Origin of the sequence: Promicromonospora sp. NPDC057138, assembly GCF_042670845.1 — a bacterium.
GTDB lineage: Bacteria > Actinomycetota > Actinomycetes > Actinomycetales > Cellulomonadaceae > Promicromonospora.
Genome location: NZ_JBHUUX010000003.1, coordinates 56,561 through 113,338, shown reverse-complemented (window position 1 = coordinate 113,338; position 56,778 = coordinate 56,561). Strand labels below are relative to the sequence as shown.

General features: G+C 72.0%; 46 protein-coding genes and 1 tRNA gene (1 of these 47 running past the window's edge). 23 read left to right on the top strand and 24 right to left on the bottom strand.

The window, feature by feature from the left end; all coding sequences use genetic code 11:
- The first annotated feature begins 240 nt into the window (after positions 1 to 240).
- Both ACFT2C_RS03520 and ACFT2C_RS03515 read left to right on the top strand, forming a co-directional pair.
- Entirely contained in the window at positions 241 to 897 is a 657-nt protein-coding gene (locus tag ACFT2C_RS03520; RefSeq protein ID WP_377205626.1) for a helix-turn-helix domain-containing protein, read from the top strand.
- On the top strand, positions 894 to 2,222 hold the full coding sequence (locus ACFT2C_RS03515) for an MFS transporter (protein ID WP_377205625.1): 1,329 nt from the start codon (positions 894 to 896) through the stop codon (positions 2,220 to 2,222). The genes ACFT2C_RS03520 and ACFT2C_RS03515 overlap by 4 nt, the downstream gene beginning before the upstream one ends.
- On the opposite strand, the gene ACFT2C_RS03510 is transcribed toward ACFT2C_RS03515, so the two are convergent.
- From ACFT2C_RS03510 to ACFT2C_RS03465, 10 genes are all read right to left on the bottom strand, one after another.
- Positions 2,219 to 3,115, bottom strand: coding sequence for an FHA domain-containing protein (locus ACFT2C_RS03510; protein ID WP_377205624.1), 897 nt, complete (start codon positions 3,113 to 3,115; stop codon positions 2,219 to 2,221). The two genes, ACFT2C_RS03515 and ACFT2C_RS03510, sit on opposite strands and share 4 nt — an antisense overlap.
- A complete protein-coding gene (locus ACFT2C_RS03505; protein WP_377205623.1) occupies positions 3,112 to 4,410 on the bottom strand; it encodes a VWA domain-containing protein in 1,299 nt (432 codons plus the stop codon). Before ACFT2C_RS03505 ends, ACFT2C_RS03510 begins: the two co-directional genes overlap by 4 nt.
- 25 nt (positions 4,411 to 4,435) lie before the next feature.
- Positions 4,436 to 5,545, bottom strand: coding sequence for a PP2C family serine/threonine-protein phosphatase (locus ACFT2C_RS03500; protein WP_377205622.1), 1,110 nt, complete (start codon positions 5,543 to 5,545; stop codon positions 4,436 to 4,438).
- A 119-nt stretch (positions 5,546 to 5,664) separates the two neighbouring features.
- Positions 5,665 to 7,947: a tetratricopeptide repeat protein gene (locus ACFT2C_RS03495; protein ID WP_377205621.1), complete on the bottom strand. Its 2,283-nt coding sequence runs from the start codon at positions 7,945 to 7,947 to the stop codon at positions 5,665 to 5,667.
- Positions 7,944 to 9,047 carry a hypothetical protein gene (locus ACFT2C_RS03490; RefSeq protein ID WP_377205620.1) on the bottom strand — a complete coding sequence of 368 codons (1,104 nt, stop codon included), beginning with the start codon at positions 9,045 to 9,047 and terminating at the stop codon, positions 7,944 to 7,946. Before ACFT2C_RS03490 ends, ACFT2C_RS03495 begins: the two co-directional genes overlap by 4 nt.
- Entirely contained in the window at positions 9,044 to 10,069 is a 1,026-nt protein-coding gene (locus ACFT2C_RS03485; protein ID WP_377205619.1) for a glutamate ABC transporter substrate-binding protein, read from the bottom strand. The genes ACFT2C_RS03490 and ACFT2C_RS03485 overlap by 4 nt, the downstream gene beginning before the upstream one ends.
- Positions 10,066 to 11,400 carry a hypothetical protein gene (locus ACFT2C_RS03480; RefSeq protein ID WP_377205618.1) on the bottom strand — a complete coding sequence of 445 codons (1,335 nt, stop codon included), beginning with the start codon at positions 11,398 to 11,400 and terminating at the stop codon, positions 10,066 to 10,068. Before ACFT2C_RS03480 ends, ACFT2C_RS03485 begins: the two co-directional genes overlap by 4 nt.
- Entirely contained in the window at positions 11,397 to 12,878 is a 1,482-nt protein-coding gene (locus tag ACFT2C_RS03475) for an AAA family ATPase (protein WP_377205617.1), read from the bottom strand. The genes ACFT2C_RS03480 and ACFT2C_RS03475 overlap by 4 nt, the downstream gene beginning before the upstream one ends.
- Positions 12,875 to 13,453, bottom strand: coding sequence for a hypothetical protein (locus ACFT2C_RS03470; protein ID WP_377205616.1), 579 nt, complete (start codon positions 13,451 to 13,453; stop codon positions 12,875 to 12,877). The genes ACFT2C_RS03475 and ACFT2C_RS03470 overlap by 4 nt, the downstream gene beginning before the upstream one ends.
- A gap of 20 nt (positions 13,454 to 13,473) precedes the next feature.
- Positions 13,474 to 14,691 carry a toxic anion resistance protein gene (locus ACFT2C_RS03465; protein ID WP_377205615.1) on the bottom strand — a complete coding sequence of 406 codons (1,218 nt, stop codon included), beginning with the start codon at positions 14,689 to 14,691 and terminating at the stop codon, positions 13,474 to 13,476.
- Between the two features lie 274 nt (positions 14,692 to 14,965).
- Between ACFT2C_RS03465 and ACFT2C_RS03460 the strand changes: the two genes are divergently transcribed.
- From ACFT2C_RS03460 to ACFT2C_RS03445, 4 genes are read left to right on the top strand one after another with little or no spacing between them, the layout of a single operon-like run.
- Positions 14,966 to 16,621, top strand: coding sequence for an ABC transporter substrate-binding protein (locus tag ACFT2C_RS03460; protein ID WP_377205614.1), 1,656 nt, complete (start codon positions 14,966 to 14,968; stop codon positions 16,619 to 16,621).
- Positions 16,618 to 17,601, top strand: a complete 984-nt coding sequence (locus ACFT2C_RS03455) for an ABC transporter permease (protein ID WP_377205613.1) — start codon at positions 16,618 to 16,620, stop codon at positions 17,599 to 17,601. The genes ACFT2C_RS03460 and ACFT2C_RS03455 overlap by 4 nt, the downstream gene beginning before the upstream one ends.
- Positions 17,598 to 18,440: an ABC transporter permease gene (locus ACFT2C_RS03450; RefSeq protein WP_377205612.1), complete on the top strand. Its 843-nt coding sequence runs from the start codon at positions 17,598 to 17,600 to the stop codon at positions 18,438 to 18,440. The genes ACFT2C_RS03455 and ACFT2C_RS03450 overlap by 4 nt, the downstream gene beginning before the upstream one ends.
- The gene (locus ACFT2C_RS03445; protein WP_377205611.1) at positions 18,437 to 20,104 is read left to right on the top strand and encodes a dipeptide ABC transporter ATP-binding protein; all 1,668 of its coding nucleotides are present in this window, start codon (positions 18,437 to 18,439) and stop codon (positions 20,102 to 20,104) included. Before ACFT2C_RS03450 ends, ACFT2C_RS03445 begins: the two co-directional genes overlap by 4 nt.
- Positions 20,105 to 20,114: 10 nt before the next feature.
- On the opposite strand, the gene ACFT2C_RS03440 is transcribed toward ACFT2C_RS03445, so the two are convergent.
- Positions 20,115 to 21,344, bottom strand: coding sequence for a sulfotransferase family protein (locus ACFT2C_RS03440; RefSeq protein ID WP_377205610.1), 1,230 nt, complete (start codon positions 21,342 to 21,344; stop codon positions 20,115 to 20,117).
- Between the two features lie 66 nt (positions 21,345 to 21,410).
- Positions 21,411 to 22,733 carry a hypothetical protein gene (locus ACFT2C_RS03435; RefSeq protein WP_377205609.1) on the bottom strand — a complete coding sequence of 441 codons (1,323 nt, stop codon included), beginning with the start codon at positions 22,731 to 22,733 and terminating at the stop codon, positions 21,411 to 21,413.
- A 114-nt stretch (positions 22,734 to 22,847) separates the two neighbouring features.
- On the opposite strand from ACFT2C_RS03435, the gene ACFT2C_RS03430 reads away from it, so the two are divergent.
- On the top strand, positions 22,848 to 23,234 hold the full coding sequence (locus ACFT2C_RS03430; RefSeq protein WP_377205608.1) for a hypothetical protein: 387 nt from the start codon (positions 22,848 to 22,850) through the stop codon (positions 23,232 to 23,234).
- Here ACFT2C_RS03430 and ACFT2C_RS03425 read toward each other — a convergent pair.
- Positions 23,231 to 24,844: an ATP-dependent DNA ligase gene (locus ACFT2C_RS03425; protein WP_377205607.1), complete on the bottom strand. Its 1,614-nt coding sequence runs from the start codon at positions 24,842 to 24,844 to the stop codon at positions 23,231 to 23,233. The genes ACFT2C_RS03430 and ACFT2C_RS03425 overlap by 4 nt on opposite strands.
- Before the next feature lie 105 nt (positions 24,845 to 24,949).
- Here ACFT2C_RS03425 and ACFT2C_RS03420 point away from each other — a divergent pair, with 105 nt between their 5' ends.
- The 5 genes from ACFT2C_RS03420 to ACFT2C_RS03400 are packed head-to-tail and all read left to right on the top strand — an operon-like array spanning position 24,950 to position 30,223.
- Positions 24,950 to 25,702: a TetR/AcrR family transcriptional regulator gene (locus tag ACFT2C_RS03420; protein ID WP_377205606.1), complete on the top strand. Its 753-nt coding sequence runs from the start codon at positions 24,950 to 24,952 to the stop codon at positions 25,700 to 25,702.
- Positions 25,703 to 28,399, top strand: a complete 2,697-nt coding sequence (locus ACFT2C_RS03415) for a PEP/pyruvate-binding domain-containing protein (protein ID WP_377205605.1) — start codon at positions 25,703 to 25,705, stop codon at positions 28,397 to 28,399.
- Entirely contained in the window at positions 28,396 to 29,181 is a 786-nt protein-coding gene (locus ACFT2C_RS03410; RefSeq protein WP_377205604.1) for an SDR family NAD(P)-dependent oxidoreductase, read from the top strand. The genes ACFT2C_RS03415 and ACFT2C_RS03410 overlap by 4 nt, the downstream gene beginning before the upstream one ends.
- Positions 29,178 to 29,771, top strand: coding sequence for a hypothetical protein (locus ACFT2C_RS03405; RefSeq protein ID WP_377205603.1), 594 nt, complete (start codon positions 29,178 to 29,180; stop codon positions 29,769 to 29,771). Before ACFT2C_RS03410 ends, ACFT2C_RS03405 begins: the two co-directional genes overlap by 4 nt.
- Entirely contained in the window at positions 29,768 to 30,223 is a 456-nt protein-coding gene (locus tag ACFT2C_RS03400) for a nuclear transport factor 2 family protein (RefSeq protein WP_377205602.1), read from the top strand. Before ACFT2C_RS03405 ends, ACFT2C_RS03400 begins: the two co-directional genes overlap by 4 nt.
- 19 nt (positions 30,224 to 30,242) lie before the next feature.
- On the opposite strand, the gene ACFT2C_RS03395 is transcribed toward ACFT2C_RS03400, so the two are convergent.
- The 3 genes from ACFT2C_RS03395 to ACFT2C_RS03385 are packed head-to-tail and all read right to left on the bottom strand — an operon-like array spanning position 30,243 to position 32,346.
- Complete coding sequence (locus ACFT2C_RS03395) at positions 30,243 to 30,776, bottom strand: hypothetical protein (RefSeq protein WP_377205601.1); 534 nt, start codon at positions 30,774 to 30,776, stop codon at positions 30,243 to 30,245.
- The gene (locus ACFT2C_RS03390) at positions 30,773 to 31,969 is read right to left on the bottom strand and encodes a helix-turn-helix domain-containing protein (RefSeq protein ID WP_377205600.1); all 1,197 of its coding nucleotides are present in this window, start codon (positions 31,967 to 31,969) and stop codon (positions 30,773 to 30,775) included. The genes ACFT2C_RS03395 and ACFT2C_RS03390 overlap by 4 nt, the downstream gene beginning before the upstream one ends.
- Positions 31,945 to 32,346 (bottom strand): nuclear transport factor 2 family protein, encoded by a 402-nt coding sequence (locus tag ACFT2C_RS03385; RefSeq protein WP_377205599.1) that lies wholly within the window; start codon positions 32,344 to 32,346, stop codon positions 31,945 to 31,947. The genes ACFT2C_RS03390 and ACFT2C_RS03385 overlap by 25 nt, the downstream gene beginning before the upstream one ends.
- 86 nt (positions 32,347 to 32,432) lie before the next feature.
- Here ACFT2C_RS03385 and ACFT2C_RS03380 point away from each other — a divergent pair, with 86 nt between their 5' ends.
- Entirely contained in the window at positions 32,433 to 33,197 is a 765-nt protein-coding gene (locus ACFT2C_RS03380) for a helix-turn-helix transcriptional regulator (RefSeq protein ID WP_377205598.1), read from the top strand.
- Between the two features lie 15 nt (positions 33,198 to 33,212).
- Here the strand turns inward: ACFT2C_RS03380 and ACFT2C_RS03375 are convergent, their stop codons facing one another.
- Entirely contained in the window at positions 33,213 to 34,337 is a 1,125-nt protein-coding gene (locus ACFT2C_RS03375; RefSeq protein ID WP_377205597.1) for a winged helix DNA-binding domain-containing protein, read from the bottom strand.
- Between the two features lie 120 nt (positions 34,338 to 34,457).
- On the opposite strand from ACFT2C_RS03375, the gene ACFT2C_RS03370 reads away from it, so the two are divergent.
- Together ACFT2C_RS03370 and ACFT2C_RS03365 are read left to right on the top strand one after the other, a co-directional pair.
- Complete coding sequence (locus ACFT2C_RS03370) at positions 34,458 to 36,137, top strand: FAD-dependent monooxygenase (protein WP_377205596.1); 1,680 nt, start codon at positions 34,458 to 34,460, stop codon at positions 36,135 to 36,137.
- Between the two features lie 61 nt (positions 36,138 to 36,198).
- A tRNA-Arg gene (locus tag ACFT2C_RS03365) sits at positions 36,199 to 36,275 on the top strand.
- 87 nt (positions 36,276 to 36,362) lie between these two features.
- On the opposite strand, the gene ACFT2C_RS03360 is transcribed toward ACFT2C_RS03365, so the two are convergent.
- From ACFT2C_RS03360 to ACFT2C_RS03330, 7 genes are all read right to left on the bottom strand, one after another.
- A complete protein-coding gene (locus ACFT2C_RS03360) occupies positions 36,363 to 37,802 on the bottom strand; it encodes a glycoside hydrolase family 43 protein (protein WP_377205595.1) in 1,440 nt (479 codons plus the stop codon).
- Positions 37,803 to 37,878: 76 nt separating this feature from the next.
- Entirely contained in the window at positions 37,879 to 39,255 is a 1,377-nt protein-coding gene (locus tag ACFT2C_RS03355) for a glycoside hydrolase family 43 protein (RefSeq protein ID WP_377205594.1), read from the bottom strand.
- An 88-nt stretch (positions 39,256 to 39,343) separates the two neighbouring features.
- The gene (locus tag ACFT2C_RS03350) at positions 39,344 to 40,897 is read right to left on the bottom strand and encodes an alpha-L-arabinofuranosidase B (RefSeq protein ID WP_377205593.1); all 1,554 of its coding nucleotides are present in this window, start codon (positions 40,895 to 40,897) and stop codon (positions 39,344 to 39,346) included.
- 199 nt (positions 40,898 to 41,096) lie between these two features.
- Entirely contained in the window at positions 41,097 to 42,524 is a 1,428-nt protein-coding gene (locus tag ACFT2C_RS03345; RefSeq protein ID WP_377205592.1) for a glycoside hydrolase family 43 protein, read from the bottom strand.
- 91 nt (positions 42,525 to 42,615) lie between these two features.
- Positions 42,616 to 42,726, bottom strand: coding sequence for an AbfB domain-containing protein (locus ACFT2C_RS03340; protein WP_377205591.1), 111 nt, complete (start codon positions 42,724 to 42,726; stop codon positions 42,616 to 42,618).
- Between the two features lie 100 nt (positions 42,727 to 42,826).
- On the bottom strand, positions 42,827 to 43,009 hold the full coding sequence (locus ACFT2C_RS03335; protein ID WP_377205590.1) for a hypothetical protein: 183 nt from the start codon (positions 43,007 to 43,009) through the stop codon (positions 42,827 to 42,829).
- Positions 43,010 to 43,490: 481 nt separating this feature from the next.
- Positions 43,491 to 45,914, bottom strand: a complete 2,424-nt coding sequence (locus tag ACFT2C_RS03330; protein WP_377205589.1) for a glycoside hydrolase N-terminal domain-containing protein — start codon at positions 45,912 to 45,914, stop codon at positions 43,491 to 43,493.
- A 310-nt stretch (positions 45,915 to 46,224) separates the two neighbouring features.
- On the opposite strand from ACFT2C_RS03330, the gene ACFT2C_RS03325 reads away from it, so the two are divergent.
- The 8 genes from ACFT2C_RS03325 to ACFT2C_RS03290 form a co-directional block, all read left to right on the top strand.
- Positions 46,225 to 47,904 carry a GTPase gene (locus ACFT2C_RS03325; protein ID WP_377205588.1) on the top strand — a complete coding sequence of 560 codons (1,680 nt, stop codon included), beginning with the start codon at positions 46,225 to 46,227 and terminating at the stop codon, positions 47,902 to 47,904.
- Positions 47,901 to 49,481, top strand: a complete 1,581-nt coding sequence (locus ACFT2C_RS03320) for a GTPase (RefSeq protein ID WP_377205587.1) — start codon at positions 47,901 to 47,903, stop codon at positions 49,479 to 49,481. The genes ACFT2C_RS03325 and ACFT2C_RS03320 overlap by 4 nt, the downstream gene beginning before the upstream one ends.
- Before the next feature lie 54 nt (positions 49,482 to 49,535).
- Entirely contained in the window at positions 49,536 to 50,090 is a 555-nt protein-coding gene (locus ACFT2C_RS03315) for a single-stranded DNA-binding protein (protein WP_377205586.1), read from the top strand.
- Positions 50,091 to 50,218: 128 nt separating this feature from the next.
- The gene (gene ettA / locus ACFT2C_RS03310; protein WP_377205585.1) at positions 50,219 to 51,901 is read left to right on the top strand and encodes an energy-dependent translational throttle protein EttA; all 1,683 of its coding nucleotides are present in this window, start codon (positions 50,219 to 50,221) and stop codon (positions 51,899 to 51,901) included.
- A 143-nt stretch (positions 51,902 to 52,044) separates the two neighbouring features.
- Complete coding sequence (locus tag ACFT2C_RS03305; protein WP_377205584.1) at positions 52,045 to 52,998, top strand: phosphotransferase; 954 nt, start codon at positions 52,045 to 52,047, stop codon at positions 52,996 to 52,998.
- A 151-nt stretch (positions 52,999 to 53,149) separates the two neighbouring features.
- Entirely contained in the window at positions 53,150 to 54,037 is an 888-nt protein-coding gene (locus ACFT2C_RS03300; RefSeq protein WP_377205583.1) for a hypothetical protein, read from the top strand.
- A gap of 54 nt (positions 54,038 to 54,091) precedes the next feature.
- Positions 54,092 to 56,113, top strand: a complete 2,022-nt coding sequence (locus tag ACFT2C_RS03295) for a dynamin family protein (RefSeq protein WP_377205582.1) — start codon at positions 54,092 to 54,094, stop codon at positions 56,111 to 56,113.
- Positions 56,110 to 56,778 carry the 5' portion of a GTPase gene (locus ACFT2C_RS03290; RefSeq protein ID WP_377205581.1) on the top strand. Its footprint extends 1,017 nt past the window's final position, so 669 of the gene's 1,686 nt are visible here — the first part of the coding sequence; it begins with the start codon at positions 56,110 to 56,112; its stop codon lies off the right edge, out of view. The genes ACFT2C_RS03295 and ACFT2C_RS03290 overlap by 4 nt, the downstream gene beginning before the upstream one ends.

Sequence of the window (56,778 nt, the reverse complement as noted above, 5' to 3'; positions counted from 1 at the left end):
TGGATGTGCCGGTCTCCCGACGTGGGTCTGGCCGGACCCTGTCCACCGCCCGGTATGGGACCGGACGGACGTCACCGCGGTGTGCCTTGAGCCTCCCAGGTAACCCCGCTGTTGCGCACGCCTTTATCTGCAGACATGTCAGACACCCAGATCACCCCGGTGACCTGGGCGTCTGACACGTCGACCAGGTTTGCTAAAGTTTCCTTGCGCAAGGTTCCTTTAGCGTCATACGCTCGCCGCATGCCTGAGCAGAAGCAGCCCGAGACCCCGGGATTCACGCGGCCGACGCCGCCCGACGGCGTCGTCATCTCGCAGACCGATGCGATCAAGGCCATGACCCATCCGCTGCGCCTGCGGCTGCTCGACCTGTTCCGGGCGGGCGTCGAGCTCACCGCCACGCAATGCGCCGAGCGCACCGGGGAGTCGGTCGCGAGCTGCTCGTTCCACCTGCGCCAGCTCGAGAAGTACGGCCACGTCGAGCGGGCCGAGGCACACGGCAAGGAGCGGCCCTGGCGGGCCGTCGGCCGCGGGTTCAGCGTCCGCCCCGACCTCGCCGACCCGGAGTCCTGGCCTGCCGCGACGGCGTTCGGCAGCATGTTCATCGCCGAGCAGTTCGGCCGGCTCCAGCGCTGGCTCGCGGATGCCCAAGGCGACGACCCCGACTGGGTGTACGCCACCACCCAGACCCACCAGGAGTACTGGGTCACGCGCGACGAGCTCGACGACCTCTCTCGCCGGATGGAGGAGCTGACGAAGCCGTTCCGGGGCCGCATGGAGGACCCGAGCAAGCGCCCGCCGGGTGCGCGACGGGCGCACCTCTTCGGCGCGGTCTGGTCCGAGATCCCCGACCCCGCCGATGAGTCCGAGGTCTCCGACTCTGCCGAGGAACAGGCGTGACCGCCCCCGCACGCCCCGTCTCGGGCGACGCGGCAGCGCCGGGTGACCCGACCGGCGTCGGGCAGCCCGGGCCGCTGCTGCCCGACGACCCGGCCCGGTACCTGCGGACGCCGGTCTTCCGCACGCTCGTGGTGGGCTGGACGCTCGCGAACGTGGCGGACTCGCTCCTGACGCTGCTCATGGCCGTCTGGGTGGCAGACCTGACGGGCAGCAACGCCCTGGGTGGCATGACCTTCGCGCTGCTGGGCCTGCCCGCGCTCGCCTCCCCGTTCCTGGGGCACCTCGCGGACCGGGTGTCCCGGCGGTGGATGCTGGTGATCGCGTACGTCGCGGGCGCGCTCGGGCTGGTGCCGCTGTTCTGGGTGACCCGGCCCGACCAGGTCTGGATCATCTTCGCGTCGACGCTGGTGTACTCGGCGGTCGCGTACGTGACGGGGGCCTGTCAGTCGGGCATCCTCAAGGACCTCGTGCCCGACGAGGCCCTGGGGCACGCCAACGGCCGGCTCTCGATGATCGACCAGGTGCTGCGCGTGGCCCTCCCGATGCTCGGCGCGGCGGTCTACGCGCTGGTGGGCGTGGTGCCGCTGGTCACGGTGGCGATCGCCGGGTTCGTCGGCGCGGCGGTGGTGTTCTGCCTGGTCCGGGTCCGCGAGTCACGGTTCGAGGAGGAGACGCGCGAGTCGTACCTGGCGGCGACGACTGCCGGGTTCCGGCACCTGTTCGGCACGGCGGTCCTGGGCGGCATGACGTGGAACGCGGTGATCGTGTTCGCGTCGGTGGGCCTCGTGAACGCCGTCGTGTTCGCGGTGCTCGACGGTCTGGGGCTGCCCGCGGCCTGGCTCGGGCCGCTCACGGTGCTGCAGGGGGTGGCCGGGTTCGTCGCCGGGGCGGTCACGCCTCGGCTCATGCTGCGATTCGGACGACCGCGGGTCTACGCGCTGGGCATCATCGCCGGGGGTCTTGCCCTGGTGCCGCTCATGTTCGGCTGGATGATCCCAGTGGTGGCGAGCCAGGCCCTGCTCGGGTTCGGCGTGACGGCCGCGGTCATCGCGTGGACCACCGAGCGCCAGGTGCGCACGCCGGACCGGCTCCAGGGGAGGGTCGCGGCCGCCGGCCACCTCGTCAACAACCTGCCGGGCACCATGGTGACGGCGATCGGTGCGGGACTGCTCGCGTTCGTGGACTACCGGGTGCTGGTGCTGGCCAACGCCGTCGTCGTGATCGGGGCAGGGCTGGCCGCGTTGCGCCTGCGCGACGCGACCACGTCGGACGTGTCAGACGCTGAGGTCACTCGGGTGACCTGGGCGTCTGACACGTCTGGCTAGGCCTCGCCCGGGAGGGCCTTGCGGATGACCAGGCGCGTCCAGGCGCCGATGAAGATCCGGTCGCCCTCCTCGATCTCCTTGCGCACGCCCTGCGTCAGCGGGTTGTCGGGCAGGGGCTCGCCCGCGGGCGCGACGAAGGTCCCGTTCGACGAGCCGAGGTCCTCCACCCACCAGCGCTGCCCGTCCGTGGTCAGCTGGCAGTGCCGCCGGGACACGCCCGGGTCGCTGCCGCAGTCGACGTCGGGCCGGATACCGCGGGAATGGGAAGGCCGCCCCACCAGGAGGCTGCGCTGCCGCAGCGTGACCAGGCCGGGCAGGCCCGCGGAGGGCATCGGGTCCTCGGGCCGCTCGTGCGCGTACCAGTCGGGGTCGACCCAGATCTCCGCGACCCAGGCGTCGTCGCCCGGGACGGGCGGCGCGCTGAGCCCGCCGCCCGCGGACGGCGCGGGCGCGCCGGTGGACGACGGCGCGGGCGCGCCGGTCGCCGGCGCGCCCGGCGCTGCCGTCGGTGCCGTCGGTGCCTGAGCCGACGCAGCGGGGCCCGGCGCCGGGCGGCTCGGCGGCTGCGTCGCCCCTAGGTCGCCCAGGTCCAGGCCGGACGTCGGCGGGGGCGGCGGGGCCAGCACGCCGGTGGTGAAGTCGTACCCGCAGTTCTCGCAGAACAGGGAGCCGGCGGGGGACAGGTCGCCGCAGTTCGGGCAGGTCACGGGGCCGGTCTCGGCAGGCTCGCCCCCCGGCTGACCAGTCCCGGTTCCCGGCTGACCAGGGGAGGCCGCCGACTGGCTCTGCTCCGCGCCCGGGCCCGACGCCGCGCCCGCAGGGATCGGCGTGCCGCACACGTCGCAGTAGTCCGTGGCCTGGCTGGTGTGTCCCTCCGGGCAGACGACGCTCATGCGCGCCGGACCCGGGTCGTCTTGGTGGATGCGGTGTCGAGTGCCATCTCGTCCAGCTTGGCGGTGTTCCGCTTGAGGCGCACGGTGCCCTCCTCCTCGTTCTCCACCTCCACGATCTTGCGCAGACGCGAGGTGGCCTCCTCGTTGCCGGTCTCGGCGGCGAGCTGGACGGCGCGGCCGAGCTTCACGGTCGCCGTCGCCTCGTCGCCGGCGGCCTTCGCGGCCAGGCCCTCCTGGATGGCCGAGGCGAGCTCCGCCTGGCCCGTGTAGTGCGCCACCTCGGGGCTGATCCGGGCGGTGAGCGTGGAGTCGTCCGACCACTTGGCCTTGACCAGGCCCGACGCCACCACCTCGCCGTCCACCGCGACCTGCACGCGCGCCGCGAGCTGCTCCGAGCCCACCGGCTTGGCCGGCACGCGGACCGCCACGTGATAGTCCCGGGTCTCGTCGGCCCATGCGCCCGTGGGGAACCCGCTGGTCAGGGGGTTCACCTCGGTGCGGCGCCCGGTGAGGTCGTCGACCTCGGGGGCCACCTGCTTGACGAACAGGACCTCCGACCCCTGCGGCGCCCACACCCGCAGGTCCACGGCGGCGACGCCGCGGGCCATGGACTTGCGCACCAGGGCGGAGAAGTCCTCGGCGATGTCCTCCGGCCGCGCGATCAGGTCGACGGTGCCGAGCAGCGCCGTCGAGATCTTGCGCAGCTCCTCGACGACCCAGCGGTCGCCGACGCCGCGGGCGTCGCACTGGAAGTGGCCGGTGACGTCCGCGATCATCCGGTCGAGGTGCATCGTCGGCTCGGACTCGTTCTTGCCGTCGGTCAGCAGGATCAGGTGCTTCTGCGCTGCCGGGACCGTCGCGAAGAGGTCGTCGGCGAGGCGCAGCCACGTCGAGATGGCGGTGCCGCCGCTCGCGGCCATCGTCGCGATGGCGCGCTTGGCCTCGTTGCGGGCGCCCGGCTCCATCGCCACCATCGGGACCCGCGCGTTGGGGTACGGGAAGATCCGGGTGGCCACGTGCGAGCCGCCGATGATGGCGAACAGCGTGCCGTCCGGGATCTGGTCCACGGCCACCGCGGCGGCGTGCTTCGCCGCCTCCATGTTGCGGCCCTGCATGGAGCCGGAGGTGTCGACGGCGACGATCTCGGCGACGCCGCCCCCGCTACCGGGGCTGACGCCGGCCGCGCCGCCGGTGGCGCCCGCGCCCGTGCAGGTCACGGACACGACGGCGTGCACGTCGGTGGCGCCGTCGGACAGGAACTCGTTCTGGAAGACCTCGGCGGAGAACTCGGCCACGGTGGCTCCTCTCGGTAACGGCAGGCTATCGCTGCTCGGTGACAGTGGGGGAGACGCGGGCGAGCGCGGCGGTGATGTTGTCCCGCCCGCCCTGTGCGTTGGCCCAGCGCACGAGCGCCGCAGCCGTGGTGTGCGGGTCGCCGGAGGTGGCGAACCGGCGCACGAGGTCGCTCATGTCCTGGGCGTCGGAGCAGTAGTTCCACAGCCCGTCGGAGCAGACCAGCAGCCAGCCGGGCTCGGACGGGACGGTCGCCGCGCAGCGCGCGTCGGTGTCCGGGGCGTCCGGGCCGAGCCAGCGCGTGATGGCGTGCGCCTGGGGCGACGTCTCGGCCTGGGCGCGCGGCGCGCCGGCCGCGATCATCTCCTGCGCCCACGAGTCGTCGACGCTGAGCTGTTCCGGGCGGCCGGAGTCGGGCAGCCAGTACACGCGGGAGTCGCCAAGCCAGCCGGCGACAATCAGGTCGTCGTCCACGACGGCGGCCACGAAGGTGCACGACGGCGGGTTGTCCGCCACGTCCGTCCCCTTCGTCGCAGCGAGCTGCTCCGCGGCGCCCCGTACGGCCTGGCCCGCGGCGCGCGACGCGGCGACCATGGCGTCCGTCCAGCCGGCGATGCGCCGGCTGGTCGCGCCCTCCACCGAGCTCGACCCCTGCGGCCCGTAGGCCACGAGCACGTCCCGCGCGGCGCGGCTCGCGGCGAGCGAGGCGACATCGGAGTCGGGGGCGCTGGAGACGCCGTCGCACACCACGAGCGCCGCGAACCTGCTCCCGGCCGCGAGGGCCATCGCGTCCTCGTTGCGGGCGTGGCGCACGCCGCGGTCGCAGACGCCGGCGACCCAGCCGGCCGGGCGCTCCTCGAAGTGGTCGCGCTCGGACTGGCCGGGCGTGCCGCAGTCGGCGCAGTACCCGTCCGGCGCGATAGTGCCGCCGCAGGCGGCGCAGGACCGCCGCGCGGAGGAGTCGCCCGTCGCGGGGTCGAGGTCCACCACCGTCGGGGCGGAGTCGAGGGTCACCTCGGCCGGTCCCGGATCGGTGACGTCCAGCGGCGTGCCGCAGTTCTCGCAGAACCTGGCGCGCGGGGCCGCGTTCTCCCCGCAGTTCGCGCAGCGGACGAGGGTACTGTCTTCGGCACTCATGTCTGGGTCGGTCTCCTTGCGTTCGTCAGGGCTCGCACCCCACGACTGTCTTTCAGCGGATCACCGGCAGGGGGTCACCGTCGGCGGTTCGTGTGCACCGGTTCGGTCCGGCGGACCGCTCAGCGCATCGTCCACCGCCGTACGGAGTTTGCCCGGTCGACGAGCGCCACGCGCTCCGAGCGGTCGTCGGTGAGGTGGGCGAGGGTGCGCAGGGCGAGCTCGAGCCGGTCCCGCAGGTCGGGCTCCGTGGCCTCGGCACCGGCCACCCGCACGCTCGGATCGGGCCCGCCGCGCGTGACCAGCCCGAGCGCGCCGGCGAGGGCGTCGACCGTGACCTCGGCCTTGGGCCGGTCGGGGACATGGGCGCCGTCGAGCCCGGCGACGGCGTCGGACAGGTCGACCAGGTTGCGGCGTGCCGCGACGAGCAGCCGGGCCCGCCGCAGGCGGGCGTCGGGGAAGGAACCCCGGGTGGGGCCGACAAGGTCGAGGGCGCCGAGGGCGCCGTCGAGCTCGCCGCCCGCGGACCGGACCCGGGCCAGGCCGAACGCGGCGGCGCCGGTGTAGTTGGCGTCGGCCCGCGCGATGGTGCTGTACAGCTGCTCGGCCACGCCCGGCTCGCCGGAGACCTCGCAGACCGTGGCCAGCGCGAGCTTCGGCGCCGGCTCGCCCGGCACCTGCCCGTAGACGGCGTTGAACGACGCGCGGGCGGCGGCCGCGTTGCCCGTCGCGAGATGCCCGAGGCCCTCCATCCAGGCGGCGCGCCACTCCCACGGGTCGTGCTCCAGGACCTGCGCGACGGTGGCGTGCAGCCGGCCGATGTCGCCCGCCTCGATCGCGGCCCGCGCCAGGGCGAGCCGCACCTCGACGGTGGCCTCGGCCGCGCCGCCGAGCGCGGCGATGCGGGCTTTCGCGTCGGCGATGTTCACGCCGGCCAGCCAGGACGCCATCGGGTCGCTGGAGTCCACCTTCAGGTGCGGCAGATCGTCCCAGGACAGGGGGCCGTCGGCGCCGTCGAGCGGCGGCACGCCGAACAGGAGGGACTCGGCCGACGTCGTCGCCGTGTACCCGGGGCCCTTGTCCGTGGCGACGACCTCGCGCAGCACGCCCAGGAGCTGGACGCGGGCCTCGTCCACCGTGGCGAACCGGTCGGCGGGCGCGGGGGCGCACGCCTTGGCGAGCCAGCGGTAGAACGAGTCGTACCGCTGGAAGACGGGCGTCTCGGCGACCGGCGGGAACGACGCCTGGTAGACCGTCGTGTTGCCGCGGAAGTCCAGCACGAGCGAGGCCAGGGTGCGCCCGAGCGTGAAGATGTCGGACGCCACGGACGGCCCGATCTCGGCCACCTCCGGCGCCTGGTAGCCGATGGTGCCGTAGATGGCCGACGTCATGTCGTCCGTGCGGCGCACGCCGCCCATGTCGATCAGCTTGACGCCGTCGCCCTGGGCGATGATGTTGTCCGGCTTGAAGTCGCAGTACAGCAGCTCGTGGTCGTGCAGGTAGCTGAACGCGGGCAGCACCTCGAGGATGTACGCGATCGCCTGGTCCACGGGCAGCGGCCGGGCCTGCCCGGCGCCCTGCTCGCGCCGCTCCTTGAGCACGTCCTTGAGCGACTTGCCGCCCACGAACTCCATGACGGTGTAGCCCAGGCCCTCGTGCAGCACGAAGTTGAAGATCTCGACGATCAGCGGGTGCTCCACCTCGGCGAGGAACTGGCGCTCCGCGACCGCGGCCTCGTACGCCTCCTTGTCGCCGGAGTTGAGCAGGCCCTTGAGCACCACCCAGCGGCCGCTGACGTTGCGGTCGCGCGCCAGGTAGATCCAGCCCAGCCCGCCGTGGGCGAGGCAGCCCACCACCTCGTACTGCCGGGCCACGAGGTCGCCGGCCTTGAGCGCGGGGGCGAAGTCGTACCGCGCGCCGCAGTGCCCGCAGAACCCGGCGATGCGGCCGGGCACGCCCTCGCGGGAGCGGCCCACCGGCTGGCCGCACGTGGGACAGTACCGCTTGCTCTCCGCCAGCTCGGGCGTGGCCATGACGGCCTGCAGCGGGTCCGCGATCGGGGTGTGCGGCACGGTGGTCAGGCCCGCGCCGAGGCGGTGCCCGCGCAGACGGGTGGAGCCCGTGCCGACCCGCCGGGTCTGGTAGGTGCCCGGCGCCACGCGCGCCGAACCCAGGGCCGTGGACGCGAGGCGCGACGAGCTGGTGCGCCCCGTGGCGGGCTGCGCCATCTCGGGCATCACGCCCGCCGCGCGCAGCGTCGCCGGGTCGTCGGCGCCCCAGGACGCCGCGACCGCGGCGAGCGCGCCCCCGGCGGGGTTGCCGCCGGCGGGTGCCCCGCACACGTTGCAGTAGCCGTCCTCGATGGTGCCGGTGCAGCCGGGCTCGGCGCAGGCCTGTGTCGTCATCGGTGTCCCTCCGGGAGATCGCGCACGAGCGTCTCGAGCTGCTCGGTGAAGTGCCGTGCCAGGGCCAGGTCGCAGGGGGCGGAGTCGAGCGCTTCGCGCGCCTCGTCCTCGCCCGCCTTCACGGTGGACGACGCCGCCCGCCCGTTGCCCTGGGCCTTCGTCATCAGGTTCTTGACGCGGTAGCGCAGCTCGGCGCGCTCACGCAGGGGTGCGGTGTAGGCGTCCTCGACGCGCTCCATCGCGCGCTCGACGGCGCCCAGCCGCTGGACGTACGTCGCGAGCCGGTCGCGGTCGTCCGGCACGTCGCCGAGCCGGGACACGTCGGGGATCGCGAGCCGCGGCGGGTCGGCGATCTCGCGGCGGCAGCGTTCGGCGACCCGGGCGAGCACGGGCATCCGGTCCGCCAGGGTGGTGCGCAGCGCGACGGCGCGCTCCCGGTCCTTGACGAGCGACCGGTTCCGGGCCGCCGCCACGATGAGGTCCCGCTCCGTGCGCGCGATGTCGTCCTCGAGCGCGCCGAGCGGGCCCGCGACGTCGGCGCCGCGGGCGGCGTCGGACTTGAGGCGGCCCAGCCGGTCGCGCAGGCGGGCGACGGCGTCGTCGTCCTCCGTGGCGGCGGTGGCGCGTGCCGCGTCCTCGGCCCGGACGATCCCCGCAGCGACCGCCCGGAAGCGGGCGGTGACGTCGGCGGCGTGCGGGTCGAAGGACAGCCGGGCGGCGAGCTGGTCGGCCTGGGCGTCGCACAGGCGCGCGGCGTCGACCAGGGAGAGCAGGGACGTGGCGGGGTCGCCGCCGAGGCGGCCCCAGATGAGCTGCGACATGCGCTCGCGCGCCACGGCGTCGGCCCGGCCCGAGTCCCACACCGTGACCAGCTCGTCGGCGCGCGTGCGCGCCGCCTGCCACAGGGTCAGCGCGAGCACGACGTCGGCGGTGACGCCGTCCGCGCCGGACTGGCGGGCCGCGGCGTCGAGCCGGTCCAGGTCGGCGCGGCGCACGTCGAGCCACGCCTGCAGGTCCGAGAGGTAGGCCAGGAGCGCGTCCGGCTCGGCCGCCACCCCCAGGGCACCGGGCGGCGCCGGCGCGCGGTCGGTCCTGCTCACGGCGCCCGTCCGTAGACCGGCTGCGGGGCGGTCGGCGCCGGGCCGAGCGCGTCGCCCAGCCACCGGTCGTAGGACTGCTCCCACTGCCCGCTGGCGACCATGTCCTCCAGCACGCCGTTGACGAACCGCACCATGTCCAGCTGGTCCGCCGGGATGCCGACGCCGTACGGCTCGTCGCTCACGGCGTCGCCCACGACCTTCGCGTACGGGTCCTGCGCGGCGAAGCCGGCCAGGACCGTGTCGTCGCCGGTGATGGCGTCCACCGCGCCCTGCTGGAACAGGACCAGGCACGTCGTGTGCGTGGCGGCGGGCACCGCCTCGACGCCCTCCCACTGCTCGAGCCGCTCCAGGGTGGTGGTGCCCTCGGGCGCGCAGACGCGCTGCCCGGCGAGGTCTTTGATGCCCGCGACCTTCGACGTGGCCGGCACCAGGAGCTTCTGGCCAGCGTGGTAGTACTCCGCGGAGAACGCGATGTTCGCCCAGCGGTCGCAGTTGATGGTGAAGGCGCGCGTCACGATGTCGACCTCGTGGTCCTGCAGGACGGTCTCGCGGTCGCCCGACGTGATCACGCGGTACTGGATCCTGTTCGGGTCGCCGAAGATCGCGGCCGCGACCTGGTGGGCCACGTCGATGTCGAAGCCCTCGATCGCGCCGGTGAACGGGTTGCGCGACCCCATGAGCAGCGTGTCCGCCGAGACGCCCACCCGGAGCGCGCCGCGCTCGCGGATGGCCGCCATCGTCGGGCCGGACGTCACCTGCGGGCTGCCGCCCGGGTCCACCGAGGCAACGGCGGGGAGCCCGTCGGTGCAGTCCTCGGCCGCGGCGGCGGTGCCCGACGCCGCCTTGCCGGCCTGCGCCTGGGGTGCGGCGTCCTGCGCGGACCTCTGCGCGGACGAGCTCAGGCCGGCCGTGCCGGTCAGGAGCTGGGTCGAGGACTGGGGTGCGCACGCCGCCGTCATACCGACGACGGCGAGCGCGGCGAGGGCGGTGACCAGCGATCTACGGGCTGCGCGCATGCTCATCGGTACTCCTTCAGGCGGACGTTCATCCCGGCGGTCGCGGCGACGGCCCCGGCGACGCCGAGCACGAGGGCGACCCAGGCGGCGATCTGGGCGGTGGTCGCGGCGGAGCCGAGCCGGTCGACCGCAGCGGTGCTCGTGGTCTCGACCTCGGCGTGGGCCCGGTCGGAGAACGCGGTGAACGCCGCGCCCGCCGAGTCGTCGGCCGTGGACGTCGCCGCCGCGACGGCGGCGTCCCAGTCGCCGCCGTCGTCCAGCTTGCGGATCTCGGCGTGCTTGGCGTCCCACGCCGCCAGCAGGTCCTGCGGGCTGCTGCCGCCGGTGTCGCCGTCGACGGCGTTCGCGGCCTCGTCCAGGAGGTCCTGTGCGCTCGCGAGCGACGTCTGGTAGGACTCCTCGAAGTCGGCGCCGGAGCCGCGCTTGATCAGCGTGAACGACTCCATCGACTTGGCGTCCGTGGCCAGCGACAGTGCCTGCGACGTCGCGACCGTGGCCGCGTACGGTCCGCTCGCGACGGACCGGGCCACGCCGTTCCCGCCCAGGACGGCGGCCGCCGCCACCAGCCCGCCCACCAGGAGGGCGACGCTCGCGGCGGCCAGGCCCGTGTTCAGCACGCGGTGCGTGCGCCGCGCCAGCCAGAGCTGGACGGCGCCCAGCGCCACCAGGCCGAGCAGCACGAACAGCAGCAGCACCTGGGCCAGGGAGACGGAGCCCATGTCGTTGTCGACCCGCTGGGACGTCGAGACCGCCACCTCGTCGAGGGTGGGCAGCACCTCCTCGCGCAGCGCCACCGAGGCCTGGTCCAGGTAGGCCGCGCCGACGGGGAAACCCTGCCGGTTGTTCGCCCGGGCCGACTCGACCAGGCCCGCGTACCGCTGCACCGCGTCGGAGATCGTGGCGAGGTCGGCGGCCTCGCCGGAGCCCCGCGCGGTCGCCGCCAGCGACGGGACGGCCTGCGCCGCGTCCGTCAGGTTCGCCTCGTAGCGGGCGCGCGCCTCCGTCGGCTCCAGCCCGCCCACGAGGAACGCGTTGGTCGCCGTCGCGTCGGCCGACACCAGGTCGTTGCGCAGCTCCTGCGTGCCGACGAGCTGCGCGGCGTCGCGCTGTGCGTCGTGCAGCGCCGAGGACTGGCCGCTGCCCGCCAGGAACCCGGTCACGCCCAGCAGCAGGCACGCCACGACGGCAACCGTCGTGGCCAGCGCCAGCCGGCCCGGCGTGGTCGCCAGGCCGGCCGAGAACCGGCCGGCGGCCGTGGCTGCCGGGGCGCCGTTGCCGGCCGCGGGATCGCCCACGGTGCCGGGCGCGGCCGGGCTCGTCGTCGCCGGCGCGGTCACGTGGTGGCCCCGCTGTCTGTCCCGATGTCCACGACATCCTCCAGGTCTTCCGGGACCAGCGTGCGTAGCTGGTCCAGCGTCGGTCGTTCAACGTCCCGCAGGCGCCAGGCGTGCCGGGCAATTGCGGAGTCCAGCACATTGCGTGCCCAGCGGCCGTTGCCGAAGCCCTCGCCGCGCGCCTGGTCCGCCGCAAGGCGGTCGAAACGCTCCAGCGTGGCGGGCTCCGGCACGAAGTCGGCGCCCCGGGCCATGCTCTCGAAGATCAGCCGCAGCTCGTCGGCGGAGTAGTCCTCGAACGTGATCGTCCGCGCGAACCGGCTCTCCAGGCCGGGGTTCGTGCTGACGAACCGGGCCATCGGGCCGGGATAGCCCGCGACGATCACCACGAGGTCGTCGCGGTGGTCCTCCATGTCCTTGACCAGCGTGTCGACGGCCTCGCGGCCGTACTGGTCCTCGGCCAGGGCGTACGCCTCGTCGATGAACAGGACGCCGCCAAGGGCGCGCTCCACCACCGCCGTCGTCTTCTCGGCGGTCTGGCCCAGATAGCCCGCGACGAGCTCGGAGCGGTCGACCTCCACGAGGTGGCCCTTCTCCAGGAGGCCCAGCGCGCGGTAGATCCCGGCTACGAGGCGGCCGACCGTGGTCTTGCCGGTGCCGGGGTTGCCGACGAAGACGAGGTGGCGGGTGAGTGTCGGCGCGGTCAGGCCGGCTTCGCCGCGGAGGCGTTCTATGCGGAGGAGCTCGGTCTGGCGGCGGATCTCGTCCTTGACTCGTGCTAGTCCGGTGAGTTCGTCGAGCTCCTTGAGGAGCTGCTCCAGCGTGCGTTCGGGCGCTTCGGGCGCTTCGGGCGCTTCGGCTGGGGCGGCCGCGGGGTCCGAGATACCGCGCCGGGATGCGTTCACGGGCCCCAGGGGGCCCTCCACTTCGGGAACAGATACATCCCGGCGCGGTATCTCGGACCCCGCGGCCTTTCCTGTCAGGTCGCCTTCTCCGGTGGGGGGCGTGGCCTGGTTGCTCGGGTGGGTTGGGCCGCCCGCGGCGGGTGGGGTGGTTGGCAGGGGGGCCCTGTCGCGGCCTGCTGCTGCGCTGCGGTGGACTGCCTTGGTGCCTTCCGCGGCGGCTATGGCGCTGATGCTGGGGTCGCCGAGGGTGGCCGCGGCGTCGACGACCGTTGCCAGGGCCTCCGCGTACTGGGCTGCGCTGGGGCTACCGGTGGTGATGAGCTCGGTGAGGAGGTCCGTCGGGGCGTTGCGCCAGCGGCGGGCGCTGACGGCGGCGTCGAAGAACGGCTGCAGGCTGCTGCCCGACGTCGGACGCCCCGTGGCCGCGATCCAGTCGGCCGGGGCGCCTGGGGAGGACTCGGCGACCGCTGCAGCGAGGCGTTCGCCCTCGGCGCGCGCGGCCGGGCCGCTCACGCCGACGGCGGTGGCTGTCGTGTCGAGGGCGGCGAGGGCGGCGGTGAGCGCCGTCGTGCTCACGGGGCCTCCAGCGGAGCCGGGCCCGACGTCGGCCCCGGGGTGGTCGGTCCTGCGCCCGGCGCGCTGCCCGGCGTGGCGCCGGGCAGGGTGAGGGCCGACGTCGTGCCGAACTTCTCCTCGAGGAAGCGGCCGTGCGCGACCAGGGCGACGGCGTCGGCCCGGGACACGGCGTCCGAGATCTTGTCGATGGTGGCGCCCAGGAGGTCGAGCTGGTCGCACAGGATCATGAGCGACGTCTTGCCGCGGTCCACGACGCGCCGGTCGGCGAAGTCGCGGGGGAGGCGCAGGTAGGCGTCGACGGCCTCGGGCAGGTAGCTCGTGGCCGTGGCGACCACGGTGTGCGCCTGCTGGGAGCCGGCGCCGAGCCGGTCCAGGCGGGGCGTCATCTCGTGCACGGTCTCGACGACCCGCTGCACGCGCGCGGTGACGGCCGCCGGCGCCTTGCCGGACGTGCGGGCCAGGACGGCGTCGACGGACGCCACTATCTGCTCGGTCGTCGGCGGGGCCGGGATGGAGACGGGCCGCGGAACTTCTTCGGTGCGCCCGCCGCCGAAGAGTCGCCGCCACCAGCTCATGCCTGCCTCCGAGCTTGCCGTCACGGGGTGTTGAGGTCGAGAGAACCGCTCGCCACGCCGTCGGTGTTGGTACGCCGTGCCCGCTCCACGTACTCGTTGGCCTTCGTCGTCTCGGTCTGCAGCACGCCGATGGTCTGTGACATCGAGTCGAGCGCCCGGCTCTTGAAATCGCTGATGGAGTCCATCGTCGCGTAGATGTTGGCGAACGCGGCCTGGAGCTGCTCGATGCCGACGGTCGAGCTCGCAGCCTGCTCCTGGATCGTCGCCGACTGGTCGGCGAGCATCTTGGACGTCGAGGCGATCATGTTCGACGTCGTGGTGTTCAGCGCGCCGATCTGGTCCAGCACGAGCTTCTGGTTCGCCAAGGCCTGCGCGACGATGACGGCGGTGCGCAGCGCGGAGACCGTCGTCGTGGTGGCCCGGTCTACACCCTTGGTGAGCTCGACGTTGTTCTTGATGATGATGTCGATCGCGAGGTAGCCCTGGATCGAGACCGCGAGCTGGGTGAGCAGGTCCTGGTGCTTCTGGCGCACGTAGAACAGGACGTCCTCGGACAGCGCCTTGGCCCGCTCGGGCTCGGCGATCTGGAGTTCGGCGATCTTCGCGGAGAGCTGGGCGTCGAGCCGCTCGGCCACGTAGATGTACTGGTTGAGCCGCGCCATCGTGTCCCAGAGGTACTGCTTCTCCAGGTTGAGCGCTGCGTTGTCCTTGCGCAGCTCGTCCTGCCCGTTGTACAGGGCCTGGATGATGGCGTTGAGCTGGCCCTGGGCGGACTCGTAGCGGTGGAAGTAGTCCTGGATCTTGTCGCCGAACGGGATGATGCCGAGGATCTTGCGCCCCAGGCTCGCCTCGGACGGGTCCAGGTCCTCGACGGTGCGGCGCAGCTCCAGCAGGGTCTGGCCCACCTTGGACCCCTCAGCGAGGCCGCCCTCCTTGAGCGCCCGGACGGGCGTGGCGAGCAGCCGGTTGCTGGAGTCGGCGGCCTGGCGGATGTCCTGGTCGCCCATGGTGCGCACGTCGTCGGCGCGCTTGGCGAACTCGGGGCTCCGGGTGTCGGCGCTGAGCAGACCGTCCAGGTAGGTGGCCACCTTCTGGTCGAGCGCGGGCGCGACGGCGGGGTCCACCTTGGGCGCCATCTTGGGCGCCTGCGTGGCGGCGACGGCCTGGACCGGGTCGGGCGCGCTGAGCACGAGAGGCTCCGCTGCGGCGGGTGGTTGAAGCGGCATCGGCTCGGTCATCGGTGCTCCTTGCGATAGGGCGTCCGAACCCGGCGAGTATATGCGTGGAGGCGCTCTCGCCGGGAGGTAAATGCCTGGGTGCGGGGTGAGAACGTCGGGGCGTTCGGGGGAGTTCCCGGGCGCTGGATGGCGGCCGTCGAGGGGATCGACCCGCCCAGGCGGTGTGGCACGCCTCACCTGGGGCCGCTGGACGGAATACGCCTGGCGGGAGCGCGGGTTTGGGAGCATGAACGGAGTCGTTCGGACAACCTCCAGACAGGATGTACACGAAGCCATGCCCTCGCGCCGGTCCTCCCGCCCGCGTGCCGCCGTCGTCGTTACGGCCGCCGTCGCTCTGCTGCTCGCCGCCTGCTCGCCCGGGGGAGGGACGCCCAGCGAGCCCACGGGCGAACCGGTCGCCGGCGGGACCCTGACCTACGCCTCCGGCGACGCCGAGCCGTCCTGCCTCGACCCGCACGTCGGCGGCAACTACCCGCAGGCGCTCATCGCCACCCAGTACCTGGAGTCCCTCGTCTCGCTCGACGACGACGGCGAGGTCATCCCGTGGCTCGCCACCGAGTGGACCGAGAGCGACGACGGCCTCACCTGGGAGTTCTCGCTGCGCGACGACGTCACGTTCACCGACGGCACGCCGTTCGACGCCGAGGCCGTCGCCGCGAACATCGCGCACGTGCAGGACCCGGCCACGGCGTCGTCGACCGGCTACCTCGCGCTCGCGAAGATCGAGGACGTCGTGGCCGTCGACGACCACACCGTCCGGCTGGAGCTGAGCGCGCCGGACAGCGCGCTGCTCGAGTCGCTCTCGCAGGTGTGGGTGGCGATGGAGTCGCCGAAGGCCCTGGAGCGCAGCCAGGAGGACAACTGCGCCGCTCCGGTCGGCACCGGCCCGTTCGTCGTGGACGACTGGGAGCGCCAGGAGTCCGTGACCCTCGTGCGCAACGACGACTACACCTCGCCGCCGGCCGACGTAGAGGGCACCGGTCTCCCGTACCTCGACACCATCGTGTGGCGGTTCATCCCCGACTCCGCGAGCCGCTACGCCGCGCTCCAGTCCGGCGAGGTGCAGGTCATCGACAACGCGCAGCCGGACACCATCCAGTCGGCCGAGTCCGACGACGCGATCGAGGAGCTGAACGCGCCCCGCCCCGGCGCCGCCAACCGGATCGAGCTCAACTCGGGCAAGGCGCCGTTCGACGACGAGCACGTCCGCGAGGCGTTCGTCCGCTCGGTGAACGTGGACGACGGCATCCAGAGCCTCTTCTTCGGCACCGCCGAGCGCTCGTACTCGCCGCTGTCCAGCGTCGAGCCGCTCAGCCTGAGCGAGCCCGACCTCTTCACCGTCGACACCGACGCCGCCGCGGGCCTCCTCGACGAGGCCGGCTGGAGCGAGCGCGACGACGAGGGCTACCGCGTCAAGGACGGCAAGCGCCTCACCCTCGACTTCCCGGTGAGCACCAACCAGTCCATCCCGGCCGAGCAGTCGCTGTTCGAGCAGATCCAGGCGGACGCCAAGACGGCGGGCTTCGAGGTCAAGCTCCACCCGCTCGACCTGTCGAGCTGGTACGGCGCCCTGGCCGAGAACGACTACAACCTGGTGAGCGCCCCGTACACCAAGGTGGGCCCGGACGTGCTGCGGATCCTGTACCACTCCGACTCGATCACGCCGGCCCCCAGCGGCTACTTCGCCAACCTCGCGCAGGTGGCCGACCCCGCGGTCGACGACCTGCTCACCCGGGCCTCCGCCACGAGCAACACCGACGATCGCGAGAGCCTGTACGAGCAGGCGCAGCGGATCATCCTCGAGGGGTACTACATCCTGCCGCTGTACGACCAGCAGAACCACTTCCTGCACTCGTCGACCGTGCAGGGTCTGCGGGCGATGCCCACGGTGTCGACGCCGACCTTCGCCGAGGCCTGGCTGGCGTCTTGACCCTTCCGGTCCCCACCACCGGGGCGCGCAGGACGCCGGTGCCGGGCAACCGGCGCTGGCTGCTCCTGCGCGCGGGCGGGGTCCTGTTCGTGCTCTGGGCCGCGGCGACGATCACGTTCTTCGCCCTCCGGCTGGTCCCCGGCGATCCCGCGGAGGCGATCCTCGGCGGGCCCGGGTCCCAGGCCGGGCCCGAGGCGCTTGCGCAGGTCCGCCGCGAGTACGGCCTCGACCAGCCGCTCGTGGTGCAGTACCTCACCTACCTCGGGCGGCTCGCGACCGGCGACCTCGGGCAGTCGTACTCGCTGCACAAGCCCGTGGCGACGGCGATCGGTGAACAGTTCGGCGCGACGCTCGCCCTCGCGCTCTGCTCGCTCGCCCTCGCCTGGGCGCTCGCGTGCGCGCTGGCCGCGTGGAGCGTGCGGGGCGGCCGGGTCGCGTGGGCCATCGGCTCCGGGCTGGAGCTCGTCGCGGCGGCCGTGCCGCACTTCTGGCTGGCGACGGTCCTGATCCTGTTCTTCAGCAGCACCCTCGGCATCCTGCCGCCGGTCAGCGTGCCGGGGCCGCTCGGCATTGTGCTGCCCGCGCTCACCATGGCGATCCCGCTGGCCGGGTTCCTGGGCCAGGTCATGCGCGAGTCGCTGCTGACCGCCATGGAGTCCCCCTTCGTCACGACGGCGCGCGCCCGCGGCGAGAGCGAGGTCCGGATCTTCTGGCGGCACACGCTGCGGCACGCGGCGATCCCCGCCGTCGGGCTCTCCGGCTGGGCCTTCGGGTCGCTGATCAGCGGGGCCGTCGTCGTCGAGTCGGTGTTCGCCCGGCAGGGCCTCGGCCGCAGCCTCCTGTCCGCGGTGCAGCTCCGCGACGTCACGCTGGTGACCGGGATCGTGCTCGTCGTGGCGCTCGCGTACACGGTGATGACCCTGGTCACGGACCTGGCGGACCGGGTCATCGACCCGCGCACCCGGGCGGTGGCGGAATGAGCCGCCTGCGCGCCGCCGTCGTCGGCGCCACGGGGTTCCGCCCCACCGTCGCCGAGGCTCTGGCCGGCCTGGTCCTGGTGCTCCTGCTCGTCGCCGCGCTCTGGCCGAGCCTGCTCGCCCCGGGCGACCCGCTCGCGGTCTCGCACACCGACGCCTTCCAGCCGCCGTCGCTCGCCCACCTCTTCGGGACCGACGAGTCCGGGCGCGACATCTACACGCGCGTGGTCCACGGCGCGGCGGAGTCGCTGCGGATCGGCGTCCTCGCGACGGCGATCGGCATCGGCCTCGCGACAGTCCTCGGCTTCGTCGCGGGCCTCGGCCCGCGCTGGCTCGACTTCGGCACGACCCGCCTGGTCGAGGTGCTCTTCGCGTTCCCCGGCCTGCTGCTCGCGCTGCTGTTCATCGTGGTCACGGGGCCGGGCGTGCTGAGCTCGACCATCGCCGTCGGCCTGGCCACCGCGCCCGGCTACGCGCGCATCATCCGTTCCCAGGTGCGCCGGACGGCGGCCGCCGACTTCGTCGAGGCCACGCGGGTGCTGGGCCGCGGCCGGCTCTGGATCGTCGCCCGGCACATCCTGCCGAACGTCACCGCCGCGCTGTTCGTCCTCGCGACGCTCGGGCTCGGGCAGGCGGTCATCTGGGTGTCCTCCCTGAGCTACCTCGGGCTCGGCGCCGTCCCGCCGGCCGCGGAGTGGGGCGCGATGCTCGCGGCCGGCCGCACCTACATCGCGAACTTCTGGTGGATGACGTTCTTCCCCGGCCTCGCGATCGTCGCCAGCGCCGCCGCCGCCACCGTCATCGGGCGGGGCATCCAGAAGCGGAACAGGAGCGCCGCATGAGCGGGCCGGTGCTGGAGATCAAGGACCTCGTCGTGGAGTTCTCCGGACGACGGGTCGTCGACGGGGTCAGCTTCCAGGTGGCGGCCGGCGAGTGCGTGGCGATCGTCGGCGAGTCCGGCTCGGGCAAGAGCGTGACGGCGCGCAGCATCGTCGGCCTCGCGGGCGACGGCGCGCGGGTCTCGGCCGCGGAGCTGACCGTCGCCGGGCAGGACGTGCTCTCGCTGTCCGGGCGGCGCCTGCGCCGGCTGCGCGGCGGCACGGTCGGCCTGATCGCGCAGGACGCACTCGTGTCCCTCGACCCCCTGCGCCCGATCGGCCGCGAGATCGGCGACACGCTCGCCCTGCACACCGGGCTCGACGCCGCCGCGCGCGCCGCGCGCACCGTCGAGCTCCTCGAGCGGGTAGGTCTGCCCGACGCCGAGCTGCGGTCCCGCCAGCGCCCCGGCCAGCTCTCCGGCGGCCAGCGGCAGCGCGCACTGATCGCCGCCGGGATCGCGGGCGAGCCGTCCCTCGTCATCGCCGACGAGCCGACCACCGCGCTCGACCAGCCCGTCCAGGCCGGTGTGCTCAGGCTCCTGGGCCGGCTGCGCGACGAGGGCACTGGCGTGCTGCTCATCAGCCACGACCTGTCGGTGGTCCTCGGCATCGCGGACCGGGTGCTCGTGATGACCGACGGCGTCGTGGTCGAGGAGGGCACACCGGCGGAGGTGTTCGAGCGGTCCCAGCACCCGTACACCCGCAAGCTCGTCGCCGCGGTCCCGGCGGGCCGGCCCCGGGGTGTGCCGCTGTCGGCCGGGGCGGCGCCGTCCGTCGTCGGCCAGGAGCCCGCGACGCCGGACGCCGCCGTCGAACGTAGGGGTGGTAGCGGCATGGCCGCTCATGAAGCGACCAGCCCTACGTTCGGCGAGGTGCTCCTGGAAGCACAGGGGCTCAGCCGTAGCTTTCACGTCGCTGGGCGCGAGATCGTCGCCGCCGACGACGTGTCGTTCTCCCTCCGGGCCGGGCGGACGCTCGGGCTGGTCGGCGAGTCCGGGTCGGGCAAGTCGACGACCGCCCGGCTGCTGCTCGGGCTCGAACGGCCCGACGCCGGCGAGGTCACCCTCCTCGGCGAGCCCTGGAGCCGGCTCCCCGAGGCCCGACGCCGCCCGCGGCGCCCCCTGATCGGCGCCGTGTTCCAGGACGCGCTGAGCTCGTTCGACCCGAGGTGGACCGTCGGCGCGATCCTCGCGGACGCCGTCACCCGCGGCCGGTCGGTCCGGCCCGGACCGGTGCGCGCGGAGGTCTCGGCGCTGCTCGACACCGTCGGGCTCGACCCCGTCCTGGCCGCCCGGCGTCCGCTGCACCTGTCCGGCGGCCAGCGCCAACGCGTCTCCGTCGCGCGGGCGCTGGCCGCCGGCCCCCGGGTGCTGATCCTCGACGAGCCCGTCTCCGCGCTCGACGTGTCGGTCCAGGCGCAGGTCCTCGACCTGCTCGACCGGCTCCAGCGCGAGCGCGACCTCGCCTACCTCCTCATCACCCACGACCTCGGCGTCGCCCTGCACATGAGCGACGACATCGCGGTGCTGCAGGAGGGCCGCGTCGTCGAGTCCGGCCCGGCGGAGAGCGTCTTCGACGACCCGGGGCATCCGTACGCGCGGCTGCTGCGGGACGCCGTCCGCGTCTGACTACACCTGCCTACATCTCCGCCTTCGGCCTCGCGTCCAGCACGTCGATGGTGTTCAGCAGGCGCAGGTACCCCGCGAACTCCTCCGCGACCTGTTCCGGCTGCAGCCCGTAGCGCCGCATGTCGTACTCGTGCGGACGCGTCCCCGCCGGCCGGGCGAGCACCCGGTCGAGCTGCGCCGCGTCGCTGTCCCGCCAGGTCGCCCCGATCGCCGAGTACAGCCGGGGCACCTCGGTGTGCGGGTCGTGGCTCAGCGCGTGGTACGGCACGTCCACGATGGACGACGGCGGCAGGCTGAGCCGCGCCTCCAGCGCGTTGTTCACCCACGTGACCATGGAGTCCATCACGAGCTGCCCCACCTCGAGCGGGTCGGGATCCGTCTGGTACGGCGCCCACAACGTCTCGATGAGGCTGCACGACGAGCCGACGACGGCGGCCGGGTCGCGGTGCGTCCACACGAACGTGGCGTCCGGGAACACCTTCTTGATCACCGTCATGTCGTTCAGGTGCGCCGGGTACTTGACGATCCACCGCTTGGGCGCCCGTCCGTGCTGCAGCACCTGCAGGCCCTGCTTCAGGTACTCGTAGTCGCCGGCCAGCTCCGCCGCGCTGCGCTGCGCGTACCAGTCACGGTAGGAGGGCATGCTGCCGTGGAACAGCGGCCAGAAGGTCCCGTGCGGCATCAGCACCAGGGACTCCTCGGGGTCTGTGGCGCTGATCGGGTGGATGTGCTTCAGGGCCGGCGCGAAGACGCTCGTGACCAGCTGGATGCTCTGGTCGAACCGCTTGATCTCCCGCTTGGCGACCTTCGGGTCCTCGAGTCCGGTGTACGCCATCTCCCAGGCGAGGGGCCCGCGATGGTCGGGCGACGCCGCGAGCACCTTGTGGGTGAGGGTGGTCGCCGTGCGCGGCAGCCCGAGCACGAAGACCGGATCGGTGATCTGCTCGGCACCGATCTCCGGGCGCTCGGCCAGCAAGGTCTGGATGCGCAGCCGGTTGACGTAGCGGGCCTTGACCACGTTGAGCGCGAAGAACCAGCCCAGAGGCGTCAGCCGGGGCTCCTCGACGATGCTCGCGAACACGCGGCCGAGGCCGTCGGCGAGCTCAGGGTCCTGAGCGCCGGCCTCCTTCTCGACCTGGGCGACGGCCTTCGCCCAGGCGCCCGCGGGATCCTCACGCCCTCGGACGGCGGGGCCGAAGACGGTGTTGAGAACCTTGGCGGCTCGGGTCGTAGAGCTCACGATGTCCCTATCTATTTGTGATCGGATCTTGTGCGATCGGTACGGCGGGTCGCGCAGCCGCGAGGTTCACGGAACGAACGACTCGTGCTCCGGAGTGGAGAGCGGCTCGGGGCGGAAGACGACCGGAAGCGCCTCCAGCAGCCGAAAGCGGAAGTCGGGCGCCCACCGGAGATCCTCGGCCCGCGCCGCGAGTGCGGGCGTGAGGCGGCGATGCAGCGTCTCGGCCGCCGTCCGGACGATCAGCCGGGACAGGTGCGGAGCTGGGCACGCGTGGGCGCCCACCCCGAACGCCAGGTGGGCACTGCCGCCGGACCCGTCCCACGGGCCGTCGCCGCGGATGCTCGGGTCCGAGCCGACCGCACCGACCGCGAGCAGCATCGCGTCCCCGGCCTGCACCAGCTTGTCGTCATACAGGAAGTCCTCGACGGCGATCCGCGGCGCCAGCGTGCTCACCGGCGACGCGGTCCACAGCACCTCGTCGAGCGCCTCGTCGGTCCCGAGCCGGCCGCCCGCGAGCCGCCTGGCGAACCGCTCGTCGGTCAGCGAGAGGTAGAGCGTCTGCGCCAGCCAGGCCTGCAGGCCGAGGGCCGCGGTGGCCGTGAGCGACAGGACGCCGTCCGCCGCCTCCGCGGTGCTCTGGTAGGCGGCGTGCCGCGCGAGCCGGCCCGCGGGGGTGGGGCCGCCGTCCGGACGGCGGGCCGCAGCCTGCCCGCTGAGCAGGAAGCTCACCTCGTGCACGGCCGACGCGGCCTGCCGTCCCGCCGTTCGGCGCGTGGCGGCCTCGAACACCTGCTGCGCGGTCGCGGCGTCGAACCCGAGGACGGCGCCGAGCGTCAGGTGCGGCATCGGCGCCACGTACTCGCGCACCAGGTCGGCGACGCCGGTCGCGGCGAACCCGTCGATGAGCTCCTCGCACCTGGCGCGGGTGGTCCTGGCGACCTCGACGTCGTCGATCAGGCCGAGCGCCTCGTCGAGCGGGGTGCGGAGCCGGTCGTGCGTGCTCCCGTCGGTCTGCTCCACGGTCGGCCGGGCGGACGGCGCCAGCGGCCGGAGCACGGGCGAGTCCGAGCCGGCGGACGGCGCCGTGCGCTCGTGGCCGCCCCAGGTCCCGGTCGCCGTGGTGAGGGGGAACTGGCCGCGGGCCATGGCGACGATGGTCCGGTACTCCGTCACGAGCCACGCGCGGGCGCCAGGTTCCAGCTCGACGGGCGCGACGTCGCCCCACTCCTCGCGCAGCCGCGCGTGGAGGGCGCCCGCGTCGTGCGACGCGGTCAGCTCGGTGATGGTCGGGACGGTCGCGGGGTCGTCGAGCTTCAAGGGCCGGTGGGCGGGATCACCGCTGATGGCGCCGCCGATGCCGGCGATACCGTCGATAGTGGTTGAGCTCATCGTGTCCCCGTCTGGGTCGGGTACCGGTGCTGGTCGGGCCACACCTTGCCGGATATATACCCGTATGTCGAGGTCCGTCCCCGGATTGGATGACGCCGCTGCGATAGTTGGCCCATGGCGATGTTCGAGGGCGCGCGGGTGGAGATCTACGACGAGGTCTGGGGTGAGGACCGCGGGCAGCACACCGAGCTCAGCCGCACCGTGTCCGTGTGGGGGCGCACAGCCTCCGGGACCTGGCTGACCAGGGACGACGCGCGACGCTCCTTGGGTGAGGAGGACATCGACATCCTGGTGGAGGACGACGGTTCCATGTTCATCACCGATGAGGGTGCGGAGCGGCTCATCGCGCAGGTCGGCACCGCTTTTCCCGGGGCGGTGGTCCGCTACTACTCCGAGGACGAGGGCGAGGGCGAGGGCGATGAGCTCGGGGAGCTCGACGTGACAGGAGTGGCACCCGTCTTCGAGATCGAGTACCCGATGGGACACGTGCTGCGGGACTAGAACCCCGCCAGGGTCCGCACCGTCTCGATCGTGTCGGCCTCCGCGGCGCTCTTGTCGTCGCGGTAGCGCAGCACGCGCGCGAAGCGCAGGGCGAGCCCGCCCGGGTAGCGGGTGGAGCGCTGCAGCCCGTCGAACGCGATCTCGACGACCTGCTCGGGCCGTACCGTCACGACCCACCCGTTGTCGTCGGTCTTCAGCTCGTTGAACCGCTGCGTCTGCCACTCCAGCATCTCGTCCGTCATCCCCTTGAACGTCTTGCCGAGCATCACGAACCCGCCCTCTGGGTCGCGCGCACCCAGGTGGATGTTGGACAGCCAGCCCTGCCGGCGGCCCGTACCCCGCTCGACGGCCAGCACCACGAGGTCGAGGGTCTGGCGGGGCTTGACCTTGACCCAGCCCGCGCCGCGTCGTCCGGCCGCGTAGGGCGTGTCGAGCGACTTGACCACCACGCCCTCCTGACCCTCGCGCAGCGCTCCCGCGAAGAACTCCGCGGCGGCCCCGGGATCGGATGTGACCAGGCGGCGCACGACATGCGGCGCGGCGACCTCATCGAGCACCGCGAGGCGCTCGCGCAGCGGGGCGTCGACGAGGTCGCGACCGTCGGCGTGCAGCACGTCGAAGAAGAACGGGGAGAGCTGGAGCTGCGAGGCCAGCTCCGCCTCCGACGTCGTCCCCGGCGTCTCCCGGGTCGCGGATCGGGCGGCGGTCTCCTGGAACGGCCGGGGCACGCCGTCCTGCCCGACGGCGAGCGCCTCGCCGTCGAGCACCAGGCGGTCCGACGGGAGGGCGCGCACGACCTCGACGATCTCCGGCACGCGCTCGGTGATGTCGTCCAGGGAGCGGGTGACGACGCGTATCTCGTCGCCGAGGCGGTGCACCTGGATGCGGATGCCGTCGAGCTTGATGTCGACGCAGAGCTCGGCCGGCGCGTCGGCAGAGCCCAGCTTCTCGAAGGCGGCCGCGATGTCGGGCGCCGACTGGGCGAGCATCGGCCGGACCGGCCGCCCGACCTCCAGCGTGAAGGTCGCGAGCGTGACGCGCGGGTCGTCCGCGAGGAGGGCGGCGCTCGCCACGGGCCCGGTCGCGCCGCGCAGCATGACGGCGCGGCGGACGGCGTCGGCGGGGACTCCGGCGGCCTCGGCGACGGCGTCGACGACCACCGAGTCGAGGGCGCCCTGCCGCAGCTCGCCCGCGACGAGGCCGCGGAGGAACGCCTGCTCGCGCTCGGTCGCCGCGCCGAAGAGCTCTGTGGCCGCGGCGGTGCGAGCCTGGGCGGAGCCGGGGCCTTCGAGGGCTGCTATCTCGGCGAACGCGGCGTCGACGTCGCGCACCGTGAGCGTGGCCTCTGCCGCCGGCGGCGGGAGGTCGCGCAACGCGGCGAAGCCGAGGCCGGTGCGGCGCTGGCGCAGCGCGCCGGCGAGGTAGGCGACGACTATCTCGATGGTGGTGGTGGCGACGTCGGCTGCGGCCGCGTCCCCGGCGCCGGCGTCCGCCGCAGCCTGGGTGTCGGCCGTCCGGCGCAGCAGGTCGGCGATGGCCGCGCGCTTGGCGAGGCGCGAGCGGGTGGCGGAGACGGCGTCGGACGTGGCGGCGACCTCGGCGAGCAGCATGCTCCATCTTGACGCGTGCGCGGTTGGAACGCGGCCCGGCGTCGGTTCGCCGCGACGAGCGACGTGGGTGTTTGACAGTTTTGCAGAAAACGCTAAGTTGTCAGTATGGCGGTGAACGAGTGGGAACGTGATCAGGCAATCCTGGACGCGACGGCGGAGCTGTTGCTGAAGCTGGGCTACGACAGGCTGAGGATGGGCGCGGTCGCCGACCTGGTGGACCTGAACCGAGGCCTCGTGTACCTGCGGTTCACGTCGAAGGACGAGGCCGTCGAGGCGGCCGTGCTGCGCGAGCTGGACCGGTACGCGGAAGCGTGGCGGGCTCAGGTCGAGGCCGATCCCAGGGGCGGCAGCGTGGGGAGTGCGTACCGGGCGATGATGACTGCCCTGAAGACGCTTCCGCTGGCCTCGGCGATCGTCGCGCGGGACGAGGAGGTCTTCGGCAAGTACGTGCGCAGGCCCGGGAGCTACTTCGACCGGGCCGGCGGGACGGCCGCGACCGGGCCCATGAGCAGCCGCGAGTTTCTCGAGGCGATGCGGCGGGCGGGCGTGGTGCGCCGGGACGTCGACGTGCGCGCGGTGGCTTTCGTCATGGACGGGCTGACCCCGGCCATCCGGCGTGCATTCCTCCGGAGCGACGAGCCGCCCGCAGACGACGAACCCTCCTGGGATCAGCTCCTCGGGACGGTCGCGGACATGCTGGACCAGGCAGTCACCCCGGCCAAGGCACCGGACTTCCCGGCCGGTCGGGAAGTCCTGCTCGGCGTCCTGGAGCAGGCCCGTGCGGTCGCGACCCGGTCGGACGGCCGGAGCCGAGGGAACCCAGCCCACCAGCAGGACGCGGCAGAGGGGGACGAGTAGATGGTCACGCCGGGCAGGCAGGACGGCGAGCCCCTCGTCCTGGTCCTGGACGATGCCGCTGCCGAGCTGGAGCGGGTCGGCGGCAAGGGCGCGTCGCTGGCCCGCATGGCGGCGGCGAAGTTCCCGGTGCCACCGGGATTCCACGTCACGACGGCCGCGTACCGGCGGTTCGTCGCTGCGCAGGGCCTGCAGGAGAAGATCCTCCTGGCGGCGGCCGCCGCGTCGCCTGACGAGCCCGCCACCTGGGAGGCCGCGGCGCGGGAGATCGCCGACCTGTTCGCCGCGCAGCCGATGCCGCAGGCGATCGCGCAGGCCGTCGCCGGGGACTACGGGCAGCTCGGCGGCCAGGACGTGGCGGTCGCCGTCCGCTCCTCCGCCACCGCGGAGGACCTGCCGGACATGTCGTTCGCCGGACAGCAGGACACCTACCTCAACATTCGGGGCGAGTCCGACGTGCTGGCCGCCGTGAAGCGGTGCTGGGCCTCGCTGTGGACGGCCCGAGCGATCGGCTACCGGGCGCGGCAGGGCGTCGCCCACGACGACGTCGCGCTGGCCGTCGTCGTCCAGGAGCTGGTGCCCGCCGACGCGGCCGGAGTCCTGTTCACCGCCAACCCGATGACCGGCGACCGCGGCCAGGTGATGGTCAACGCCGCCTGGGGGCTGGGTGAGTCGATAGTCGGCGGGCAGGTCACGCCGGACATGCTGCTCGTCGCGAAGGCGGACGGCGCGATCGTCCAGCAGGAGATCGGCGACAAGCGGCTCATGACCGTCCGGACCGCCGAGGGCACGCACGAGGAACCGGTGCCGGAACGCCTGCGGGACCAGCCGGTGCTCCGGCCCGGCGACGTCGCCGAGCTGACCCGGATCGCCGTACGGATCGAACAGCTCTACGGGCAGCCGATGGACATCGAATGGGCCGTGCATGACGGTCGCCCGTACATCGTCCAGGCCCGCCCGATCACCGCACTGCCCGACGCCGCACCAGGCCCTCGGCCGCTCCCGGCCGAGGAATGGGAGCTCCCCGGCCCGAACGGAAAATACATCCGGGGCAGTGTGGCTGAGCTGCTGCCCGATCCGCTGTCGCCGCTGTTCACCACGCTCGGGATCCCCGCGTGGGAGAAGGCCACCATCGACCACTACCGGGCCATCGGGCTGCCGGTCCTGGACCACCCGATCCGTGTGATCAACGGCTACCTCTACTACGACATCTCGTACACCGCCGGGATCCTGACGCGGATGGCCCTGGCGCAGCCACGCTTCCTGGCAGTCACCCTGCCGAGGAGCCTGCGGACCGCCGAGTCGCGCTGGCGCGAGGCTCACACGCGGTACGCCGAGCTCGACGCCCGCTGGCGGGACACCGATGCGTCGTCCGCCCCGGCCGTTCGTCTGCTCGACGGCGCGCGCGAGCTGGTCGACGAGGCCGCCCGGTACTACCTGGTCATCCAGGGCGGGGTGCTGCCGGCGGCGTACACCAGCGAGTCGATGTTTACCGCCGTCTACAAGCTGCTGAAACGCCGGGACGACCCGTCCGCGACGACATTCCTGCTCGGCTCCGACAGCAAGCCGGTGCGAGCCGAGCAGGCGCTGTACGACCTGGCGCGATGGCTGCGGCAGCGGTCCTGCGACCATGACGACCCGTTGGCGAAGCTGTCGGGCCCGGAGCTGCTGGCCCTCGTCGACGGCGCCGGCGCGTCGGCAGACGGCGACGCCGAGACCTGGCGGGAGCTCGCCGACCGGTTCGCCGCACACCTGTCGGCCTTTGGCGACACGGTCTACGACCTCGACTTCGCCAAACCGCTCCCCGCCGAGGAGCCGGCCCCGGTCGCGCAGGCCCTCGCGTTTTTTCTCACCGGCAGTGCTCCCGACCCGTACGAGCGGCAGCGCACGACGGCGGAGGCCGGCAACCGGGCCGAACGGCGGCTCGCTGCCCGGCGCCCGGGCGTCCGGCGGTGGGCGGCGACGAAACTTCTGCGCTGGGCGCGGCGGATGGCGCCCCTGCGCGAGGACGCCCTTGCGGATGTGGGGCTGGGCTGGCTCACCGTGCGCCGCCTGCTGCGCCAGGTCGGGCAGCGACTCGTCATCGCGGGGTCGATCGAAGCGGTGGACGACGTCTTCTGGCTCCGGTACGACGAGCTCGCCGCGGCCGCGGCCGCCCTCGACGCCGGGCAGGCTCCGCACGACGCACGCGACGCCGTCGTCGAGCGAAGGGCGACCTGGCGGGCACAGCGAGCCGTGACACCACCGCACACGCTCCCCGCCACGGGTGCGAAGGTCCTCGGCATCGACTTCGCCAGGTCGGGGTCGGCGCCGTCCGACGTCCTCCAGGGCACGCCCGGCAGCCCCGGGCGTGTCAGTGCTCCGGCACGCGTCATCCACGGGCCTGCCGAGTTCGACCGGATGCGCCCGGGCGACGTCCTGGTCACGAAGATCACGACACCCGCGTGGACCCCGTTGTTCGCACTCGCCTCGGGCGTCGTGACCGACGTCGGAGGCCCGCTCAGCCACAGCTCGATCGTGGCCCGTGAGTACCGCATACCCGCCGTGCTCGGCACCCACGCGGCCACCGAACGGCTGCATGACGGCCAGCGGATCACCGTCGACGGCGATGCCGGAACGGTGACCGTCGCACCCGACCACCACGGGGACGGGCGCATGCCAGATCCCACGGACCGAGAAGAAGGAGATCAACGACCATGACAGTGCACGCCGCCGCGTTGAGCGGCAAGGTAGCGATAGTCACGGGCGCCGGATCGGGTATCGGCGCCGCTTCCGCAGCCACGCTGGCAGCCCAGGGCGCCCGAGTGTGCTGCGCCGACATCAACGCCGACGACGCCGGACGGACGGCCGAGTCCATCGTCGCCGCCGGCGGTGAGGCCTTCGCCGTGCGGGTGGACGTCGCCTCGCCGGACGACAACCAGGCGATGGTCGAGCAGACTGTCGCCCGCTACGGCGCGGTGCACATCGCGCACCTCAACGCCGGCACCGGGCAGCACGTCGGCGTCCTCGAGTACCCGCTGGAGGACTGGGACCGCACTATGGCCGTGAACCTGCGCGGTGTCCTGCTCGGCCTGCAGGCGGCCGGGCGCGCCATGCTCCGCGCGGGCGGTGGATCGATCATCGTGACCTCGTCGGCCGCCGGGCTCATCGGGGTCGCGATGTCCTCGGCGTACTCGGCGTCGAAGCACGGCGTCCTCGGCCTGGTGAAGTCGGCCGCCACCGAGCTCGGGCCGGAGGGTATTCGCGTCAACGCGATCTGCCCGGGGTTCATCGCAAGCAACGAGGGCATGCGCAAGCTCGGCGAGGCTACCGACGTCGGCGGCCGGATCCCGCTCGGCCGGGCGGGCGAGAGCGAGGACGTCGCGAACCTGGTCGCGTTCCTGGCCGGTGACAGCGCGTCGTTCATCACAGGCAGCGTCTACACGATCGACGGCGGCCGCCTGGCCGGCACCGAAGCACGTGGCGCCAGGAAGTCAGCATGACTACCGCGGCTGATCGGATCCACCCGAACCCGGCCATCGGCGTCCAGCAGGCGCTGACCCTGCCGCAGGCGGAGCTGTTCGCCCTGTGGCGGACCCTGCCCGCGCCGGACCTCACCGAGCTCGACGGCGAGTACCTGGGGTACACGCCGATCCTGAACGCCACCGACGAGGAGATCCACGGGCTCGCCGAGCTGCTCTACCGGGAAGGCTCGCCCCGGGGCGTCTGGCTGGGCAAGGCGTACCAGGCGGGTGCGGGGGCCGCCGGCGAGGGGTACAACCTTTTCCGCGTCTCGGCTGACGGGGCGGGCGTCCACGGCTACGTCCGGCGGGCCAGGTTCGCCACCTCCATCGACGAGTCGCTGATCGACGGCAGGTCGTCGCTGATGATGAGATACGCGGCGTTCGACAACAGCTCGGCCCGCACCGACCTCGTGGACGAGGTGCGCCGCTACTCCCACGGGCTCTACCTCGGAACCGCGACCACCCTGCTGCCCGACGGCACGCGCACGCAGCCGGACGGGTGCTTCCTTCTTGCAGGTCCCTTTGGCCCGTGGACCGGCGTCGACGACCCGGCGCTGGAGCAGCGATGACGGACCTTCACGTCGAGGACCGGCTCGCTGTCCAGGAGGCGATCGCTCGCTATGCCCACGCGTTCGACACCGGAGACGTCGCCGGCTTCGTCGACGTGTTCACCGAGGACGGGATCTTCGAGGCAGTCCTCGTCGATCAGCCCGATCAGCGAGCCGTGTTCCAGGGCCATGCCGAGCTTCGCCGTTTCGCCGAGGCCACGATGCGCGAGGACGTCCACGTGCTGCACCACTTGGCCGGCGTCATGTTCGACAGCACCGCGGTGGAGGCCCCGACCAGCCGGGCGACCGTGCTGGTCACCAAGCAGCTCCCGGACGGGCCGGCGATCTCCACGCACGGCACGTACCTCGACCGCTGGCGCAGGACGAGCGGCGGATGGCGGCTTGCGCACCGCCGCTACGTCGCTCTCGGCTACGGCGCCGCACATCGGAGCCGCAGGGCGCCTCGCCACTGAGCTCGCCGAGCCGGCGACGTCACTCCAGGAGGTTGCGGCTTCGCGCCCACGAGAAGAGCTCGGCGCCATCGCATGGGTAGCGCGCGCCGCGGGCGCGTAGAGCGTCGACGATCTCGCTGGCTCGCTGTTCGTTCACCTTCCCGTCGCGATAGGCCCTGATGAGGAGCCAGAGCGAACCATGCACTTCGACCTTCTTGATGCGACGGGCGATCTTCGTCGCTGTGGCGTCGTCCGTGATCGCGATGGCGCCGCGAACCTGCGCACTCGCGAACACGGTCGCTTCTCCCAGATCGTGTTCCCCGGCACCAAGAGCCTGGACGTACTCCGCAAGCGCCACTAGCTCGTCCATGCCCTGCTCGGGAAGCAGGTCGACCCAGGCGATGTCCGCCACATTGTTCGGACCAGCACAGAACTCGTCTCGGACAGCCTCGGTGGCGCCGACTCGGTAGCCCAGCGTCAGGTCTTTCAGGACGGGCATGAGATGCGCGGAGGCGAATGCGCTCAGGCACGTGTTGTCGAAGACGAGCAGTGGTTCGGGCTCGGCGTCCGTCATGCGTAGAAGTCCGCACGAAAGTCGTTCCGCCCAGGATCACGAGGGGGCGGGAGCTCGCTGCCCGCACCGCGAAGGATCTCGGAGGCTCGGGAGGACCCGATCAGCCCGTCGCGGTATGCATCGAGCGCGGCCCGGGACACCGCGGCGGACAGGTCGCCGTCACACAGGTCTTCCTCCGGCTGGCGGCCGTACGACCGCAACTCGGCCAAGGTTGGATTGGGCTGCAGGGCACGAGCTTGCTGGTCGTCGAGGAGGCCTGCTCCGCCGAGGCGAGCCAGGATACCGCTCCAGCTCATCCGATAGGTGGAGGACAGCCAGATGGCCTCCTCGCGGATCCGCTGGAGGTCGGCGGACTCGCCATCCAGCTGCCTTGCCCAACGGCTGCGAACGGCATCAAGGGGCAGGAGGAACTCAGCAGCGAAAGCATTGACCAGGCGCTCATGGTCCGAGGTGCTGCCAGAGATCGCTTCAGCAGCATAGGTGTCGTCGAAGAGGTAGTGCCCCAGCTCGTGGGCTGCTGTGAACCGGCGTCGGCCCGGTGACTGGTCGGCATTGATGACGGTGACCGCGAAGCCCTCTTGCGGGAGCATGACCCCGTCCACTGCTTCACCAGCGACGACAGTGGTGACGTAGAGGCCGAAGTCATCGAGGACGTCGGCCATGGGACCGAGGGCATCGGTGCCGAATCCCGCTGCTTTTCGAGCGGCCCGTGCCGCAGCCGACGCGTCCTCGACGTCCTCGATCTTGTTGAAAGTACCGACAAGTCCTGCGTGCGGAGCAGCAGGTAAGACACCGAATGTTCGAAGCTGCTCGACGTCGGCGGCCAGGTCCTCCGCGGCCAGCTCGGCGGCGAGAGTCGACGGCCGGTCGCGGACGACGGCCTGCCTGCGGGCCACGACCGGCGCGGGCGAATCGGACAGGAACCACGGGAGGGGCCTGCCCAGGAACTTGGCCAGTGCGGCGAGCTCGAGCGCGGAGATCTTGCGGGTCCCCGACGTGATCTTCGAGATCGCGGTCCGGTCCACGCCTAGTGCGGCCGCGAGCTCGGCCTGGGTCTTGGACGCCGCCTCGCGCGCGAGCTCGATCCGCTCGCCAAGCACCTCGGGACTGATCGCCATGTGTGCGATTCTGGCACATCGTGCCCTAGGGCGTAACGCGATACGCGAAGTCAGCGCTCCCCGGGTGCCCACCACGTCAGGTGGCTCGCCGCCTCGGCCGTCGGCTCGATGGTCTCCCACGCCTCGGCGATCAGGCCGTCCTCGAAGCGCATGATGTCGACGACCGTGATCTCCGGCCCGGAGGGGAGCCGGCGTCGCGACTGCAGCACCACGTGGTCGCCGTCGGCCAGCATGTGCTGGACCTCGACCTCCATGCCCGCGATGTTCTCCAGCGACGCCCGCATCGAGGCGAGCCATTCCGCCTTGGTCGAGGAGGTGGAGTCCGGCCGGCGATGGACGAAGCCGTCGCTCAGCACCCGCTCGACCGAGGCGACATCCCCCGTCTCGACCAGGCCCGCGAACGCCCGGGCGACGATGCTCTTGTTGTCTGAAGTCGTGCTCTGTGTGGTCATGGCAGCAGTGTTTGCCGTGCCGCCGGGGTTGTCGATGAACTGGGAGTTCATGGCGCTGGGCCGCACGTTGGGCGACACTCGGCGTCATGGGAACCGTGGGGGAGCTGTTGCGGCAGTGGCGGCGTCGCCGTCGGCTGAGCCAGCTCGATCTGGCGATCGCCGCCGACGTCTCGGCGCGGCACGTCAGCCTGGTCGAGACCGGCAAGTCCCGGCCGAGCGCCGAGATGGTCCTCCGGCTCGCGGACCAGCTCGACGTGCCGCTGCGCGATCGCAACCGGCTGCTGCTCGCCGCGGGGTTCGCGCCCCGGTACACCGAGCGGCCGCTCGACGGCGACGCGCTGTCGGCGGCCCGGGACGCCGTCGGGCGGGTGCTCCGCGCGCACGAGCCGTACCCGGCGCTGGTCTTCGACCGCCGGTGGAACATCCTGATGACCAACCGCGCCGTCGAGCCGTTCTTCGCCGGTGTCGCGCCCGACCTGCTGCGGCCGCCGGTCAACCTGGTGCGGCTGGGACTGGACCCGCGCGGGCTCGCGTCGTACGTCGTCAACCTGGCCGACGTGCGCGCGATGTTCCGGTCCCGGGTCAGGCGCCAGCTCGCCACCCTGCCCGACGCCGAGCTCACCGCGCTCTACGAGGAGCTGCTGGCACCCAGCCCTGCCGAAGAGGCGGGCGGGTCGATCGAGCCCGAGTCCGACGTCGTGATCCCCATGGTCATCCGGGTCGACGGGCGAGAGCTGCGGCTCTTCTCGACGATCACCACGTTCGGCACCCCGATGGACATCACGCTGGACGAGGTCGCCATCGAGTCGTACTACCCGGCGGATGCGGAGAGCGCTGCCTACTTCACGTAGACCCGGCCGTGGGCGTCAGCCCAGGTGCCAGGCGGCCACCGCGGCGTCGACGGCCTTGCGGGCGGGCGCCCGGATCCCCGGCACGAGCTCGACGGGTGCCTCGTCCCGCTTCGGCGCCCGGCGCCAGGTTCCGACCAGCCGCCCGTCCAGGAGGACCGCCGGGCGGAAGACCCCGTTGGTGAACGGGACGACGGTCCGCATGGCCTCGGCGTCCGCGACCAGCTCGCGGTCCTGGTAGCCCAGCACTATCTCGTCGAACCCCGGCACGAGCACGACGCCGGCCGGTTCGGCGATCTCGGGTGCCGCATCGCCGGAGAGCCCGCTCGCGTCCCGCCCCACCAGCATCGGCTTGCCGTCGATGACCACCTCGGCGACGGTGTCCGGCCGCGCGTCGCGCAGGGCGGCCACCGCCGTGCGCACCGGCACCTTGGGCAGGCCGAGCCACCAGGCGAGGTCGTCGGGGGTGGCCGGCCCCCGGCTGGCGAAGTAGGACAGCGCGATGCGGCGCAGGGCCACGCCGGGCTCCTCGGGCGGGACATCCCCGGACGCGGGGCCCGGCGTCGCGACCATGAGCTGCTGCGCCCCCGCGAACGGACCCCAGTGCAGCAACCCGCGAAGCGCCAGGGTGACGATCAGGTGGTAGCCGCGCTGGCCCTCGACGGACACACCGGCCTGCTGCCAGAGGTCGAGCATCGCTGCGCGCGAGATCCCGCCGTCATCGGCGGACGCCGCGAGCGCCGCCCGGGCGACCGTCTCCGCGCGGGCGATGGCTGCGTCGTCCAGGCCCTCGGCCTCGCGGGTCCGCCGACCCTTCTGGGTGACGCGTTCGCCGGTCAGCGAGACGAGCGCGGCGAGGTCGCGCGGTGTGGTCGCGAAGAGGGTGCCGCGTTGGGTCCAGCCGCGCACGAGGTCGCCGGCGTCGAACGCGGCGCGCACGTCGTCGAGCGTGGTGCCCGGTCGGGATCGGATGGCGATCGCGCGTAGCACGGCCGGCAGGTCCTGGCCCTGGAGGGCGACCATCCGGCGGACCACCTCGACCGGCGAAGGTGCCGCGCGGCCGTCGGGCAGCGTGAGGCCCTGCGTGCGCAGGCGCAGCCGGCGCGCGGCGTCGGGGGAGAGCTGGGTCTGTCCGGAGGGCATGCGGGAAGGCTACGTGCCGCCTGTGACACCCGCCCGGAGCAGGGGCCTTGAAGTGTGCGGCGGTCGGCGCTACGGTTAATTCATCAGGTGAGGAATTTGAATCGGAAGGGACTGATCGAAATGGCAGAGCGAATGCATCCGGTGCTCGTCGTCGGCGCGGGACCGACCGGGCTGACCATGGCGAACGAGCTGGTGCGGCACGGCGTACCCGTGCGAGTCATCGATCGCGCGCCGACGGCGGCCACGACGTCGCGGGCGCTGGTCGTCATGCCGCGGACCCTGGAGATCTTCGACGACATGGGGGTGGTCGACGCGGCGCTCGCGGCCGGCAACCGCGCGCCGGGCCTCAGCCTCATGTTCGGCAAGGACAAGAAGGGGCAGGACAGGAAGGTGTACATGGACCTCGCCGACCTGCTGACGGGCCCGCGGAACCACACCGCCTACTCCGCGCTGCGCACCCTGTCGCAGACCGACACCGAGCGGCTGCTCGCCGAGGCGCTGGCCGAGCGGGGCGTCGACGTCGAGCGCGGTGTGGCCCTGACGGACCTGACCACGGACGGTGACACCGTGACCGTGTCGCTGCGCACCGAGGACGGGTCGACCGAAACGGCTCCATACCGCTGGGTCGTGGCGTGCGACGGCGCGCACAGCGCGGTGCGCAAGGCGATCGGCATGCCGTTCGAGGGCTCCACCTACCCCGACGAGTTCATCATGGCCGACGCCGAGCTCGACTGGGAGCTCCCGGACGGCGACCTCTACACGTTCCCCAGCCCCGCGGGGATCTTCGCGGCCTTCGCGATGCCGGGCGAGCACAGGTTCCGCATCTTCGGCAACGTCGCGACCGGTCCCGAGGGGCCCCGCGAGTACAGCGAACCCACCCACGAAGAGTTCCAGGCGATGATCGACGAGCGTGTGCCCTACCCGGCCAAAGTCGTCCAGGAGTACTGGGTGACCCGCTACCGGGTGCACCGGCGCGGGGTGCCTCGGTATCGCGACGGGCGGGTCTTCCTGGTCGGCGACGCGGCGCACGTGCACAGCCCGGCTGGCGCCCAGGGCATGAACACCGGCATCCAGGACGCCTACAACCTGGCGTGGAAGCTCGCCCTGGTGGTGCGCGGCATCGCCGAGGAGCCGCTGCTGGACAGCTACCACGCCGACCGGCACCCGGTGGGCGTCCGCCTGCTGAAGACCACCGACCGGATGTTCGGCGTCATCGCCGGCCAGAGCCGGCTCGCGAGGATGGCCCGCGGCCGGGTGGCGCCGGAGCTGGCCAGCCGGCTGCTGACCCGGGACAGGGTTCGCCGGGGGCTGATCGGCATCCTCGCGCAGCTGCGGCTGAGCTACCCGGACAGCCCGCTCAACGCCGAGAGCGGCTCGGACTGGGGCGACGCCCCGGCGCCGGGTGACCGGGCGCGGGAGGCCGAGGTGCTCATCGACGGCGAGCCGGGCCGGGTCCACGACGTGCTGCGCGGCACGCAGCACACGGTGCTGCTGTTCACCGGTCTGGACGAGCACGCGCGGCCGGCCGTCGAGCTGTGCCGGATCGCCGAGCGGATCGAGCGGGCCTACCCGGAGCTGGTGACGGCGCGCGTGGTCAGCGCGGAGCGCTCCGCCGACCGGCCGCTCGCGCTCGGCGACCCGGACCGGTCGGCGCACCGCCAGTACGGCGTGGAGCGGGCGAGCGCGTTCGTCGTCCGGCCGGACGGCCACGTCGCCTACCGCGGCCACCCGGTGGACGCCGACGCGCTGCTGGCCGACCTGGCGGCCCGGCTGCCTGGCGCGTCAGCGGGTGATCGGTGATCCGAGGTACCGATTTGGGATGGTCAAGATCAGCACGACCTAGGCTAAAATCGGCCTGCTTGCCTCCGTAGCTCAGTTGGATAGAGCGGGTCACTTCTAATGACTAGGTCGCGGGTTCGAATCCTGCCGGGGGCACCACAGCAGAGGGCATGGGGCGGCGGAAAGGTGATGCCGGCGCTCCCTCGGAAGCGCCGGCATCACGGTTGGCTCAGTTCTTCCCGTGGGTCAGTTCGTCACGCGGAAGGTGGCGTCGCTGCGCCCCGTCGTCGTGGTGATCGGGTCCAGCCGCAGCTCGTACGCGTAGTGCCGGATATAGCGGTCGGGGAAGTTGTACGACTGGAACGACGACCAGGTCGAGTCGGCGAGGCCGGCGACCTTCCGGAAGGTGGCGTCCGCCGCGAACTGGGCGGTGCCGTCGTTGTAGACCAGCTGGAAGTCGTAATTCGAGTGCCGCAGGAAGTACCCAGGCATGTTGACCGACTCGAAGGAGACGGTGCCCGTGCCCGCCAGGCCGGGCCTGAGCCGGAACTGGGCATCTTCGGCGGGGCTGACGCCGGGGTCGATGCGCACGTCGAAGTTGGTGTGCCGCACGTACCGGTCCTGGAAGTTGTACGACTGGAGCCGATTGGCCGCGGTGTTGGGCCAGCGCGCCAGCACGCGACTCTCCTCGGCGGACGTCAGGTTCAGGATCCAGCCGTGTCGCTTCTTCGTGCCGCCCATGTTGTAGCTTCCCGAAGCCGGGATCTGGTAGGAGGCGGGGTCGGACGGGTTGGTCGTCACCACCGGCAGGTACCCGCGTCCGGAGGCGTACTGGTCGACGTAGAGGGCCCATTTGTTGGTGCCGTTGAACTTCATCCACATCGGGCCTTCGACCTGTGCTCCGGTCAAACCGATGCCGGAGAGGTTGCCGAGGTTCGTCCACGTCCCGAGGATCGAGTTGCTGCCCTCGAGGGTGATCTGGCCATCGCCGGAGGCACGCACGTAGCGGTAGTTGCCGACTCCCGAGGGCATCTCGACGATCTGGGTGTCGATGATCTCCTGGCTGCCGGGGCGCACGATGTAGGGCTGCGGCGTGGTGATGGTGCGGAAGTCGCTGGTGCGGGCGTAGTAGATGCGGTGCTTCGTCGCACCGTTGAGGGGCACGTTCGTCGCCCAGTACAGGACGTAGTCGTTGGTCGCGGGGTTCCAGATCGCCTCCGGTGCCCAGGCGTTGCGCCCGTCCGGGATCGCGCCGGCGACGTTCAGCAGCCGCGGCTGCGACCAGGTCACCAGGTCCGTCGACTCCCACACCACGAGGTTGCGGCTGCCGTTGTTGATGGACCCGGCCCAGTCCTGCCCGCAGCCGATGCACAGGTCGGTCGCGATGATCCAGTACTTGCTGCCGTCAGGAGACCTCACGAAGGCGGGGTCGCGCACACCTCTCGTGCCGACCGTGGAGCGCAGGACCATGCCGCCACCGTTGAGGTCGTTCCAGTGCAGGCCGTCCGTGCTGTGCGAGAGGTACATCTGCTGGTTGGTCGACCCCTCCCCGGTGAAGTGCACCATCAGGTAGCCGGGGTCGGCGGCGGCGGCCCGCTGCGGTGCGGTCAATGCCTGGCCGGTGAAGAGGAGGCAGAGGGCGAGCAATAACGCCGACAACCGGGCGTGACGTAGGGATAGGGACATGGACATCTCCTGTCGTTCTTGCGGGTAGGACCAGGTGATGTCGGCGCTCCTCGGAGAGCGCCGACATCACCTGGGGTCAGTTCGTCACACGGAAGGTGGCGTCGCTGCGCGCCGTCGCGGTGGCGATCGGGTCGATCCGCAGCTCATACGCGAAGTGCCGGATGTAGCGGTCGGGGTAGTTGTATGACTGGAAGGACGACCAGCTCGGGTCGGCCAACCCGGCGACCTGGCGGAAGGTGGCGTCCTGGGCGAACCTCGTGGTGCCGTCGTTGGCGTCCAGCCGCAGCCGGTAGAAGGAGTGCCGCAGGTAGCGGGTCGGCTGGTTGAGGGACTGGAAGGAGACGCCGGAGGGGTCGGCCAGCCCCGGCACCAGCTTCCATTGCGAGTCGGTGTAGGGGTCGAACGGGTACGGGTCGATGCGGCCGAGGGAATCGACCTGCCGCCAGTATCGGTCCGGGAAGTTGTAGGACTTCAGCCGGTTCCAGGCCGGCTTTCCCCACTTGGCGACCATGTTGTCGTACACCGTCTGGGGGATCGGCTTGATGTCGGCGTGCTTGGAGTTCAGCGGCTGGGTGTAGACGCGCCGGTCGGTGGCGGTCCAGGTGCCGGTGGAGAGGTGGTTGGTCTGCCAGGCGTAGAACAGCGCGTTGGCGTCGCCCCACAGGTACCAGGTGCCGGCGGCCTCGGCGAGGATCGGGCCCTCGATGCCTCCCTGCGGCGCCAGGCCCGAGGTGAACTGGGTGAAGCTGCCAGGATTGAGCGAGGTGGACTTCGCACCCGTGAGGCTGTTGTGGCCTTTGTAGTACAGGTAGTTGACGCCGTTCACGTCCTTCGCCAGCGTGCCGTCGATGATGTCGTAGCCCGGGTCGAAGAAGACCTGCGGCGACGTCACGGTCTGGAAGTCCGTGGTGTAGTTCACCATGATCACGTTGTGGCCGCTGCTGTTCACGGCCGAGTAGATGAGGGCGTACTGGCCGCGGGAGGCGTCCCAGAAGGCTTCGGGCGCCCAGGTGTGCGTGGCCATGTCGTGCAGTTTCAGCAGGCGGTAGTTGTCGAAGGAGCGCAGGTCGGCGGAGTCCCAGACGTGGATGTACGGGCTCTTCTTGGTCCAGTCGGTGCCCTTCAGGTTGGTCGCCATGACGACGTAGGTGCCGTCCTGCTTGGGCAGGATGAAGGGGTCGCGCAGACCGCCGTCGCCGGCGGTCGGGGTCACGACGGGGTTGTTCTGGTTCAGCGGCATCCACTGCAGCGCGTCGGTGCTGACCGCGAGGTGCAGGCCGTAGTCCGTGCCGAGGTTTGTAGGTGACTGGGTGAAGTAGGCCATGACGAACGGGGAGGTCGTCGCGGCGCTAGCGGACTGGCTGCCGAGGGTCAGGGCGCCGGTCATGGACAGCGGCACGGCCGCGGCCATGCCGAGGAACAGCCGGCGCGACGGGAGGGGTGTTGCGCTCATCTGGTGCCTCCGGGGCGTAGGAGGTGCGGGCGGATGGAGAACCCGTGGGCGGCCCCGGCCCGGAGCCGCCCACGGGTACGGTCCCTCGTCAGTTCCAGGGAGCCGCGGTGAGCCAGCTGGTGTCCTGGGCCCACGACGTCGTGTTGTCCCAGGCGTTGGTGCCGCCGTTGCTGGCGATGTAGGCCGTGTAGTTGTAGTGGCGGAGGTACTTGGTCGGGAAGTTGGAGGACTGGAAGGAGGTGCCGACGCCGCTGTTGCCCGCGGTGGGGCAGAAGGTGGCGTCCTTCGCGAACGCGCTGCCGCCGTCGTCGAAGTTCAGGTTGAGCTGGTAGTTGAAGTGGCGCAGGAACTGGCCGGGCTTGTCGACGGACTCGAAGGACAGGCAGGAGGTGTTGGCCAGGCCGGCGCGGACTATCCAGGTGGCGTCAGCCTTGTCGGTGGCCGAGCTGGCGGAGGTGATGTTGGAGATGACGACCCTGGTGTCGGCGTCGTTGTGGCGCAGGTAGTGCGAGGTGCAGCAGGGCGAGGTGGTGGCCCGCAGGGAGATCCGGGAGCCGGGGGTGAGTGTTCCGGTGCTGGTCGAGCCGCTGCTGTAGCCGGCGGCGGTGATGTTGGCCTGTACGGCGTTCTCGGTGGCGTCCGAGGGGTAGCCCGAGGTCATGACGCCTTCGTAGAAGGTGCCTTGGGCCCACTTGCTGTTGTCACCTCCGATGCCGAGGATGATCGCGCCTTCCTTGTGCATCGGGTTGTAGCCGGTGGCGGTGGGGCGTATGCCGTTGTAGAAGGTGGACAGGCTGCCCGACTGGGCGTCACCGCCGCGCAGTGCCCACTGGTTCGCGCCGCCCTTGAGCATGGCGGTCAGGAACCGGTTGTTGACGCTGGGGTCACCCGCGTTGAATCCGCGGTTGACGCCGGAGAACAGGCCGTTCTCCAGGTCGGCCATGATCCAGGGGCCGTTGCCGCTGCCCCAGCCCCAGCCCTTGTTGTTGCCGAAGTAGAGGGCCTCCATGTGGCCGTTGCCTGTGTCCAGGTTGTTGGTCTCGGCGTTGCCGTAGTCGAAGCAGCAGCCGCCGTTGAAGTGCTGGCCGTTGAAGATGGCGTACATGCCCTCGGGCTGGTCGCCGGTGGCGATGCCGTTGGTGTTGTTGTTGCGGTAGCCGGTGCCGGGGGCGACATAGACGCCGTACGCCTTGTGCCCGCCCACGGTGACCGGCGCTTCGACAGCGTTGGCGAGGTTGTCCGGCCCGCCGGCGGCTCCGCCCCCGGGTGCCTGGGTGAGGTTGTTGTGCTTGGGGGACTGGTCGTAGATGACGGTGATGACGCAGCTGGTGTTCGCGCAGAAGGAGTCCTGCTGCGCGGCGTCGGCGACACCTCCGGCGGTCAGCAGGCCGATGTCCTTGGTCGCGCCGTCGGAGGCGCGCTTGACCTGGTAGAGCGGGCCGTTGTACGCCCCGTACAGGGCGCGGGTGGTGCTGTGCGCGGCGACGCAGGGGGTGTTGCCCGCGGCGTAGATGTCGCACGGCCCCTGGGTTGCGGCCTGCGAGGGGGCGGCCGTGGCGGTGAGCAGGCCGGCGGCGAGGGCGGCAGTGGCCCCTGCCGCCAGCAGCGCGCTGACGCGGCGCATCCACTGTTTCTTGATCATGAAGAACTCCTATGCAGAGTGGAGCGGGAGGTGAGTGGAAATCCCGGGTGCCGCCATCACGGCGGCAGCCCGGCCCGGCCGGTAGCTCCGGGGCCCGGCCAAGGCGGCGGGCGCCGTGGCCGGAGTTTGTTGGGTCCGCCGCCGGAGCGGCGGACTCCGCAGAGCGCTCACGGTGAGGCCTCACCGTGAGACGGTCGGGTCAGCTCGTCACGCGGAAGGTGGCGTCGCCGCGCCCTGTCGTGGTGGTGATCGGGTCGAGCTTCAGGTAGTAGGCGTAGTGGCGGATGTAGCGGTCGGGGTAGTTGTACGACTGGAAAGACGACCAGGTGGAGTCGGCGAGGCCGGCGACCTTGCGGAAGGTGGCGTCCGCGGCGAACTGGCTGCTGCCGTCGTTGTGGACGAGCTGGAAGTGGTAGTTGGCGTGCCGCAGGAAGTAGCCGGGGTGGTTCACCGACTCGAAGGAGACGGTGCCGGTGCCGGCCAGGCCTGGCCTGATCCGGAACTGGGAGTCCTCGACGGGGCTGACGCCGGGATCGATGCGCACGTCGAAGTTGGTGTGGCGCACGTACCGGTCCTGGAAGTTGTACGACTGGAGCCGCTGGGCAGGGGTGTTGGGCCAGCGTGCGAGCACGCGGCTCTCCTCGGCGGCCGTGAGCGTCGCGATCGCGCCGTGGCGCTTCGGGGTGCCGCCCATGTCGTAGCCGGCCGGATCCTGAAGCCGGTAGGTGCTGACGTCGAACGGGTTGGTGGTCAGGATCGGCCGGTACTCGCGGACGCCGTTCGCGTTGTTGTGGTCGATGTAGAGGGCCCACTCATTGCGGTCCCGGAACTTCATCCACACCGGGCCTTCGACCACGTTGCCGGTGAGGCCGATGCTGGAGAGGTTGCCGAGGTTGGTCCAGGTTCCCAGGATCGAGTTGCTGCCCTCGACGTTGTTCTGGCCGTCGCCGGAGACTCGCAGGTAGCGGTAGGGGCCGGTACCGGCGGGCACCTCAGTCATCTGGGTGTCGACGACGTGCGTGCCGCCGGGGGGATCGATCCAGATCTGCGGCGTGGTGATGGTGCGGAAGTCCTTGGTGCGGGCGGAGTAGATGCGGTACTTGAAGATGCCGTTCACCGTGGCATTCGTCGCCCAGTACAGGACGTAGTCGTTGGTCTCGGGGTTCCAGATCGCCTCCGGCGCCCACGCGTTCTTTCCGCCGGGGATCAGTCCTGCGGCGCTGAGCAGCCACGGCTTCGACCAGGTCACCAGGTCTGTCGACTCCCACACCACGAAGTTGGGGCTGCCGTCGGTGTACGTCGAGCCGCAGCGGATGCACAGGTCGGTCGCGATGATCCAGTACTTGCTGCCGTCGGGGGACTTCACCAGTGCGGGGTCGCGCACCCCCTTCGTGCCGATCTTGGAGTTCAGGACCGGCGCTCCGCCGTTGAGGTCGTTCCAGTGCAGGCCGTCGCTGCTGTGCGCGAGGTACAACATCTGACCGGTCGCGGAATCGCCGGTGAAGTGCACCATCAGGTAGCCGGGGTCGGCTGCGGCGGCCCGCTGTGGTGCGGTCAGGGCCTGGCCCGTGAAGAGGAGGCAGACGGCGAGCAAGATCGCCGACAGCCGGGCGTGACGTGCGGACATAGACATCTCCTGTCGATCTTTGCGGGTAGCGGACGCCGGTGTGGAGTCGGCCGGTGCGCTGCCGGACGTCCGCCCGGCGCCGGGCGGTGGTTCAGTAGCCGACGTGGAACGTGGCGTCGGCGGCGAACCTGGCGGTTCCGTCGTTGGGGGCCAGGACTACTTCGAATCCCCGGTGCCGCAGGTACCGACCAGGGAAGTTCATCGATTGTGGTTCGCGCGGAAGCTGTAGAGCAGCCGGTCGACGTCGATGAACCGCAGGTAGGACAGCGTCCGGTTCTGGTTGTCCATCCACCGGCTCGCCGTCAACCGGACCTGTTCGAGATCGAACGGAACGCCGAGACGCCGATGTCGTCACGGACCGGCGGAAGCGCCGCGGCCCTCGCGACCGGGGCGAACGAGGTGAACGCGGCTGGCGAGGCAGCCGCGAAGGCGGCGACCCCTGCGGCCTGCAGCAGCCCGCGGCGGCTCAGGTCTGAGGATGACATGATTCTCCTTTGAATCGGCAGCTCCCGCTGCCACAAGACAACGGCAGGCACGCCTTTGTGCTCGTCAAGATGAAGTGACCGACGACGGCCGTTGGCGTCGATCGGGTGAGGCAGGACAACGCCCGGTTCTGCGATCTCAGTACGCAGGGGCGCCGCGTGGGTCAGCGCCGGGTTCGTCGTAGGGCGCGGCCGGGATATCGCATTGTTGACAACCTCTCCGTCGGGGTCGTATGCGGTCCGAAAAACTGGGGTCGAAGGATGTGAGCGCTAACAACTCGGCTGGCGAAACGACCCCGATGTCCGATTGGTGTGGCGTTAGTCAACTGCCCTGTCGGCGTGCTGTCAACGCGTTTGGTGCGCCAAACGCCAATGAATCGTGTCAACGGTGTTAGCGCTCACACCGGGCCGGAGAAAATGCCGGCCGGGGCGGGGTCCTGTCACCGCCACGGCCGGCTCGTCGGCCACCGACTCAGCGCGGCTTTTACAGGGCGGAGGCCCGATAGGTGTGCCCGCCCTTGCCGGCCAGCTCGATCAGGTCGGTGGCGACCTTCGCGGTCCTGGCCCGCCCGCCCCGGGTGGCGTCGCGCACCGCGAACCGGCCGGCGAAGAGCTCGCCGCGCAGGGTGACGGTGCCGTCGCGGTCCGGGGTGATCCGGTACTCCTCGGCCTGCCCGTCGCTCCACGTCGCCCCGACGGTATGGCCGCCGCGTGCCCGGAGGCCGTCGACGGTGCCGTCCGGCCACGCCGGCGGCAGCGCGGGCAGCAGGTGCACCTCGCCCGTGTGGCTCTGCACCAGCATCTCGGCGATCCCCCCGGTGGCGCCGAAGTTGCCGTCGATCTGGAACGGCGGGTGAAGGTCGAACATGTTCGGGGCCAGCCGGGCGGGCGTGACCAGGTACTTGATGAGGTCGTGGGCGCGCTGGCCCTCCTCGAGCCGCGCCCAGAAGTTGATCTTCCAGGCCAGGGACCAGCCGGTGCCGTCGTCGCCGCGGAGCTCGAGCGTCCGCTTCGCCGCCTCGAAGAGCTCCGGGGTGCCGCGCTTGGTGATCTGGTTGCTGGGATGCAGGCCGTAGAGGTGCGAGACGTGGCGGTGCGTGCGCTCGGTCTCGACCCAGTCGTGGAGCCACTCCTGGATGTTGCCGCGCGAGCCGATCGCCATGGGGGCCAGGCGCTCCCTGGTGGCGAGCACCTCCGCACGGAAGTCGGCGTCGATCCCGAGAACCTCGCTCGCCTGCGCGCACCCGGTGAACAGGTCGGTGAGGATCTGGTTGTCCATCGTCGGGCCGGCCGCGACGCTGACGTCGGTGTGGTGGCCGAGCTCGGGCGAGTTCGACGGGTTGGTGACGAGATAGCCGAGGTTCGGCTCCTCCACCAGCGTGTCGAGGAAGAACTGCGCCGCGCCGCGCATCGCGGGGTAGTGCTCGCGGAGGAAGCCCACGTCGCCGGTAAACCGGTAATGGTCCCAGATCGTCGTGGCGAGCCACGCCCCGCCCGTCTGCCACATCCCCCAGACCGCGCCGTCCACCACTGACGTGCCCCGCCAGCCGTCCGTGTTGTGGTGCGTCACCCAGCCGCCCGCGCCGTACTGCACCTCGGCCGTGCGCGCGCCGGTGATCGCGAGGTCGTCGATCATCGAGAACACCGGCTGGAAGCACTCGGACAGGTTCGTCGTGTCCGCCGGCCAGTAGTTCATCGGCAGGTTGGCGTTGATCGTGTACTTGGAGTCCCACGCGGGGAACAGCTCGTGGTTCCAGATGCCCTGGAGGTTCGCCGGCTGCGTGCCCGGCCGCGACGACGAGATCAGCAGGTACCGGCCGTACTGGAACAGCAGCGCGGAGAACTGCGGGTCGTCGACGGCGGCGTGCTGGGCGATCCGGACGTCGGTCGGCTGGTCGGCGGCCGCCGTGCGCCCGAGGTCCAGCGTCGTCCGGTCGAACAGCTCCTTGTACTCGGCCACGTGCCGGTCGCGCAGCTCGTCGAACGACCTGCCGACGGCGGCCTCGAGATGGCGCGACGCGATCCCCCGGTAGTCGCCGCCGACGTCGGTGTGGTCCACGTAGCTGCTGCCGACCGAGACGAGGAGCACCACGCTGTTGGCGCCGTCGACGGTCAGCCGGCCGTCCGCGCTGCGCACGCTCCCGCCGTCGGCGACGACGCGCGCCGACGCCAGGAACCTGACCTGGCCGGTGATCCCCTCCTGGTCGCTCGAGATCCCGTCCAGCGCGATCGTCGCGGCGTCGGGGCTGGCCGTCGTGGTCCGCTGGGGGCTGTCGAACGCGGCGGTGAACGAGACGGACTCGGGCGCGTCGGCGGTCAGCCGCATGACGACCACCTGGTCCGGTGAGCTGACGAACGTCTCCCGGCGGTAGTGCACGCCCCCGACGACGAAGCTGGTCAGGGCCGTGGCCGTCGTCAGGTCGAGCTGCCGGTAGTACTCGGTGGCCCCGCTCGTACCGGGCACGGTGAGGCGCAGGTCGCCGACGGTCTGGTAGGCGAGCTGGCCCACCGGGTTGCTGAGCATGTGCTCGTTGATGAGGTCCTGTGCCTCGGCCCAGCGGTCCTCGAAGACGAGCCGGCGCACCTCGGGGAGCGCGGCCAGCGCCTCGGGGTTCGCGGAGTCGTGCGGCCCTCCGGCCCAGATCGTGTCCTCGTTGAGCTGCAGCCGCTCGGTCCCCGGGTTCCCGAAGACCATGGCGCCCAGCCGGCCGTTGCCCAGGGGCAGCGCACGGAGCCAGTCGTCGCCCGCCGGCTCGTCGTACCAGAGCGCCAGGTCGCCGGCCGCCTGGACCTCCGGTGGCGGAGCGGACGACGCCCGCGCGGCCGCCGTCCACTGCAAGGGCAGCACCAGGCCTCCCGCGCCCGCCGCACCGAGCTTGATGGCTTGCCTTCTTGTCACGTCTGGCATCTGGTCCTCCGTTGGACGTCGTCAGCGCGAGCGGCTCGCTCCGCGAGCCAGGGCGGCGACAAATCTACAAAGATATGACGTATCGGGTCAACCGCTCGGCGTTCGCTGGGGCAAATCGGCCCTGGACGGTACGTCTGGTGACCCAAACATCCAACCTTCGGAGCCCGGAGCCCCGGACCTGCTGCGGCACCGGCTTACCGGTTGCGGAGCGGGTGCCGACCGTCCCGCAGCACGCACCAGCCGTAGGTTCTTCCCCACCAAGTGCTGTGTACGGCTTGGCAGAACGATCATGACCAATCAGGATGAAGCCGTGACTCCAGGAACACGCTCCGCAGTGCTCGGCCGTCGGGGTGGTGTGGACCCGAACGTTGCGGAGCAGCTCGGCTTCACGGTGCACGACGTCGTACGGGATCTGCGCCGCGACGTCGCCGCCGCGACCCTGCCCCTTCCCATCGACAGTGCCGAAGAGGCCGAGGCTTCCCGCGGACGACTCCTGGCGCAGCTCGACGAGCACCTGCTGCCGCGCCTCGCCGAGCTGTCCAGCCCCGCCGTCGTCGTCCTGGCGGGCTCGACCGGCGCCGGCAAGTCCACCCTGTTCAACAGCCTGCTGCGCGAGGAGGTCTCCGAGGCGGGCGTGCTGCGGCCCACCACCCGCGAACCCGTGGTGGGCGTGCACCCGCGCGACGTCGACACGCTCACGCCCGGACCCGTCACCGAGCTGGCCCGGCTGGTCAAGCACGAGGGCGTGCCCCGCGGCACCGCGCTGATGGACGCGCCCGACCTCGACTCGTTCCTGTCCGAGAACCGCTCCACCGCCCACCAGCTCCTCGAGGCGGCCGACCTCTGGCTGTTCGTCACCACCGCCGCCCGCTACGGCGACGCCCTGCCGTGGCAGGCGCTGGACCGCGCCAAGGAGCGCGGCGCGAGCGTCGCGATGGTGCTCAACCGGGTGCCGAAGGAAAACCTGACGACCATCCGCGGGGACCTCAACACGCGGATGAAGGAGCGGGGCATGAAGGACGTCCCGCTGTTCATCGTGCCCGACGTCGGGCCGCACGAAGGACTGCTCGAACCCAAGCTGGTGGAGCCCATCCAGCGCTGGCTCAGCCTCATGGCCGGACCCGAACGCTCCCGCACGATCATCCTGCGCACCCTCAAGGGCGCGCTCGGCGCGCTCCCCGACTGGGTCATGGGGCTCGTCGCCGCCGTGGAGAAACAGGGGACCGCCGCCTTCGACCTGCGCAACGCCGTCGAGTCGGTGGTTCCCGACGAGCAGCTCTCCGCGCGCGCCGCCGTCCTGTCCGGAGCGGCCGGCGAGGGCACGGTCGCCGCGAGGTTCGCAGAGATCGAGAGCGCCCACCGCATCTCCAGGGTCACCGTCCGCGACGGCATCGCGCGCACCACCAAGCGCGCGGGCAAGGCCCGCGAGACGGCGCTCGCGCGGCTGCGCGAGGAGATCGAGGCCACCGCCGCACGCGCCTTCGTGGCCGCGGGCGTCCGCACCGAGGAGCGGCTGCGCGACACCCTGGCCGGCCCCGGCGCCCTGCCCGCCGGCGAGACGATCCTGCCCTCCGGCCCCGACCACGCGCAGCAGCGGCTCGTCCACGGGCAGGAATCCGCCGCCGACTGGTCCCGCGTGGCCGACGACCTCGTCGGGCGCATGGACGCCCCCGCCGCCGACAGCGCCGAACCCGACGCCGCGGCCCGCGCCGCGGGCGCCCGCAAGGCGTTCGGGGACACGGGCCTGGCCACCCTCCTGCTCGGCACCGCCCTCGGGAACGAGGACTCCGCACGGCTCGTCGACCGCGTGCTCGGCGAGACCGCCGGCGACGCCATCGAGGAACTTCAGGCGGAACTTGCCGACAAGGTGGCGCTAGCGGTTGCGGAAGAGGCCCGTTCTGTCCAGAGTGCCCTTGACGTCCCCGCCTTAGCCGACGACGCGGCAGCTCCCCTCCGCGTGCGGCTGGCCGAGCTCAGGAGGTTGACATGACGAGCCACGACGCGACTCTCAGCGCTCGCACCGAAGACCTCGGCCGCGCGCTCCAGATCGCCGGATCCCGCCTGGACGACGCCGTCTTCGGCAAGGTCGCCAGCTCCGTCGCCGGCGTGCGCGAACGGCTCGCCCTCGGCGTCGACCACACGGTCGTGGCGCTCGCGGGCGGCACCGGGTCGGGCAAGTCGAGCACGTTCAACAAGATCTCCCGCCTCACGTTCGCCGACGTCGGCGTGAAACGCCCCACCACGGCCAAGGTCACCGCCTGCTCGTGGAGCGACGACGCCACGCAGCTGCTCGACTGGCTCGGCGTGGAGCGCGAGCGCCGCATCAACCGGGCGGCCGAGCTGGACGCGGCGGACGAGGCGAGCCTCGCCGGGCTGGTGCTGCTGGACCTGCCCGACCACGACTCGGTGGCGCCGGCGCACCGCGAGGTCGTGGACAAGGTGCTGCCGCTGGTCGACCTGCTCGTGTGGGTGGTGGACCCGCAGAAGTACGCCGACGACGCCCTGCACACCGGCTACCTGCGCGACACGTCCGGCATGCAGGCCTCGACGGTGGTGGTGCTCAACCAGATCGACACCGTGCCCGTGGGGCAGCGCGACAACCTGGTCAACGACGTGAAGCGGCTGCTACGCGACGACGGCCTGGACAACGTCCCGGTGGTCGCGGCGTCGACCAAGACGGATATCGGCATCGCCGACCTGCGCGGGCTCCTCGAGCAGACGGTGGCGCGCCGGTCGGTCTCGGCAGGACGCGCCGCGGGCGAGCTCGACGCGGCGGCGGCGCTGCTGCTGGGCCAGACCCCGGCCGAGGTGCCGTGGCACATCGACACGGTGCTCGAGCGCGAGGTGGACGCGCTGGCGCGGGCCGCGGGCCTGGAGTCGGTGGCGGCGCAGGTGGGCGCGGCGGTGCGCAACGGGTACGGCACGCCGGAGTTCCGCGCGCCCGACCCGGACTCGATAGCGCTGTCGCGGTCGCGCTGGCTCGCCGGTTCCGGGGAGTCGCTCAAGCCCGGCTGGCTGCGGTCGCTCGCCACGAGCGTCGGGAGCGCCGACGACCTCGCCACAGCGATGGGGACGGCGCTGCAGGGCATCACTCTCGACACGCGCGGCCCGACGACGCAGCGCCTCACCCGTCGGCTCGCCCTCGGGGCCGTGCTGCTCGCCGTCGTGCTCGGGATCGCCACCGTGCTGGCCTCGGTGGGGATTCTGCCGGCGGGGGAGACCTGGACCACGGTGCTCGGGGTGCTCGCCGTCGTCGCGGCGGTGGCGGCGCTCGCGGTGTTCCTCGTGGCGATGCAGATACGTCGCGCGCTGGCCGCACGACGGGCGCAGGGCGTCATCGCGTCGGGCAGGGCCGCCCTCGAACGCGTGCTGCAGCAGACCCTCGGCGTCCCCACCCAGAAGTTGCTCGACGAGCACCGCGCGGTGCGCGAGCTCGCACAGAGTGCGCGCGACGACGGACCCTCCGCACCACTTCGGCTGGAAGAGAACGCGACCACAGGCGGTCATTTCCCGGTTCCGTCCACAGGCACCGTCCAGCTGTCGGACCTGCGCATCGCTCGCGCCTGATGCTGGGTACGGACCGGCCGCTGGGGCTGGTCCGGGACACCCAGGAGGCCTGAAATGAACGACGTCACGGTGACCGTGTCGGGCAACACCGGCAGCACGCCGGTGCTGCACCTGAACGCGGCCAAGAATCTGGAGTGGACCACGTTCCGCGTGGCCACCAGCCGGCGCTACATGAACGAGAACGGCGACTGGACCGACGGCCCGACGCTGTGGTTCACGGTCAAGGCCTGGCGGGCGGCAGCGGCGAACGTGGTCGAGTCGGTGCACAAGGGCGTCCCGGTGGTCGTCACGGGCCGGCTCGACGTCGACGAGTGGACCGGCCCTGACGGTCAGCAGCGCACGGGACTGGTGATCCACGCGACTGCGGTCGGCGTCGACGCGACCCGCGGCAAGGTCGGGTTCACGCGCGTGGTGCACCACGACACGGTGCCCGACGGCGCCCCGGTCACCCGGGTGGGGAGCGGCGAGCTGGCCGCGGCTCGCCCGGGCGACGCCGACCCGTTCGCGCTCGACGCCCTGGCGTCCGGGAGCGCCGGCGACGTCCGGGGTGACGAGGACGACCCGGGTGACGACGCCGGCGTCGGGCAGCGCGAGCTGGTGAACGCGTAGGCTGGGGCCAGTCGTGCTCCGCGGTTCGCGGGTGCCGGGGGACAACCTCCGCGCAGGGATTCCCCGGCACCCGCTCCGCGTGAGCGCACCCGTCCGAAGTACCTACTGTGAACGGTGGAACACAGGCAGTGGCTGAGTACATCTACTCCATGTATAAGGCGCGTAAGGCGCACGGCGACAAGGTCATCCTCGATGACGTGTCGCTGAACTTCCTGCCCGGCGCGAAGATCGGCGTCGTCGGACCGAACGGTGCCGGTAAGTCCACGATCCTCAAGATCATGGCCGGGCTGGACCAGCCCTCGAACGGTGAGGCACGCCTCTCGCCCGGCTACAGCGTGGGCATCCTGCAGCAGGAGCCGCCGCTGAACGAGGAGAAGACGGTCCTGGGCAACGTCCAGGAGGCGGTCGGCGAGATCCTGGCCAAGAAGGCGCGGTTCGACGAGATCTCCGCCCTCATGGCGGAGCCGGACGCCGACTTCGACGCGCTGCTGGCCGAGATGGGCACGCTGCAGGAGGACATCGACGCGGCCGACGCGTGGGACCTCGACTCCCAGCTCGAGCAGGCGATGGACGCCCTGCGCTGCCCGCCGCCGGACGCCGACGTGACGGTGCTCTCCGGTGGTGAGCGCCGCCGTGTGGCGCTGTGCAAGCTGCTCCTGGAGAAGCCCGACCTGCTGCTCCTGGACGAGCCCACCAACCACCTCGACGCCGAGTCCGTGCTGTGGCTCGAGCAGCACCTCGCGTCCTACCCGGGCGCCGTGCTCGCCGTGACCCACGACCGGTACTTCCTCGACCACGTCGCGGAGTGGATCTGCGAGGTCGACCGCGGGCGCCTCTACCCGTACGAGGGCAACTACTCGACGTATCTCGAGAAGAAGGGCGCGCGCCTGGAGGTCCAGGGCAAGAAGGACGCCAAGCTCGCCAAGCGCCTCAAGGACGAGCTGGAGTGGGTGCGGTCCAACGCCAAGGGCCGCCAGACCAAGTCGAAGGCCCGTCTGGCCCGGTACGAGGAGATGGCCGCGGAGGCGGACCGCACCAAGAAGCTCGACTTCGAGGAGATCCAGATCCCCGCGGGCCCGCGCCTGGGCTCGCTGGTGCTGGAGGCCGACAGCCTGCAGAAGGGCTTCGACGACCGCGTACTCATCGACGGCCTGTCGTTCACGCTCCCGCGCAACGGCATCGTCGGCGTCATCGGCCCGAACGGCGTCGGCAAGACGACGCTGTTCAAGACCATCGTGGGCCTGGAGCCGCTCGACGGCGGCGAGCTCAAGATCGGCGAGACCGTCTCGATCTCGTACGTCGACCAGTCGCGCGGCGGCATCGACCCGAAGAAGACCCTGTGGGAGGTCGTGTCCGACGGGCTCGACTTCATCAAGGTCGGCAACGTCGAGATCCCGTCGCGCGCGTACGTGGCGTCGTTCGGGTTCAAGGGCCCGGACCAGCAGAAGCCGGCCGGCGTGCTCTCCGGCGGTGAGCGCAACCGCCTCAACCTGGCACTGACGCTCAAGCAGGGCGGCAACCTGCTGCTGCTCGACGAGCCCACCAACGACCTCGACGTCGAGACCCTCGGCTCGCTGGAGAACGCCCTCCTGGAGTTCCCGGGCTGCGCCGTCGTGGTCTCTCACGACCGGTGGTTCCTCGACCGCGTGGTCACGCACATCCTGGCGTACGAGGGCACCGAGGAGAACCCGGCGAGCTGGTACTGGTTCGAGGGCAACTTCGAGTCCTACGAGGCCAACAAGGTCGAGCGTCTCGGCGCCGACGCGGCCCGCCCGCACCGGGTGACCTACCGCAAGCTCACCCGCGACTAACACGTTGAGTGCTGGATATTCGCCCTTTCGGAGAGTCGGAAGGGTGAATGTCCAGCACTCAACAATGCACGCGGTGAGTGCTGGAAAAGGGTGAAATATATTCATTCCTTGCTGTAACGTGATATCTCCGACAAGATGCCGCAGTGAGTCCTGCCCTGCGGCCCGGATGGCGTGACCTGCCGCCTCCGCTGAAAGAACGCATCAACCACCTGCTCGGCGCCCGCGTGATCGCCGCCAGCAACCCCGGCGACTCGGGGATCCTGCCGGTCGCGCAGTTCCAGGTGCAGACCACGCAGGGCAACGCCTTCATCAAGGCGCTGGGCACGGATCAGCCGGGCACGCTGAGCTTCCTGCGCCAGGAGATCGCCCTCTCGCCGCTGCTGCCCGAGGCCGCGCTGCATCCGGAGCTGCTGTGGTCGCTCGACGAGGTGCTGCCGAACCTCGGGACGTGGGTGGCGGTCGGCTACTCGATGCGGGCCGACGTGCGGCCGATCGACCTCTCCTGGCCGGAGGAGGAGGTCGCGACCCTGGTCCGGGTCGTGCGGTCGATCGGCGAGATCGAGGCGCCCGACGACCCGATGTTCCTGCCGGAGGAGAAAGCCTTCCCCGTGAACGCGTGGGAGATCCTGGCGGACACGCGGCCCGCCGGGCTGGCGAACCACTCGCCGTGGCTGGCGGGACGCCTCGACGGCCTCGCCGAGATCGCCTCGCACGCCCCCGACGCGATTGCGGGCAAGAGCCTGCAGCACGGCGCACTGCGCGTGCAGAACATTCTGCTGCCGGCGGTGCCGGGCGCCCAGGCGCTGATCGCGGACTGGATCCGGGGCAGCGTGGGCGCTCCGTACCTCGACCTGGTGTCGATGCTGCTGCACGCCCGGATCAACGACGGGCCGCCGCCCGAGGCCACGCTGCGCCGGTACGGGCTGCCGCCCGGCACCGAACCTGACGCCGTGACCTGCTGGATCGCGGTGCTCGCCGGACACTACGTGAAGTCGTCGATGGAGCCGCCGCCCACCGACCTGCCGGCGTTGCGCTCGTACCAGCACCAGCTCGCCCAGGCCGCCGTGGCGTGGCTCAAGACCCGGCTCGGCTTCTGACCCCCGGCGGGCTTGCGACCCACGGCGAGCCGAGAAGATCCCGGCATATGGATTGTGGTTTGCGGGTGAAAGCCCTGTTGGGCACACTCCGGCCATGAGTGCTGTTCGGCGGCCAGCATGGTCCGATCTCCCCCCTTCCGTCCGTTCCCGCGTGAGCGAGACCATGGGGGGACTGGTGATCGGCTCCGCTCCGATGAGCGGGACCGAGCCGTCCGGCGCGCTGGAGGTGCTGCAGACGGCGTCGGGCCGGTCGATCGTCCGCGCGGTGGGGCCGGAGGCCCCGCTGACGCAGGACCGGCTGGCCGCGGAGGCGGCCTCCGTGGCCGCGCTGCCCGACGACGTCCCGACCCTCCCGCGCGAGTGGTTCGTCGACGAGGTGCTTCCCGGGGCCGGCCGCTGGGTGGTGCTCGGCTATCGCAACGAGCCCATCCGCTCGCCGCACTACCCCTGGGACGATGCGGACCTCGCCGCGGCGGTCGAGCTGGCCATCCAGATCGGCACGATCGAGGCGCCGGCGGGGCTGCCCGACGTGCTCGACCAGATCGACGTCGGCGCGTGGGCCACCATCGCGGCCATGCGGCCGGCCGGCCTGTCCGCCTTCACGCCCTGGCTGACCGGCAAGGTCGACCACCTCGCGGAGATCGCGACCTACGCGGACGAGGCGATGTCCGGCAAGAGCCTGGTGCACGGCGCGCTGAGCCGAGAATCGATACTGATCACCGACCACGGCTGGGACGCGACCAGCGCCCACGCCGTCGACTGGTTCATGCCGTCCCACGGCGCGCCGTTCCTCGACGTCGTGCTCCTCCTGCCCTACCTGCGGGTCGACGGCGCTCCGCCGCCCGAGGCGGTCCTGGACCGGCACCCGCTGCCCGATGTCGACCCCGAGGCGCTCACCTGCGCCGTGACGGTCACCGCCGGTGCGCTCGTGCTCGAGTCCATGCGACCGCCGCAGCCCGGCCTGCCGCACGGGCGCGCCGCGCAGCGCGAGGTGGCGCACGCGGCGCTCGAGTGGCTGCGCACGCGCCTCGGCGGCTGACCTCTTCGCGACACGGCCGAGCCTGACCTGGGCGGTTGCGGCAGACTGTGCGCCATGACCGACAAGCCCGACGACGACGCGGCACCCGGCGACGGAACCGGCCTGGCCGGCGCGCTCGAGGTGCTGCGCGCCCGGCTCGGCGCGCTGCGGCTGCCGCTGGAGACGTCGGGCGCCCAGGCGGCGCGCACCGAGCTGCGCCGGGCCACGGACCAGCTCGACGACTACCTGCTGCCGCGGCTGCGGTCGCAGAAGGCGCCGCTGCTCGTCGTGGTCGGCGGGTCGACGGGCGCGGGCAAGTCGACGCTCGTGAACTCGATCCTCGGGGAGCGGGTCACGCTGCCGGGCGTGCTGCGGCCCACCACCAAGGCGCCGGTGCTGGTGCACCACCCGCTGGACGCGCGCTGGTTCTCCACGGACCGGGTGCTGCCGGGCCTGGCGCGGCACTCGGTGTCGGGCGGCACGGCGTCGGGCGTGCCGGCGTCGGGCAGTGCGGGGCCCTGGAACGCCGCGCAGGCGGCGGCCAAGGCCGGCGCGCAGGCCGGTGGGACGCCGTCCGAGCCCAGCCGCACGCTGCGCCTCGTGCCGAGCGACTCGCTGCCGAAGGGCCTGGCGCTGCTGGACGCGCCGGACATCGACTCGGTCGACACCGCCAACCGCGAGCTCGCGGCGCAGCTCCTCGGTGCGGCGGACCTGTGGCTGTTCGTCACCACGTCGGCCCGCTACGCGGACGCCGTGCCCTGGGACCTGCTGCTGCAGGCCTCGGCGCGCAAGGCGCAGGTGGCGATGGTCCTGGACCGCGTGGACCCGGGAGCCGAGGCCACCGCCGGCGACCTGCGGGACATGATGGTGGAGCACGGCCTGGCCGACAGCCCGCTGTTCGTCATCGCCGAGGCCGAGCTCGTCGACGGGATGCTCCCGGAGGACGGCGTCGCGGAGGTCTCACGCTGGCTCACCGGGCTGGGCGGCGACGCCCAGGCGCGGCAGCGCGTCATCGCCGCGACCCGCGACGGTGTGGTGGACTCCCTGGTCCTGCGAGCGGCCGAGCTGGCCGACGCCGCCGACGAGCAGCGCGCCGCCGACACCCGGCTGCGGCACGTCGTCGACCGCGCCTACGCGGACGCGGCGGCCCACGTGGCGGCGGCGACGTCGGACGGGGCGCTGCTGCGCGGCGAGGTGCTCGCCCGCTGGCAGGACTTCGTGGGGACCGGCGAGTTCTTCCGCGCGATCGAGGAGGGCATCGGCCGGTTCCGGGACGCGGTGACGGGGTTCTTCCGCGGCAAGCCCAAGGAGGCGCCCCAGGTCGAGCAGGCGATAGCCCACGGCCTGGAGTCCGTGGTGCTGGACGCCGCCGAGGAGGCGGCCGAGCGCTCCTACCAGGCGTGGCGGGGCGACGCCGCGGGCGCGGCGCTGCTGGAGGGCCTGGAGCTGTCGCGGACGCCGGCGGCGCTGCGCGCCGAGGTGGGCGGGCAGATCCGCGGCTGGCAGGGCGACGTCCTCGAGCTCGTCCGCGAGCAGGGCGAGTCGAAGCGAGGCAAGGCCCGTGCGCTGTCGTTCGGCGTGAACGGCCTCGGCGTCGCGCTGATGATCTTCGTGTTCGCCTCGACGGGCGGGCTCACCGGCATCGAGGTCGGCATCGCCGGCGGGTCGGCGGTGCTGGCCCAGCGGCTGCTGGAGGCGGTGTTCGGCGAGGACGCCGTCCGCCGCCTCGCCCTGCAGGCGCGCGACCGGCTGCGGGCCCGCATCCAGGCCGTGATGGACGGGCAGGCCGCCCGGTACACCGCGCAGCTCGACGCGCTCGGCTCCGCGGAGACGACCGGCGCGGGCGTGCGCGCCGCCGCCGACGCCGTGGGCTCCGCCGCCGCGGCCGAGCGGCGGTCGCGCCGTGCCGCCGAAGCGGGACCCGACTCCGGGCCGGACGCCGCGGCGCCGGCCGAGGACCTCACCGAGAGCCGCGGTCTGCGGGGCGTCCGCCCCCGGACCGCCGGCGACAACCTCACGAAGGGCCGCCCCGACCTGGCCGGGGAGCCCGGCAGGAAGGGCTTCTGGAAGCGGCTGTTCGGGGAGGGCGACCGATGAGCCGCCTCGACCTGGCGGACCGCACCAACGCCCTCGACACCGCCGTCCAGGCCGCGGAGGGCCGCATCGAGCCCGCCCTTCTGGACGAGGCGCGCGCCGTCGTCACCCGGGCGCGCGAGCGCGGCGGGCTGTCCGCCGAGCACACGGTGGTGGCGCTGGCCGGCGCCACGGGGTCGGGCAAGTCGTCGGTGCTCAACGCTGTGGCGGGCGCGGCGATCGCGCAGCCGGGGGTGCGGCGTCCGACGACGTCCCACCCCATGGCCGCCGTCTGGGGCGAGGGCGCGGATCCACTCCTGGACTGGCTGGGGGTCGGACGGCGGCACCAGGAAGGGGCCGCGACGGGCTCGACCGGGCTGGTGCTGCTGGACCTGCCCGACCACGACTCGATAGTGACCGAGCACCGCGTGCGCGCCGAGCGCCTGGTGCAGCGCGCCGACCTGCTGGTCTGGGTGGTCGACCCGCAGAAGTACGCGGACGCCGCCCTGCACGAGGGCTTCCTGCGCCCCCTCGCGGGCCGCGCCGAGGTGGTGGTCGTGGCCCTCAACCAGGCCGACCGTCTGACGCCGGACGAGACGTCGGCCATGCTCGCCGACCTCAAGCGCCTGGTGGTCCAGGACGGGCTGGCCGGCGCGCGCGTGCTCGCCGTCTCGGCGAAGACCGGCCAG

What these genes read in the sequence shown, in the direction of transcription:
- ACFT2C_RS03375 (WP_377205597.1), bottom strand. Translation starts at nt 34,337, where the DNA reads ATGCCCTCCGGACAGACCCAGCTCTCCCCCGACGCCGCGCGCCGGCTG.
- ACFT2C_RS03510 (WP_377205624.1), bottom strand. Translation starts at nt 3,115, where the DNA reads ATGAGCGTCGTCTGCCCGGAGGGACACACCAGCCAGGCCACGGACTAC.
- ACFT2C_RS03370 (WP_377205596.1), top strand. Translation starts at nt 34,458, where the DNA reads ATGGCAGAGCGAATGCATCCGGTGCTCGTCGTCGGCGCGGGACCGACC.
- ACFT2C_RS03500 (WP_377205622.1), bottom strand. Translation starts at nt 5,545, where the DNA reads ATGAGTGCCGAAGACAGTACCCTCGTCCGCTGCGCGAACTGCGGGGAG.
- ACFT2C_RS03495 (WP_377205621.1), bottom strand. Translation starts at nt 7,947, where the DNA reads ATGACGACACAGGCCTGCGCCGAGCCCGGCTGCACCGGCACCATCGAG.
- ACFT2C_RS03405 (WP_377205603.1), top strand. Translation starts at nt 29,178, where the DNA reads ATGACTACCGCGGCTGATCGGATCCACCCGAACCCGGCCATCGGCGTC.
- ACFT2C_RS03385 (WP_377205599.1), bottom strand. Translation starts at nt 32,346, where the DNA reads ATGACCACACAGAGCACGACTTCAGACAACAAGAGCATCGTCGCCCGG.
- ACFT2C_RS03340 (WP_377205591.1), bottom strand. Translation starts at nt 42,726, where the DNA reads ATGAACTTCCCTGGTCGGTACCTGCGGCACCGGGGATTCGAAGTAGTC.
- ACFT2C_RS03345 (WP_377205592.1), bottom strand. Translation starts at nt 42,524, where the DNA reads ATGTCCGCACGTCACGCCCGGCTGTCGGCGATCTTGCTCGCCGTCTGC.
- ACFT2C_RS03360 (WP_377205595.1), bottom strand. Translation starts at nt 37,802, where the DNA reads ATGTCCCTATCCCTACGTCACGCCCGGTTGTCGGCGTTATTGCTCGCC.
- ACFT2C_RS03410 (WP_377205604.1), top strand. Translation starts at nt 28,396, where the DNA reads ATGACAGTGCACGCCGCCGCGTTGAGCGGCAAGGTAGCGATAGTCACG.
- ACFT2C_RS03420 (WP_377205606.1), top strand. Translation starts at nt 24,950, where the DNA reads ATGGCGGTGAACGAGTGGGAACGTGATCAGGCAATCCTGGACGCGACG.
- ACFT2C_RS03335 (WP_377205590.1), bottom strand. Translation starts at nt 43,009, where the DNA reads ATGTCATCCTCAGACCTGAGCCGCCGCGGGCTGCTGCAGGCCGCAGGG.
- ACFT2C_RS03465 (WP_377205615.1), bottom strand. Translation starts at nt 14,691, where the DNA reads ATGACCGAGCCGATGCCGCTTCAACCACCCGCCGCAGCGGAGCCTCTC.
- ACFT2C_RS03430 (WP_377205608.1), top strand. Translation starts at nt 22,848, where the DNA reads ATGGCGATGTTCGAGGGCGCGCGGGTGGAGATCTACGACGAGGTCTGG.
- ACFT2C_RS03315 (WP_377205586.1), top strand. Translation starts at nt 49,536, where the DNA reads ATGAACGACGTCACGGTGACCGTGTCGGGCAACACCGGCAGCACGCCG.
- ACFT2C_RS03395 (WP_377205601.1), bottom strand. Translation starts at nt 30,776, where the DNA reads ATGACGGACGCCGAGCCCGAACCACTGCTCGTCTTCGACAACACGTGC.
- ACFT2C_RS03485 (WP_377205619.1), bottom strand. Translation starts at nt 10,069, where the DNA reads ATGAGCATGCGCGCAGCCCGTAGATCGCTGGTCACCGCCCTCGCCGCG.
- ACFT2C_RS03425 (WP_377205607.1), bottom strand. Translation starts at nt 24,844, where the DNA reads ATGCTGCTCGCCGAGGTCGCCGCCACGTCCGACGCCGTCTCCGCCACC.
- ACFT2C_RS03400 (WP_377205602.1), top strand. Translation starts at nt 29,768, where the DNA reads ATGACGGACCTTCACGTCGAGGACCGGCTCGCTGTCCAGGAGGCGATC.
- ACFT2C_RS03520 (WP_377205626.1), top strand. Translation starts at nt 241, where the DNA reads ATGCCTGAGCAGAAGCAGCCCGAGACCCCGGGATTCACGCGGCCGACG.
- ACFT2C_RS03460 (WP_377205614.1), top strand. Translation starts at nt 14,966, where the DNA reads ATGCCCTCGCGCCGGTCCTCCCGCCCGCGTGCCGCCGTCGTCGTTACG.
- ACFT2C_RS03350 (WP_377205593.1), bottom strand. Translation starts at nt 40,897, where the DNA reads ATGATCAAGAAACAGTGGATGCGCCGCGTCAGCGCGCTGCTGGCGGCA.
- ACFT2C_RS03450 (WP_377205612.1), top strand. Translation starts at nt 17,598, where the DNA reads ATGAGCCGCCTGCGCGCCGCCGTCGTCGGCGCCACGGGGTTCCGCCCC.
- ACFT2C_RS03355 (WP_377205594.1), bottom strand. Translation starts at nt 39,255, where the DNA reads ATGAGCGCAACACCCCTCCCGTCGCGCCGGCTGTTCCTCGGCATGGCC.
- ACFT2C_RS03320 (WP_377205587.1), top strand. Translation starts at nt 47,901, where the DNA reads ATGACGAGCCACGACGCGACTCTCAGCGCTCGCACCGAAGACCTCGGC.
- ACFT2C_RS03415 (WP_377205605.1), top strand. Translation starts at nt 25,703, where the DNA reads ATGGTCACGCCGGGCAGGCAGGACGGCGAGCCCCTCGTCCTGGTCCTG.
- ACFT2C_RS03380 (WP_377205598.1), top strand. Translation starts at nt 32,433, where the DNA reads ATGGGAACCGTGGGGGAGCTGTTGCGGCAGTGGCGGCGTCGCCGTCGG.
- ACFT2C_RS03295 (WP_377205582.1), top strand. Translation starts at nt 54,092, where the DNA reads ATGACCGACAAGCCCGACGACGACGCGGCACCCGGCGACGGAACCGGC.
- ACFT2C_RS03330 (WP_377205589.1), bottom strand. Translation starts at nt 45,914, where the DNA reads ATGCCAGACGTGACAAGAAGGCAAGCCATCAAGCTCGGTGCGGCGGGC.
- ACFT2C_RS03470 (WP_377205616.1), bottom strand. Translation starts at nt 13,453, where the DNA reads ATGAGCTGGTGGCGGCGACTCTTCGGCGGCGGGCGCACCGAAGAAGTT.
- ACFT2C_RS03435 (WP_377205609.1), bottom strand. Translation starts at nt 22,733, where the DNA reads ATGAGCTCAACCACTATCGACGGTATCGCCGGCATCGGCGGCGCCATC.
- ACFT2C_RS03445 (WP_377205611.1), top strand. Translation starts at nt 18,437, where the DNA reads ATGAGCGGGCCGGTGCTGGAGATCAAGGACCTCGTCGTGGAGTTCTCC.